Source organism: Mesorhizobium sp. WSM4308 (assembly GCF_002294905.1).
Classification (GTDB): domain Bacteria; phylum Pseudomonadota; class Alphaproteobacteria; order Rhizobiales; family Rhizobiaceae; genus Mesorhizobium.
The window spans coordinates 112215-168888 of the sequence record NZ_NSFW01000013.1; the positions used below are offsets into that span (position 1 = coordinate 112215).

General features: G+C 63.2%; 54 protein-coding genes (2 of these 54 only partly in view). 17 read left to right on the forward strand and 37 right to left on the reverse strand.

The features are described 5' to 3' along the window. From CK227_RS23410 to CK227_RS23420, 3 genes are all read left to right on the forward strand, one after another. A protein-coding gene (locus tag CK227_RS23410) for an alpha/beta hydrolase (RefSeq protein WP_095774372.1) crosses the window boundary here: on the forward strand, positions 1–357 show its end. The gene continues 420 nt to the left of window position 1, outside the view; the window shows 357 of its 777 coding nt (coding positions 421–777); its start codon lies beyond the left edge, outside the window; it ends in the stop codon at positions 355–357. Continuing rightward, positions 354–1319, forward strand: a complete 966-nt coding sequence (locus CK227_RS23415) for a quinone oxidoreductase (protein WP_095774371.1) — start codon at positions 354–356, stop codon at positions 1317–1319. Before CK227_RS23410 ends, CK227_RS23415 begins: the two co-directional genes overlap by 4 nt. A gap of 145 nt (positions 1320–1464) precedes the next feature. Next, entirely contained in the window at positions 1465–1830 is a 366-nt protein-coding gene (locus CK227_RS23420) for a nuclear transport factor 2 family protein (protein ID WP_095774475.1), read from the forward strand. A gap of 96 nt (positions 1831–1926) precedes the next feature. Here the strand turns inward: CK227_RS23420 and CK227_RS23425 are convergent, their stop codons facing one another. The 8 genes from CK227_RS23425 to CK227_RS23460 all read right to left on the reverse strand — a co-directional run bounded on the left by CK227_RS23425 (position 1927) and on the right by CK227_RS23460 (position 10452). Beyond that, positions 1927–2229, reverse strand: coding sequence for a DUF982 domain-containing protein (locus CK227_RS23425; protein ID WP_095774370.1), 303 nt, complete (start codon positions 2227–2229; stop codon positions 1927–1929). A 119-nt stretch (positions 2230–2348) separates the two neighbouring features. Further along, positions 2349–3341, reverse strand: coding sequence for a dipeptide ABC transporter ATP-binding protein (locus CK227_RS23430; protein WP_280951243.1), 993 nt, complete (start codon positions 3339–3341; stop codon positions 2349–2351). Continuing rightward, entirely contained in the window at positions 3338–4297 is a 960-nt protein-coding gene (locus CK227_RS23435; RefSeq protein ID WP_095774368.1) for an ABC transporter ATP-binding protein, read from the reverse strand. Before CK227_RS23435 ends, CK227_RS23430 begins: the two co-directional genes overlap by 4 nt. Beyond that, positions 4294–5265, reverse strand: coding sequence for an ABC transporter permease (locus CK227_RS23440; RefSeq protein ID WP_019858158.1), 972 nt, complete (start codon positions 5263–5265; stop codon positions 4294–4296). Before CK227_RS23440 ends, CK227_RS23435 begins: the two co-directional genes overlap by 4 nt. Continuing rightward, entirely contained in the window at positions 5265–6281 is a 1017-nt protein-coding gene (locus tag CK227_RS23445) for an ABC transporter permease (protein WP_095788800.1), read from the reverse strand. Before CK227_RS23445 ends, CK227_RS23440 begins: the two co-directional genes overlap by 1 nt. Positions 6282–6303: 22 nt before the next feature. Further along, positions 6304–7965: an ABC transporter substrate-binding protein gene (locus CK227_RS23450; protein ID WP_095774367.1), complete on the reverse strand. Its 1662-nt coding sequence runs from the start codon at positions 7963–7965 to the stop codon at positions 6304–6306. Between the two features lie 18 nt (positions 7966–7983). After that, on the reverse strand, positions 7984–8889 hold the full coding sequence (locus CK227_RS23455; RefSeq protein ID WP_095774366.1) for a proline iminopeptidase-family hydrolase: 906 nt from the start codon (positions 8887–8889) through the stop codon (positions 7984–7986). A 54-nt stretch (positions 8890–8943) separates the two neighbouring features. After that, complete coding sequence (locus CK227_RS23460; protein WP_095774365.1) at positions 8944–10452, reverse strand: leucyl aminopeptidase; 1509 nt, start codon at positions 10450–10452, stop codon at positions 8944–8946. 250 nt (positions 10453–10702) lie between these two features. Between CK227_RS23460 and CK227_RS23465 the strand changes: the two genes are divergently transcribed. Both CK227_RS23465 and CK227_RS23470 read left to right on the forward strand, forming a co-directional pair. Continuing rightward, positions 10703–11605 carry a LysR substrate-binding domain-containing protein gene (locus CK227_RS23465; protein WP_095774364.1) on the forward strand — a complete coding sequence of 301 codons (903 nt, stop codon included), beginning with the start codon at positions 10703–10705 and terminating at the stop codon, positions 11603–11605. Between the two features lie 209 nt (positions 11606–11814). Further along, positions 11815–13272, forward strand: a complete 1458-nt coding sequence (locus CK227_RS23470) for an NCS1 family nucleobase:cation symporter-1 (RefSeq protein WP_020628874.1) — start codon at positions 11815–11817, stop codon at positions 13270–13272. Between the two features lie 40 nt (positions 13273–13312). Here CK227_RS23470 and CK227_RS23475 read toward each other — a convergent pair whose 3' ends face one another. The 5 genes from CK227_RS23475 to tpiA all read right to left on the reverse strand — a co-directional run bounded on the left by CK227_RS23475 (position 13313) and on the right by tpiA (position 18467). Then, positions 13313–13852, reverse strand: coding sequence for a DUF1697 domain-containing protein (locus CK227_RS23475; RefSeq protein WP_095774363.1), 540 nt, complete (start codon positions 13850–13852; stop codon positions 13313–13315). Positions 13853–13876: 24 nt separating this feature from the next. Further along, positions 13877–15514, reverse strand: coding sequence for a CTP synthase (locus CK227_RS23480; protein WP_095774362.1), 1638 nt, complete (start codon positions 15512–15514; stop codon positions 13877–13879). A gap of 216 nt (positions 15515–15730) precedes the next feature. Beyond that, the gene (locus CK227_RS23485) at positions 15731–16855 is read right to left on the reverse strand and encodes a L,D-transpeptidase (protein ID WP_095774474.1); all 1125 of its coding nucleotides are present in this window, start codon (positions 16853–16855) and stop codon (positions 15731–15733) included. 212 nt (positions 16856–17067) lie between these two features. Then, positions 17068–17529, reverse strand: coding sequence for a preprotein translocase subunit SecG (gene secG, locus CK227_RS23490; RefSeq protein ID WP_095774361.1), 462 nt, complete (start codon positions 17527–17529; stop codon positions 17068–17070). A 167-nt stretch (positions 17530–17696) separates the two neighbouring features. Further along, a complete protein-coding gene (gene tpiA / locus CK227_RS23495; protein WP_095774360.1) occupies positions 17697–18467 on the reverse strand; it encodes a triose-phosphate isomerase in 771 nt (256 codons plus the stop codon). Positions 18468–18610: 143 nt separating this feature from the next. Here tpiA and CK227_RS23500 point away from each other — a divergent pair, with 143 nt between their 5' ends. Genes CK227_RS23500 through glp form a run of 5 tightly spaced genes read left to right on the forward strand, consistent with a single transcriptional unit; the run spans position 18611 to position 24016 of the window. Continuing rightward, the gene (locus tag CK227_RS23500; RefSeq protein ID WP_095774359.1) at positions 18611–20503 is read left to right on the forward strand and encodes a SurA N-terminal domain-containing protein; all 1893 of its coding nucleotides are present in this window, start codon (positions 18611–18613) and stop codon (positions 20501–20503) included. After that, entirely contained in the window at positions 20500–21510 is a 1011-nt protein-coding gene (trpD, locus tag CK227_RS23505) for an anthranilate phosphoribosyltransferase (RefSeq protein ID WP_095774358.1), read from the forward strand. Before CK227_RS23500 ends, trpD begins: the two co-directional genes overlap by 4 nt. A gap of 3 nt (positions 21511–21513) precedes the next feature. Further along, positions 21514–22326 (forward strand): indole-3-glycerol phosphate synthase TrpC, encoded by an 813-nt coding sequence (trpC, locus tag CK227_RS23510; RefSeq protein ID WP_095774357.1) that lies wholly within the window; start codon positions 21514–21516, stop codon positions 22324–22326. 2 nt (positions 22327–22328) lie between these two features. Beyond that, positions 22329–22811, forward strand: a complete 483-nt coding sequence (gene moaC, locus CK227_RS23515) for a cyclic pyranopterin monophosphate synthase MoaC (RefSeq protein ID WP_095774356.1) — start codon at positions 22329–22331, stop codon at positions 22809–22811. Beyond that, on the forward strand, positions 22811–24016 hold the full coding sequence (glp, locus tag CK227_RS23520) for a gephyrin-like molybdotransferase Glp (RefSeq protein WP_095774355.1): 1206 nt from the start codon (positions 22811–22813) through the stop codon (positions 24014–24016). The genes moaC and glp overlap by 1 nt, the downstream gene beginning before the upstream one ends. A gap of 46 nt (positions 24017–24062) precedes the next feature. Here the strand turns inward: glp and CK227_RS23525 are convergent, their stop codons facing one another. After that, the gene (locus tag CK227_RS23525) at positions 24063–24893 is read right to left on the reverse strand and encodes an alpha/beta hydrolase (RefSeq protein ID WP_095774354.1); all 831 of its coding nucleotides are present in this window, start codon (positions 24891–24893) and stop codon (positions 24063–24065) included. A 311-nt stretch (positions 24894–25204) separates the two neighbouring features. Here CK227_RS23525 and CK227_RS23530 point away from each other — a divergent pair, with 311 nt between their 5' ends. Beyond that, on the forward strand, positions 25205–26830 hold the full coding sequence (locus CK227_RS23530) for an AMP-binding protein (protein WP_095774353.1): 1626 nt from the start codon (positions 25205–25207) through the stop codon (positions 26828–26830). Further along, complete coding sequence (kynA, locus tag CK227_RS23535; RefSeq protein ID WP_095774352.1) at positions 26827–27663, forward strand: tryptophan 2,3-dioxygenase; 837 nt, start codon at positions 26827–26829, stop codon at positions 27661–27663. Before CK227_RS23530 ends, kynA begins: the two co-directional genes overlap by 4 nt. A 65-nt stretch (positions 27664–27728) precedes the next feature. Here kynA and kynU read toward each other — a convergent pair whose 3' ends face one another. Genes kynU through CK227_RS23555 form a run of 4 tightly spaced genes read right to left on the reverse strand, consistent with a single transcriptional unit; the run spans position 27729 to position 31764 of the window. After that, positions 27729–28976: a kynureninase gene (gene kynU / locus CK227_RS23540; protein WP_095774473.1), complete on the reverse strand. Its 1248-nt coding sequence runs from the start codon at positions 28974–28976 to the stop codon at positions 27729–27731. A 34-nt stretch (positions 28977–29010) separates the two neighbouring features. Then, positions 29011–29934 carry an ABC transporter permease gene (locus CK227_RS23545; RefSeq protein ID WP_095774351.1) on the reverse strand — a complete coding sequence of 308 codons (924 nt, stop codon included), beginning with the start codon at positions 29932–29934 and terminating at the stop codon, positions 29011–29013. 5 nt (positions 29935–29939) lie between these two features. Beyond that, positions 29940–30719 carry an ABC transporter ATP-binding protein gene (locus CK227_RS23550; protein WP_095774350.1) on the reverse strand — a complete coding sequence of 260 codons (780 nt, stop codon included), beginning with the start codon at positions 30717–30719 and terminating at the stop codon, positions 29940–29942. A gap of 58 nt (positions 30720–30777) precedes the next feature. Then, positions 30778–31764, reverse strand: coding sequence for an ABC transporter substrate-binding protein (locus CK227_RS23555; RefSeq protein ID WP_095774472.1), 987 nt, complete (start codon positions 31762–31764; stop codon positions 30778–30780). Positions 31765–31917: 153 nt separating this feature from the next. Between CK227_RS23555 and CK227_RS23560 the strand changes: the two genes are divergently transcribed. Beyond that, a complete protein-coding gene (locus tag CK227_RS23560) occupies positions 31918–32691 on the forward strand; it encodes a GntR family transcriptional regulator (protein ID WP_095774349.1) in 774 nt (257 codons plus the stop codon). Positions 32692–33066: 375 nt separating this feature from the next. After that, positions 33067–33804, forward strand: coding sequence for a transcriptional repressor LexA (lexA, locus tag CK227_RS23565; RefSeq protein ID WP_095774348.1), 738 nt, complete (start codon positions 33067–33069; stop codon positions 33802–33804). Here the strand turns inward: lexA and CK227_RS23570 are convergent. Further along, on the reverse strand, positions 33798–36254 hold the full coding sequence (locus CK227_RS23570) for a ComEC/Rec2 family competence protein (protein WP_095774347.1): 2457 nt from the start codon (positions 36252–36254) through the stop codon (positions 33798–33800). The two genes, lexA and CK227_RS23570, sit on opposite strands and share 7 nt — an antisense overlap. Before the next feature lie 102 nt (positions 36255–36356). Here CK227_RS23570 and gltX point away from each other — a divergent pair, with 102 nt between their 5' ends. Beyond that, entirely contained in the window at positions 36357–37781 is a 1425-nt protein-coding gene (gene gltX / locus CK227_RS23575) for a glutamate--tRNA ligase (protein WP_095774471.1), read from the forward strand. A 183-nt stretch (positions 37782–37964) separates the two neighbouring features. Continuing rightward, a complete protein-coding gene (gltA, locus tag CK227_RS23580; RefSeq protein ID WP_095774346.1) occupies positions 37965–39293 on the forward strand; it encodes a citrate synthase in 1329 nt (442 codons plus the stop codon). 32 nt (positions 39294–39325) lie between these two features. On the opposite strand, the gene lpxB is transcribed toward gltA, so the two are convergent. From lpxB to CK227_RS23645, 13 genes are all read right to left on the reverse strand, one after another. Then, a complete protein-coding gene (gene lpxB / locus CK227_RS23585) occupies positions 39326–40498 on the reverse strand; it encodes a lipid-A-disaccharide synthase (protein WP_095774345.1) in 1173 nt (390 codons plus the stop codon). Further along, a complete protein-coding gene (locus CK227_RS23590; protein WP_095774344.1) occupies positions 40491–41405 on the reverse strand; it encodes an LpxI family protein in 915 nt (304 codons plus the stop codon). The genes lpxB and CK227_RS23590 overlap by 8 nt, the downstream gene beginning before the upstream one ends. Continuing rightward, positions 41377–42210, reverse strand: a complete 834-nt coding sequence (lpxA, locus tag CK227_RS23595; RefSeq protein ID WP_095774343.1) for an acyl-ACP--UDP-N-acetylglucosamine O-acyltransferase — start codon at positions 42208–42210, stop codon at positions 41377–41379. Before lpxA ends, CK227_RS23590 begins: the two co-directional genes overlap by 29 nt. Before the next feature lie 13 nt (positions 42211–42223). After that, a complete protein-coding gene (gene fabZ / locus CK227_RS23600; RefSeq protein ID WP_095774342.1) occupies positions 42224–42691 on the reverse strand; it encodes a 3-hydroxyacyl-ACP dehydratase FabZ in 468 nt (155 codons plus the stop codon). Next, the gene (lpxD, locus tag CK227_RS23605; protein WP_095774341.1) at positions 42684–43739 is read right to left on the reverse strand and encodes a UDP-3-O-(3-hydroxymyristoyl)glucosamine N-acyltransferase; all 1056 of its coding nucleotides are present in this window, start codon (positions 43737–43739) and stop codon (positions 42684–42686) included. The genes fabZ and lpxD overlap by 8 nt, the downstream gene beginning before the upstream one ends. Before the next feature lie 76 nt (positions 43740–43815). Further along, positions 43816–46197 (reverse strand): outer membrane protein assembly factor BamA, encoded by a 2382-nt coding sequence (gene bamA / locus CK227_RS23610; protein ID WP_095774340.1) that lies wholly within the window; start codon positions 46195–46197, stop codon positions 43816–43818. A 217-nt stretch (positions 46198–46414) separates the two neighbouring features. Beyond that, a complete protein-coding gene (rseP, locus tag CK227_RS23615) occupies positions 46415–47557 on the reverse strand; it encodes an RIP metalloprotease RseP (protein WP_095774339.1) in 1143 nt (380 codons plus the stop codon). 95 nt (positions 47558–47652) lie between these two features. Further along, complete coding sequence (locus CK227_RS23620; RefSeq protein WP_095774338.1) at positions 47653–48468, reverse strand: phosphatidate cytidylyltransferase; 816 nt, start codon at positions 48466–48468, stop codon at positions 47653–47655. Beyond that, positions 48465–49199 carry an isoprenyl transferase gene (locus CK227_RS23625; protein ID WP_095774337.1) on the reverse strand — a complete coding sequence of 245 codons (735 nt, stop codon included), beginning with the start codon at positions 49197–49199 and terminating at the stop codon, positions 48465–48467. Before CK227_RS23625 ends, CK227_RS23620 begins: the two co-directional genes overlap by 4 nt. Before the next feature lie 32 nt (positions 49200–49231). Beyond that, a complete protein-coding gene (gene frr / locus CK227_RS23630; RefSeq protein ID WP_095200157.1) occupies positions 49232–49786 on the reverse strand; it encodes a ribosome recycling factor in 555 nt (184 codons plus the stop codon). Positions 49787–49894: 108 nt separating this feature from the next. Then, positions 49895–50617, reverse strand: coding sequence for a UMP kinase (gene pyrH, locus CK227_RS23635; protein ID WP_095774470.1), 723 nt, complete (start codon positions 50615–50617; stop codon positions 49895–49897). Positions 50618–50776: 159 nt separating this feature from the next. Then, positions 50777–51886 carry an aldo/keto reductase gene (locus tag CK227_RS23640; RefSeq protein ID WP_095774336.1) on the reverse strand — a complete coding sequence of 370 codons (1110 nt, stop codon included), beginning with the start codon at positions 51884–51886 and terminating at the stop codon, positions 50777–50779. Positions 51887–51923: 37 nt separating this feature from the next. Next, positions 51924–52451, reverse strand: a complete 528-nt coding sequence (locus tag CK227_RS23645) for a nuclear transport factor 2 family protein (protein WP_095774335.1) — start codon at positions 52449–52451, stop codon at positions 51924–51926. Between the two features lie 132 nt (positions 52452–52583). Between CK227_RS23645 and CK227_RS23650 the strand changes: the two genes are divergently transcribed. Next, the gene (locus CK227_RS23650) at positions 52584–53519 is read left to right on the forward strand and encodes a LysR family transcriptional regulator (RefSeq protein WP_095774334.1); all 936 of its coding nucleotides are present in this window, start codon (positions 52584–52586) and stop codon (positions 53517–53519) included. A 13-nt stretch (positions 53520–53532) separates the two neighbouring features. On the opposite strand, the gene tsf is transcribed toward CK227_RS23650, so the two are convergent. From tsf to CK227_RS23675, 5 genes are all read right to left on the reverse strand, one after another. Beyond that, positions 53533–54453 (reverse strand): translation elongation factor Ts, encoded by a 921-nt coding sequence (gene tsf / locus CK227_RS23655; protein WP_010909555.1) that lies wholly within the window; start codon positions 54451–54453, stop codon positions 53533–53535. 110 nt (positions 54454–54563) lie between these two features. Then, entirely contained in the window at positions 54564–55346 is a 783-nt protein-coding gene (gene rpsB, locus CK227_RS23660; protein ID WP_019858207.1) for a 30S ribosomal protein S2, read from the reverse strand. A gap of 177 nt (positions 55347–55523) precedes the next feature. Next, positions 55524–56135, reverse strand: coding sequence for a LysE family translocator (locus CK227_RS23665; RefSeq protein WP_095774333.1), 612 nt, complete (start codon positions 56133–56135; stop codon positions 55524–55526). Next, complete coding sequence (locus CK227_RS23670; RefSeq protein WP_095774332.1) at positions 56132–56410, reverse strand: DUF4031 domain-containing protein; 279 nt, start codon at positions 56408–56410, stop codon at positions 56132–56134. Before CK227_RS23670 ends, CK227_RS23665 begins: the two co-directional genes overlap by 4 nt. 36 nt (positions 56411–56446) lie before the next feature. Next, on the reverse strand, positions 56447–56674 hold the final stretch of the coding sequence (locus tag CK227_RS23675; RefSeq protein WP_095774331.1) for a cell envelope integrity EipB family protein. Its footprint extends 603 nt past the window's final position; only the last 228 of its 831 coding nucleotides appear in the window; its start codon lies off the right edge, out of view; its stop codon occupies positions 56447–56449.

Genomic DNA, 56674 nt, shown 5'->3' on the forward strand with positions numbered 1-56674 from the left:
GTCGCGCTGTCAGGCGGTGGAAAGGATCTCTACATTCAGCAGGACAAGTTCCACGATCAGTTTGCCGCCGACGCTCCCGAAGCGCAAGCCAGACTGATGGCCGCAACGCAGCGGCCGATCGCGGAAGCCGCCCTCAACGAAGCTCAGGCCAAGGCTGCTTGGAAGAGCATTCCAAGCTGGTTCATCTACGGCGACGCGGACAAGAACATCCCGCCGCGAGCATCTGCCTACATGGCTGAACGGGCTCACGCCCGCGAAACGATCGCGATTAAGGGTGCTTCGCATGTGGTGATGGTGTCGAATCCTGGGCCTGTAGCGCGGCTGATCGAGAATGCCGCCAGGGAGATATCGCGATGAAAGCCGTCGTCATGAACCGCACCGGGGGACCTGATGCGCTCGAAATCGTCGAGCGCCCCGAAACCGCTCCCGCGAGCGCACAAGTTCTGGTCGAGGTCGCCGCGGCGGGCGTGAACTTCATGGACATCGGCGTCCGCCAGGGCATGGCCTGGACGGAAACGCCCAATCCCAAGGTTCTGGGCGTAGAGGGTGCCGGGCGGGTACTCGCCGTGGGCGATGGAGTCGAGCATTTCCGGCCCGGACAACGGGTTGCCTGGGTGTACGCGCCTGGAAGCTACACAGATCGAGCGATGGTACCGGCGGACGCGCTCGTGCCCATTCCGGACGGGATCGATGATCGTACGGCGGCGTCCGTGATGATGCAGGGGCTGACTGCCAGCCACTTCGCCACCGACTTCTATCCCGTTCAACCCGGCGACGTGGCGCTGGTCCATGCGGCGGCGGGCGGCGTCGGATTGCTGCTCACCCAGATCACAAAGCTGAGGGGCGGGCACGTGATCGGCCGCGTCTCGTCCGCAAACAAAACCGCCGTGGCAAGAGAGGCCGGAGCAGACCATGTGATCGTGGACACCGAGGGGCGATTCGCCGAGGAAGTCGTTCGCCTGTCCGGTGAAGGCGTGCACGTCGTCTACGACGGTTCCGGTCCGAAGACCTTTCAGGCTTCGCTCGACTCCTTGCGCCGCTCCGGCACCTTCTGCTGGTACGGCCCGGTGCTGGGCGGTCCCGGACCGCTCGACATCATGAGCCTGCCGAAAAGCATCAAGATCGGCTACGCAAGGTTCTTCGATCATATCCACACGCCGGCACTGCTTCGCGCCCGCACCGGACAACTATTCGACTGGATCGCCAGCGGCGACCTGAAGATCCGGATCGGCGGCGTTTACCCGCTCGCCGAAGCAGCATGCGCACATGCCGATTTGGAAAGCCGTGGCACGACGGGAAAGCTTCTGCTCATCCCCTGAGCCATCCGGTCTTCCTCACGATACGATATTCGCGAGGCGTCAATAGGCAAAGTTTCCGGGATCACTCCGCCGGTTGGCGCGCCGACATTCGCAAGGAAACGTCTCGTCGTGGCTGACCAGCGATCAGCGCATCATAGGCCGCGCCATGAACGATCCGAGCGCGGGAGAGCCCGCCTACGACCCGCAGCAGCTGGAGCCCATGCTGGTAGCGAGACAGCATGCGGGCGACATCGATGGCATGGTCGCGCTTTTCGAGGCGGATGCCGTGATCGACTGCGGCGGCGGACGTTCTCTGCGCGGTCATGAAGCCATTCGTGACTACTATGCGGAGATCGTTGCGTCTGGACGAAAGTTTGCGGTCGGAGGACAGCGGCCGGCGCTTATTTGCGGAGACCTTGCCCTCACCTCGACCCGACTTGCCGACGGCGACGTCACCAGCGAGGTTGCCCGGCGGCAGGCCGACGGCTCCTGGCTTTGGGTGATCGATCGCTATTCGGTCGCTTGGGATTAGGCCTTCCGGGAAACCGGCCGGCCACGTCGCCCCGGGCACGTCAACACACTGCGGCCGTCATGGCCGCAGTCCTTGCGTTCGGCAATCCGGGTGCGGCTAGCGCCGCAGCGCGTACACGCCCGCCATGGGTTCGCCGGGGACGGGCAGCGCCGTGTCGTCGTCCAGGAGTCGCGTGATCCGGGCAAAGCCGGTGAATGCCTTCCTGGCCTCCTCCGCCGACATCTGCCCCGCCAAAGCTGCCGCGCAGCAATTCAGCGCGCACTGATACACTGGCCCACGTCGTCCCGTCGGCCATTTACGCAAGAAAACCATCGCCTCGGCGACACTATCCACTTCTTCTACAGGGTACCCCTGCCCGCGCGATATCCGCACGGGCGCAAAGAAATGCAGGTAGTCCATCGTTTCCTCCCGGTCGATCGCGATGCCGCCCGATCGAACCTTATGAAACGCACAGTCTTGCGGTTGGTTCCATACAGAAAGCGGAACCTTTAAAAAATCTTTTGGTCGATGGTCGCCAGCTAAACCGTGGGGAAGTGGCAGGCCACTTTGCGGCCGGGTCGATACTCCCTCAGCTCCGGCCGCTCGGTGCGGCATCGCTCGACCGCGATCGGGCATCTTGGGTGGAAACGGCAGCCTGATGGCGGCTTGAGCGGGCTCGGCACGTCGCCGGTGAGGATGATGCGCTTGCGCGTCCCGCTGGGCATGGTCTCGACGACCGGAACCGCCGAGATCAGCGCCTGGCTGTAGGGATGGGCTGATGTCGCGAACACATCTTCCGCCGGCCCTTCCTCGACGATCGAGCCGAGATACATGACGGCGATGCGGGTCGACACCTGGCGTACCACGGACAGGTCATGCGCGATGAAGATGTAGGTGAGGTTCAGCTTCTCCTGCAGGTCGGCCAGCAGGTTGACGATCTGCGCCTGCACCGAGACGTCGAGCGCGGAGACCGGTTCATCCAGCACGACCAGGTCGGGATTGAGCGCGATGGCCCGGGCGATGCCGACCCGCTGGCGCTGGCCGCCGGAGAATTCGTGCGGATAGCGGATGGCATGGTCCGGCAGCAGGCCGACGAGCTCAAACAATTCCGCGACGCGTGCGGTGATCTCGCGCGACGAAAGCTTGCCATGGATGCGCAGCGGCTCGGCCACCAGATCACCGACGCGCCGGCGCGGGTTGAGCGAGGCCGACGGGTCCTGGAAGACCATTTGCAGGCGGCGGCGCAGCGGCCTCAACTCGGACAGCGATTTCGAGGTGATGTCCTCGCCTTCGAACAGCAGCTCTCCGTCGGATATGTCGTAGAGCCTCACCAGGCAGCGCGCCAGCGTCGACTTGCCGCAGCCGGATTCGCCGACCAGGCCGACCGTCTCGCCGCGCCGCACGGTCAGCGAAACATTGTCGACCGCATGGACGGTTCGCTTGCCGTCGGCGGAGAAACGGGTGCCGATCGAGAAGCGCTTGCCGAGTGAACGCGTTTCGAGGATAGGGCTGTCGATCATAGGTCCGCTCATGCCCGCGCCACCCGGAAGCACGCCGTGGCGTGGGTGCCGATGCCAAGCTCTGGCTTGCCGGCCACGCAGGGCTCGTAGTGCACCGGGCATCGCGGGCCGAAGGCGCAACCCTGCGGCAATCGCAGCAGCGATGGCGGCGAACCGGGAATGGCCGGCAGGCGGCGCGGCTTTTCGCCGGTCAGCGGCGGGATCGAACCCAGCAGCGCCCGCGTATAGGGATGCCGCGGGTCGGAAAACAGATCCGTGCGGCTGCCACGTTCCACCACGCGGCCGGCATACATGACCATCACCCGGTCAGCGAGTTCGGAGACCACGCCCATATCGTGCGTGATGAACACGACCGCCGACTTGTGCGTCGCGCGCAGTTTTCTCACGAGGTCGAGTATGCCGGCCTGCACCGTGACGTCGAGCGCGGTGGTCGGCTCGTCCGCCACCAGCAGCGCCGGATTGCAGGACAATGCCATCGCGATCACCGCGCGCTGCCGCATGCCGCCCGAAAGCTGATGCGGGTAGCGCGACATCGCCTCGTGCGGATTGGGAAAATTCACCTCGGCCAGCAGTTCTTCTACGCGCACGATCGCCTTGGCCTTGCTGATATTCTGGTGCGCGCGGATCTGTTCGGCGATCTGCCAGCCGATCGTGTAGACCGGCGTCAGCGCCGTCATCGGATCCTGGAAGATCATCGCGATTTCGTTGCCGCGTAAACGACGAAGCTCCCGCGCGGGCAGTCCGACGAGCTCGCGGCCCTTGTAGCGGATCGAGCCTTCGATGCTGGCGTTGGGATCGGTGATGAGGCCCATCACCGCCAGCAGCGACACCGTCTTGCCGGACCCGGATTCGCCGACGACGCCGAGAATCTCGCTTTCATCGAGGTCGAACGAAACACCATCGATGGCCCGGACCAGACCGTCATTGGTGCGGAAGGATACTTTGAGGTCGCGCACCGACAGTATCATGATGTCCTCAGGCGCGGATCGAGAAGGATGTAGACGAAGTCGACGACCGCATTGGCGATGACCACGAACATGGACGCATACATCACCGTTGCCATGATCATCGGCAGGTCGAGATTCTGCAGCGCGTCATAGGTGAGCTTGCCGATGCCGTGCAGCCCGAACACCACCTCGGTCAAAAGGGCCGAGCCGCCCACCAGCGCGCCGAAGTCCAGGCCGAACAAGGTGACGAACGCGATGAGCGATGTGCGCAAGGCGTGGCGCAGCAGGATGCGCGTCTCCGACAGGCCCTTGGCCCTGGCCGTGCGGATAAAGTCCTCCTGCAAGGATTCTATGATAGCGGCGCGCAGCACGCGCCCATAAATGCCGATGTAGAGAATGGCCAACGTGATCCACGGTATGATCAGCGTCAGGAACCAGCCTTTGGGATCGTCGGAGAAATTCTTGTAGCCAAGCGGCGGGACCCATGAGAATGCCCAGCTGTCGTGGTAGCGGCTCTGGGTGATCAGGTTCATCACCTCGCCCAGCCAGTAGACCGGCATGGAGATGCCGAGCAGGCCCAAAGCCATCAACAGCTTGTCCAGCCAGCTGTCGCGGGTGGCGGCGGCAACGATACCGATGATGATGGAGACAACCACCCAAAGGATCGCCGCCCCGAACACCAGCGAGAGCGTGACCGGGATCGAATCCATGACCGCCGGCACCACCTTCCAGCCGCGATTGACGAAGGAGGTCAGGTCGCCGGTGACGAAGATCTTCTCCATCATCTTCACATATTGCACGTAGAGTGGCCGGTCGAAGCCGAAATTGTGGCGCACCGCTTCCAGCACTTCGGGCGTTGCATTGCGCCCGGCGATGCGCGCCGCCGGGTCTGCGCCCGGCGTCGCGAAGAAGATCAGGAAGACGATTACCGAGATACCGAACATCACGAACAGCATCTGACCGAAACGGCGCAGGATGGCGTAGATCATCAGTCGCGCCCCAACCGAACCTTGGAGCGCGGGTCGAGCGCGTCGCGCAGGCCGTCGCCGAAGACGTTGAGCGCCATGACGGACACCGCGATGGCCAGGCCCGGCACCAGCGCCACCAGCGGCCTGGTGTAGAGCAGCGCCTGCCCGTCCTGGATGATGGTGCCCCAGCTGGCGGCGGGCGGCTGCACGCCGATCGACAGGAAGGAAAGTGCGGATTCCGTCAGCATGTTGAGCGCCATCATCAACGGTACGAAGACGATGAGCGTGGTGGTGATGTTGGGCAGGATATCGCGCCACAGGATGCGCCATCCCGGCACGCCGAGATTGATCGCGGCCAGCACGAATTCGCTGTGGCGCAGCGACAGCACCTGCCCGCGTATCGGACGCGCCACATAGGGCACATAGACGATGCCGATGATGATGACCGGCAACCATAGGCTGCCGGACTCGATATCGATCGGCCCGATCCTGATGCCTTGCGCGATGGTGACGATGGAAAGCGAAATCGCCAGCAGATAGATCGGGAACGCCCACAGGACATCCAGCAGGCGCGACAGCACCGTATCGGTGATGCCGCCGAAATAGCCTGCGATCAATCCCGCCGCCGTGCCGATTATCAGGGTAAAGATGGTGGCCGCCCCGGAGATCAGCAGGGAGCTCAGCCCACCATAGAGCATTCGGGCCATGACGTCGCGCCCCTGGCTGTCGGCGCCGAGGAAATAATTGCCGAGCCGCCAGGTCGGACCGAGCGGCGTGTAGCCGAGTCCCAGCCCCTCGGTCGATTGTTCCATCACCGGAACGTCGGCGCCGTCGATCTGGATGACGGCGTCGAGCGTCGAGGCGAAGGGGTCCACGCCGGCCCACTTCGCATAGAGAGGCGCGCTGAGGCAGGCCAGCACGATGAGGAGGAACACGGTCAGGGATGCCATGGCAGCCCTGTCCCTTGCCAGCTTCGCAAACGCGACGGCCCAGGGCCCTCGCGTCTTGCGTGGCATGGCGACGGCTTGGTTCGACACGGACGTGCCCCTCCGCAGTTCGTTACTGCACCCAGGACTGGGTGATCATCCAATTGAACTGCCGGTTGAACTTGAAATTGCCAACCCGTTTGCTGACGAAGTCAAGCCGCTTCGGCGTGAAGAGGCCGACTGCCGGTGCCTTGTCGGTGACCTGCTTGTCGATTTCGGCCCACATTTTGTCCGCGGCCTTCTGGTCGGTCACGCCGAGATCCAGCGCCCTTTGCATCTTGGCGTCGATGTCCTTGTCGCAGAAGCCGGCGATGTTGATCGAGGCATCCGAACCCTCACGGAAGGAGGCGCAGCTGAACAGGATGTTCAGGAAGTCGGAAGCCGCAGGATAGTCCTTGTACCATTGGGTGACCGACATCTGCACCTTGTTGTTGGTGTTCTGGATGTAGGTGAACTGGATGTTGGACGAGATCAGCTTGACGTCGGCGACATAGCCGATGGTGGTCAGCACGCTCTGCAGGTAGACGCCGATCGACCGCGAAATGGCGGTGTCCTCGACGATAATGGTCACCTTCTGGCCCTTGGTGCCCGACTCCTCAACGAGTTGCTTTGCCTTGTCGAGATCCGGCGCCGACCATTTGGCACCGGGATTCTTGGTGAAGGGGCAATAGTCCTCATGGCCGGGGAAATCCGGCGGCAGGACCTGACAGACCGGCGAGGCCAGCACCTTGCCGCCGAACAGCTTGACCAGCGTGTTGCGATCGATCGCATAGGCAACGGCCTGGCGCGCCTTTTCGTTGTCGAACGGCGCGAGACGGTTGTTGAGGGGTGCATACCACCATGCCGAAAGCGGCGAGATGTGCAGCTGGTCCATGGACTTGCTGCCAAGTTCGCCCAGGCGGTCGCTCGGCAGCGCGTCGAACATCCAGTCCGCTTCGCCGTTCTGGATCGCCGTCACGGCCGCTTCCTCGGAGAGGCCGAAATCATACTGGACGACATCCGGGTAGCCGTCCGGTTGCGCTTCCTCGCTCCACTGCTTGAAGTTCGGGTTGCGCGACACCGTCATGCCCTTGTTGGGGTCGAAGGCGGAGATCATGTAGGCACCGGTGCTGGGAATGGGCTTGGAGCCCATGTCTTCGGCGGGCGTATCCGCCGGCAGCACCACGGCATGCGGCAAGGCAAGCTTGTAGAGGATCTCTGCGTCCGGCTTGGTGAGATTGAGGGTGATGGTTCCGGCCGCTTCATCGCCGACGACGCCGCCGTCCAGCGTGCAGCTTTTGGTATCGGCCAGGCATTTGTCGGCGCCGACAATGCCGGCATAGAAGGTGCCGGAAGTCGGCCCGGAAACCTTGAAGATGCGCTGGAAGGAGGCGACGACGTCCTTGACGCCCATATCCTGGCCGTTGGAGAACTTGATGCCCTTGCGCAGCTTGAAGGTGAAGGTCTTGCCGTCATCGCTGACCTGCGGCAGCGCCTCGGCCAGATCGGGGACGATGGTGAAGCCGTCCATGCCCTCGGCCTTGCGGAAGGCCACCAGGCCGTCATAGATCGGCTGGTACATCTGCCAGCCCTGGTCGGTATAGTTGATGTGCGGATCGAGCGTTCCCGCCGCTGAGCGGGCCAGAAGGCGGATGGTGCCACCTCGGTGCTCCTTGAGATATTCAGCCTGTGCCGGAGCGAGCCACGTGCCGGCCAGCAGTGCCGCGGCTGATGCGGCCAAAAGCAGTTTCTTCATGTCTTGGTTCCCCTTTTCTCAGTTGTCGTTGTCGTCCAGGAAGTCGCCCACCACCCGCATGCACGCGTCCTGCTCTTCGACATGCGGCATGTGGCTGGAATGCTCGAATATCTCCCAGCGCGATCCCTTGATGCCGTCCTTGAAGGGCTGCACGGTCGCGGGCGTGGCCTCGTCGTAGCGTCCGGAGATGATCAGCGTGGGAACATCGACAGCCTGCAGGCGATCGACGATGCTCCAGTTCTTCAGCGTTCCGATGACATGGAACTCGTTCGGCCCGTTCATCAGATGATAGACAGTCGGGTTGCGCACGACCTGGTCGAAGGTCTCCGTCACCTCCGGTGGGAAAGGCACGACCCGGCAGACATGCCGCTCGTAGAACACCATCGTCGCAGCCTGGTAGGCCGGATCTTCCGTCGTGCCGGCCTGCTCGTGCCGGGTCAGTGTCTCCTGCACGTCCCCAGGCAGGTCGGCGCGCAACCGGTTGGCCTCTTCGACCCAAAGCCTCATGGAAGCCGGCGAGTTGGCGATGGTCAGCGACTTCAGGCCTTTCGGCCGCGTCACCCCATACTCGGCGCCCAGCATGCCGCCCCAGCTCTGACCCAGCACATGGAAACCCGCGCGGATGCCGAGATGATCGATCAGGTTTTCAAGCTCGTCGACGAAAAGCCGTGGCGTCCAGAAATCGGCGCCTTTCTCCGGCAGCAAGGTGGAATTGCCGCAGCCCAACTGGTCGTAGTGGACGACGGCGCGGTCCCGTCGGGCGAGATGCTTGTAGGCATCGACGTAGTTGTGGGCGGCGCCCGGCCCGCCATGCAGGACCACCACCGGGGCCTTGTGGGCATCGAGATCGCCAGAAATACGATACCAGGTCTCGTAACTGCCGAACGCGGCTCGTCCCTCCTTGCTAGCGACCTCTGGCGACATCCCGGTTCCCACCACGTTTGAACGCATTTCGTTTCCGTCCCCGACAGCAGGCGCCTAGTTCAGCCTGGTCTGCACCCACTCTTCCAGCATCTGCACGCCGAACGCCGTCGCGCCTTCGCGGCCGAGCGGACGATCCGCGTCGGCCATTTCCTTGCCGGCGATGTCGAGATGCACCCAGGGACGATCCTCGGTGAAATGGCGCAGGAACGCCGCCGCGTAAGGCGCGTCACCGTCTTCCATGTCCTTGGCGTGGTGCCTGATGTCAGCGAAGGGCGATTGCAGGCCCTCGTCATAGGCCTTGTCGAGCGGCAGTTGCCAGAACCGCTCGCCAACCGTTTCTCCGGCAGCGATCATCTGCGACGCCATGGCATCGTCGGTGCTGAAAAGACCGGCAAAGACCGATCCCAGGCCGCGCATCACCGAATAGGTCAGCGTCGCCAGATCGACGATCACCGACGGGTTGAAGCGCGAGGCGGCATAATAGAGGCAATCGGCCAGGATCAGGCGCCCTTCCGCGTCCGTGTCGAACACCTCTACCGTTTGTCCTGACGCCGTGGTGATGATGTCGCGCGGCTTGAGCGCGGTGCCGGACGGCATGTTCTCGGCAATGCCGAGAACACCGACGGCATGCACAGGGCTGCCTTGCCGGGCAAGCGCGATCAGCAGGCCGACCACGGCAGCCGCGCCGCCCATATCGGCCTTCATGTCGAACATCTGCTCGCCGCGCTTGATGCAGATGCCGCCGGAGTCAAAGCACACGCCCTTGCCGACGAAAGCCATCGGTTGGGAAGGAGCCCCCTTGCCGCGATAGCGCAGCACCGCGACGCGCGGCGGCCGCACCGACCCTGAGCCTACGGCCAGGATCGCGTTCATGCCGAGTTCCTTCAGCCGCGCCGGATCGAGTATCTCGACATCGATGCCGGCTTCGCGCAGCGGCTCCAGATGATCGTGGAAATTGTCGGGATGGAGATGGTTCGGCGGCAGGTTGACCAGCGTGCGCGCATATTCGACACCGTCCGCTATGGCATTGATCCGCGCCAGTGCCGGGGTCAGCTCCGCGCTGCTTGGTCCGACCAGCTGTACCCGCAAGGTCCGGTCCGCTCCCGCCCCCTGGCGCCGGTTGCGCATGTCGAAACGATAGCGCCGCAGCCGCATGCCCAGCGCGACGCGCGCCATGATCTCGGCTGCGGGCAGGTCGATGCCATCAATGGGGTCGAGGACAAGCGTCGCGGCGCACTCGCACTTGCCTTCCAGATGCGCGGCAAGCAAACCGCCGGCGCGCGCCAGTGACAGGGCGGTTACGGCCTCGGCCTTGCCAAGGGCCAGGACGATCACCCGCCGGGCCGATAGGCCCTGGGGGGCGATGAGATCGATACAGGCGCCGGATTCGGCCAGGGTGGCCGGATCGGAGCAGGCACGCGACAGGATCCCGCTCATCTCGGCGTCCAGTGCCGCTGCCCGCGGGCCAAAGCCTGCCTGGGCAGTTCGCAAGATCACGACGACTGCGGTTTCCGCGGAAATCCCGTCCGCCGTTTCAAAGACCGGCACTGGCGATTGAGGCATAGACTGGCATTCTCCCATTCGCTGACGACTCCGGCCTCGGCTCAGCGTGCATCGCTTCGCCCGCCAATGGCGAAAACCTGTTGCCAGTCTCTGCCGTTGGTGAATGGTGCCGGAGGCCCCAAAAAATCGTTTTCCGATGGCGACTTAGCCGCTCTTGCCTTTTGGGTAGCGCCGAACAGGCCAGGCGATCAAACGCCAATTTTGCCCAAGTCGATTGACAAAAACTCAACTGACAATTCATGATCGGCCAATGGCCCTACCTTCACTCAATGGCATGCGCGCTTTCGAAGCCGCCGCACGTCTCGGCAGCATCAAGGATGCAGCGGAAGAGTTGCACCTGACACCCTCGGCCATCAGCCGCCATATCCGTGCGCTCGAAAGAAATCTCGGCCAGGATCTGTTCGAACGCGGCTTCCGCCAGATAACGCCGACCATCAGGGGCTCCTACTATGCACGCGGCCTCTCCGAAGCGTTCGAGGCCATCTGGCGCGCCACCGACGACGTCAGCCTCGCCGATGGCCCAAGCCACGGCAGGACCCAGCGCGTCCGGGTCTTGTGCGTCCCGGCGGTCCTGAACCTTTGGCTGGCGGACCGGTTGCCGAACTTTCGCAAGCTGCATCCGACCGTGGAGTTGGAGATCTCGACGTCAGGCAAGCGCGCCAACTTCGATTTGGCCATTGTCGACGAGTTCGTCTACAAGGCCGGCCCGGCCTTGACGCTTTTGATCCCGCTGGTTCTGACGCCGGTCTGTGCACCCTCATTGCTGGATGGGCCTGTGCGGCTGCGATCGCCCGCCGATCTGGTCAACCATCATCTTATCCACGAATGCGAGAGCATGAGATGGAAGCGTTGGCTGGAGCAGGAAGGCGTTTTGGACACTACGCCGAAGTCCAGCACGACGCTGGATGACTGCACGCTGATCATGCGCGAGGCGATCAATGGTGCCGGAATAGCGCTCGCCGATACGATGATGGCACAGGATCTTCTGCAGCAAGGCAAACTTGTTGCGCCGTTTCAGGCCCGCCATACCTATCCGGCCGGCATCTACCTGCATCAGCGCCGCAGCATCGGCAACAAGCCCGGCACCGGCCTGTTTCAGGACTGGTTGTTGTCCGAAGTCGAGGACCACAAGCGGGTCATGGCCATCGCCTAGGCGGAGAAGCGGCACCCGAATTCGAATCACCAGAACTGTTGGTATTCAACTGCGGCCCACCATTGCGCCCCCTCGATAATCGCGGTTCGCATTGAATATCTTTAAGGCCAAAGCCGGCAAATGGATCGGTTGCCGGTTCCCCAACGTCAGGCTTAACCTGCACGGCTATCGCGTGGAGGCGCGTGGCCAATCAAGGGGAGGACATTGCAGTGACCATACAAGGCGCATCGCCTGACCTGTACAACGAGGATCTCGCTCCGGCCAAAGTTCGAAACTGGGGACCATTCTCGATCTTCAACGTCTGGACATCGGACGTCCACAGCCTGTGGGGCTACTATCTCGCCGCCAGCCTGTTCCTGTTCTGCGGCGGCTTCGTCAATTTCATCATCGCCATCGGCATCGGCTCGCTGATCATCTACGCGCTGATGAACATGGTCGGTTATGCCGGCGTCAAGACCGGCGTGCCCTACCCCGTGCTTGCTCGCGCGTCCTTCGGCATCTGGGGCGCCAACATCCCGGCATTGGTGCGCGCCATCGTCGCCTGCTTCTGGTACGGCGCGCAAACGGCCGCCGCCTCCGGCGCCATCGTGGCATTGTTGACCCGCCTGCAATGGTTCGACGAATTCAACAAGACCTCGCATCTTCTCGGCCATTCCACCCTGGAGGTGATCTGCTTCGTCATCATCTGGGCGCTGCAGCTGCTGATCATCCAGAAAGGCATGGAGACAGTGCGCCGCTTCCAGGATTGGGCGGGGCCTGCCGTCTGGGTGATGATGCTGCTCCTGGCCATCTATCTCTGCGTCAAATCGGGGAGCTTCGCCTTTACCAGCGATATTCCGATGGACGTGCTGCGCGAAAAGACCGCCGATGCCGGCATTCCGGGCGATCCCGGATCGTGGACGGCGCTCTTCGGGGTCGCGGCGATCTGGGTGACCTATTTCTCGGCGCTCTATCTCAATTTCTGCGACTTCGCCCGTTACGCGCCGGACAAGGCCGCACTGCGCAAAGGCAACATCTGGGGGCTGCCGGTCAATCTGATCCTGTTCTCACTGGTCGCCGGCGTCACCACCATTGCCGCCTACGACGTCTACCACGAAGTGCTGCTGCATCCCGACCAGATCTCGGCCAAATTCGACAGCTGGTTCCTGGCGGCGCTCGCCGCCCTGACCTTCGCGGTTGCCACGCTCGGCATCAACGTCGTCGCCAACTTCGTCTCGCCAGCCTTCGACTTCTCCAACGTCTTCCCGCGTCAGATCGACTTCAAGAAGGGCGGCTACATTGCGGCACTTATCGCACTTGTGCTCTATCCCTTCGCGCCGTGGGAAGGCAGTGCCGCGCATTTCGTCGGCATCATCGGAGCGACGATGGGGCCGATCTTCGGCGTCATGATGGTCGACTATTACCTGATCCGCAAAGGCGAGGTCGACGTCGAGGCGCTGTATCGCGAGGACGGCGAGTTCCGCTTCCAGGGCGGCTGGCACGTCAATGCCTTCATCGCCGCCGGCATCGGTGCTGTCTTCTCGTCGATATTGCCGAACTTCACCAACTGGCTGCCGTCCTGGTGGGGCGTCTATGGCTGGTTCTTCGGCGTCGCGATTGCCGGCATCATCTACTACGTGCTGCGCACCGCCGCCGTGGGTGCGGGCGCCAAGATAGCGAAGGCCTAAACAAGGGAATAAGGCAGTAGGTGAGTAGGGAAATACTGCCCTACTGCCCTACCATCTCAGCCAATTTGCGCACCGTGTTCCAGTTGCGCGACGTGCCTTTGCCAAGGCGCTTGTGATTGGCGGCCGCAAGCAGCCGCGAGCTTGGCCGTTCGCGCGAAAACACAAGCCATATGTCGCCGCCGATCAGGAGCACCTTCTCGTCCTCGGCGGCATAGGCCTGAAGCCCCGACAGGACATCTTCGGCCACAGGCTTGCGCATCACACGCACCGCGACCTGATCGCCGGCTTCCTCCGATTCGGTTGGGAACGGATTGCGCGAAGCGAGTTTTCGCCAATCTCCAGCGCCACGGACAATGATGTCGACGTGGCGGCCAAAGGCCGTTTCGAAGGCGGCCTCCAGCCGCTTCTCAAGCGTAGCAGTCGCGGTCCTCTCAGCCTCGAAGACCAGGTTGCCCGTCGCCACCAGCGTGCGAACATTCCTCAAGCCGAGGCCTTCCGCCATCGCCTTGAGGTCTGCCATGACGACCCGGCGCCCCTCGCCCAGGATGATGCTGTAGAGGAGCGCGACATAGGTCTGCATGACAGGCTCCGCCCTGGCGGGCGCCTACACCAGGCGAGACTGTTCCACAGCAGCCTCGATGAAGCTGGCGAACAGCGGATGCGGATCGAGCGGCCGGCTCTTAAGCTCGGGGTGATACTGCACGCCGATGAACCAGGGATGGTCGGGATATTCGACCGTCTCTGGCAGCACGCCGTCTGGTGACATGCCGGCAAACACCAGGCCGCAATCCTCCAGCCGCTCCTTGTAGTCGATATTGACCTCGTAGCGGTGGCGGTGGCGTTCGGAAATCTGCGTGTCGCCATAGATCTCTGCGATCTTGGAGCCCTTGGCGAGGTCGGCCTGATAGGCGCCCAGACGCATTGTGCCACCGAGATCGCCGGTTTCCCGCCGCTTCTCCAGCATGTTGCCCTTCAGCCATTCGGTCATCAGGCCGACGACGGGCTCGTTGGTCGGACCGAACTCGGTCGAGGAGGCATGCTCGACACCCGCCAGCGACCGCGCCGCCTCGATGCAAGCCATCTGCATACCGAAGCAGATGCCGAAATACGGCACCTTACGCTCACGCGCGAATTTCGCCGCAAGGATCTTGCCTTCGGAGCCGCGTTCGCCAAAGCCGCCGGGAACCAATATGCCATGCACCTTTTCCAGCCACGGCGCTGGATCCTCCTTTTCGAAGATCTCCGATTCGATCCAGTCGAATTTGACCTTGACGTGGTTGGCCAGGCCGCCATGCGAAAGCGCTTCGATCAGCGATTTGTAGGCATCCTTGAGGCCGGTGTATTTGCCGACGATGGCGATGGTCACCTCGCCTTCGGGGCTGTGGATGCGGTCCGACACCTTCTGCCAGGGCTCCATGCGCGGCTTCGGCGCCGGGTCGATGCCAAAGGCGGCCAGGACTTCCGAATCGAGCCCTTCCTTGTGGTAGGCCATCGGCACGTCGTAGATGTGCGGCACGTCGAGCGCCTGGATGACGGCACTTTCCCGGACATTGCAGAACAGCGACAGCTTTCTGCGCTCTTCCTTGGGAATGGCGCGGTCGGCGCGGACCAGCAGGATGTCGGGCGCTATGCCGATGCCGCGCAGTTCCTTGACCGAATGCTGGGTCGGCTTGGTCTTCAGCTCACCCGCCGTCGGGATGTAGGGCATCAAGGTCAGATGCACGTAGACAGCGTTGTTGCGCGGCAGGTCGTTGCCGAGTTGCCGGATCGCCTCGAGGAACGGCATCGCCTCGATGTCGCCGACCGTGCCGCCGATCTCGCACAGCACGAAATCATAGTCGTCATTGCCGTTGAGGACGAAATTCTTGATCTCGTCGGTGACGTGCGGAATGACCTGCACAGTGGCACCGAGATAGTCGCCGCGCCGCTCGCGCTCGATGATGTTCTTGTAGATGCGGCCGGTGGTGATGTTGTCCTGCTGATTGGCCGAGCGGCCGGTGAAGCGCTCGTAGTGGCCAAGGTCAAGGTCGGTCTCCGCACCGTCATCGGTGACGAACACCTCGCCATGCTGGTACGGCGACATCGTGCCGGGATCGACATTGAGGTAGGGGTCAAGTTTTTTGATGCGTGCGCGATAGCCTCGCGCCTGCAGGAGAGCCCCAAGGGCCGCTGCGGCTATGCCTTTTCCAAGTGAGGAAACCACGCCGCCTGTGATGAATACATATCGCGCCATGGGAGTCATCGCTTAACGCGGCTGGATTGATTCCGCCAGAGAAAAAACCACCGCGAAGGTTTTTTCCCAAGAAGGCGTCGGACCATGATCCCGAAGAGTGGAACCCGGTTTCTCGGACAAACGGTTTCCGTTTGTCCAGGGATCACGACCGGACAGGCTTGGTCGTGAACGAGGCAAAACAAAAGGGCCGGCTGAGCCGGCCCTTTCGGCAGGATGATGGAACCGTCAGATGATGACGACTTTGGTGCCGACCCGGACGCGGCTGTAGAGATCCATGACGTGCTCGTTGATCATGCGGAAGCAGCCATTGGAAGCGCTGGTTCCGATCGACTGCGGCGCGATGGTGCCGTGGATGCGCAGATGCGTGTCCTTCTTACCGTCATAGAGATAGATGGCGCGGGCGCCGAGCGGGTTCTGGCCGCCGCCGGGCATGCCGTCCTTGTACTGCCCGTAATGCTTGGGTTCGCGCTTCTGCATGTCGAGCGTCGGGATCCAGCGCGGCCATTCCTGCTTGTCGCCGACCGCGACCGTGCCCTTGAACTGCAGGCCTTCACGGCCGACCGCGATCGCGTAGCGACGCGCGGTCGAAAACGATTCGACGAGATAGAGCCGGCGCGCGCTGGTGTCGATGACGATGGTGCCCGGCTCATAGCCGGTGAATTCCACATCCTGCGGCACGAATTCCGGCTTCACCTTGAACGGCTTCTTGGCGTCCTTCTGGGCGAGAGCCTGGTCGAGAGCCCGCGTCTCGGGCAGATAGCTGATCGACGAGCCGGACGAGGTGCCGCCGAACAGGCCGGCGAACAGGCCGCGACTCGGCTGCTTCTGGCCGATGACCTCGCTTCGAAGCTCACCATTGTTGCCGCTCAGAGCGACATTCATCGCCTCTGCCGGAAGCGGCTCGGCTGACTGGATTGGTGTGATCGGTTCGATCGGCTCGATGACCTTTGTGGTCTTCTTGGCCGGCTTGGCGTCAGTCACTTCGGCGGTTGCAGAAGCGCTCTTCCCCCTCTTAGCAAGGAAGGCCTGCCGTTCGGCGTCGGCCTTGGCCTTGGCCGCCTCGCGCATCGCCAGCTTCCTGGCTTCGAGCGCCTTGGCCTTGGCGTCTTCCTTGTCGGCGGCGATCTTGGCCTCGATTTTCTTGATCTGGGCGAGATCGTCCGGTGTCGGGCTTTTCTTCTTCTTGAGAGCCTTCAACTGCGCCGCATCGCTCTTGACTGCGACGTTGATTGCGTCGGTTTTGTCGACCGACTGATTGGCGGCCAAATTGGCCGGTACGCCGGCGAAAGCCGGGGAACTCAAGCCGAGTACGGCGCAAAGTCCCAGAAAAATGAAGCTGCGAAGCTGCATGGCGAAGATCCGATCGTTCAATGCTTGTTGCCCACGGCGTCGCCCGGCGTCCCCCAAGGACACCGAAAATGCCGCGCGCAATCTATAGTCGAATAAGCGCGGATGCCTCAAGCACGAGACCACGCTGCTGCCCGTTGAATCTTCGTGATCGCGCAGCATTTGCCGCGACTGTGTTCAAACGATCACAGGTCGCGGTTTGGACCAGATGGAGGTTACTGGTTCGGGACCTGCGGTGCCGCGGGCGCCGTGTTGTTGGTGCCGTTCTTTGCCGGCGGCGTCGCACCAGAGGCGGGCGCGGTGGCCGGTGCTGCCGGCGCAGGCGTCGTCGCCGCGCCATTGCCCGAAGGCGGGGTCGGGGTGGTGCTGCCGGCCGGTGCCGGAGTCGTCGTGCCAGGCAACTGGTTGAGCACGCCCTTCCCGGCGGGGACGCGATCGAGAATATCGATCGGCTTTTCGCCGTAGCGGGCAATGATCGACAAGGTCAGCGACGTGACGAAGAAGGCCGCCGCCAGGATCGCCGTTGCCCGGGTCAACGCGTTGGCGGCGCCGCGCGCCGTCATGAAGCCCGATCCGCCACCAATGCCAAGGCCGCCGCCTTCGGAGCGTTGCAGCAGCACCACGCCGACGAGGGCGAGCACGACCATGAGATGGATGACGATCAGTACGGTTTGCATAGTTTATCCTGGCAAGGCCTTGCCCGGCCGCGGACACGACCGGTGAATTGGAGGCGGCTCAATACAATGCTTTCACGGCATTTCCAAGCCCGTGGCCGGAATATGGGAAGCAACGCGCCCTTTGCAACGAATTTGAACGGGACGAGCCCCGTCCTTCGTTGTGAAACTTAGCCTGAAATGCTGCGATAAGCCTCGGCGATACCGAGGAAATCGGCTGCTTTCAGGCTGGCGCCGCCGACCAGGGCGCCATCGACATTCCTGACGCCCAGCAGTTCCACCGCGTTGGACGGCTTGACCGAGCCGCCGTAGAGAATACGCATCCTGGCGGCAGCGGCACCAAGTTTCTCGGAGAGCTTTTCGCGGATATGCGCATGCGCTTCGGTCACATCGGCCGCGGTCGGCGTCAGGCCGGTGCCGATCGCCCATACCGGCTCATAGGCGATGACGGTGTTGGATGGCGTGGCACTCGGCGGCACCGAGCCGGCGACCTGGCGCGACAGCACGTCGAGCGTGGCGCCCGCTTCACGCTGTTGCTGTGTCTCGCCGATGCAAATGATGGCCACGAGCCCGGCACGCCATGCCGCGGCGGCCTTGGCCTGGACCGTCGCATCGTCCTCGCCGCGTTGTTCGCGGCATTCGGAATGGCCGACAATGACATGGCTCGCGCCGGCATCCTTCAGCATCTCCGCCGAGATGCAGCCGGTGTAGGCGCCGCTTTCCTTGGTGTGGCAATCCTCGCCGCCGGCATGGACCGGCGTGCGCGACAAAATCTCCGCTGCATGAGAGAGCAGCGTCGCGGGAACGCAGACCAGGGCCTCGGTCTCCGCGTCGAGCCCGCTCATGAACCCGTTGCCGATCATCCTGAGTTCGTTCAGCGAAGCGCTGGTGCCGTTCATTTTCCAGTTGCCGGCGACAAGCGGGCGAATTCCTGGCGTCATGGTCTGCTTCTCCGGGCAATATCAGGCTCTGGCCCTCACTACCAAAATCAGGCCACAAAGCAATCGACAGTGGGCCGGAAGGGCGCTATTGCGCTTGTTTCAGACTCGGCGCATGCGAAAATGCGCATAAATCGGAAGTAACGATGCTTGGTATATTGAGAAGCGCGGCGGGTACATGGGTCGCGAAGACATTGCTTTCGCTGCTGGTGGTCAGTTTCGCCGCCTGGGGCATCTCCGGGCGGCTGATGGGCGGCTTTGCCGGCCACGATTCGGTGATAACAGCGGGTGGCACCAAGGTGTCGATCAACGAATACCGCCTCGCCTACGATCGCCAGCTCGCCGTCATGTCGCAGCAGTTCGGTCAGCGCCTCACCCACGAACAGGCAAAGGCGCTCGGCATCGATAACCAGGTCCTGGCTCAGCTTGTCTCCGGCGCCGTTCTCGACGAACAGGCCCGCAAGCTTGGCCTCGGCCTGTCCAAGGACCGGTTGGCCGAATTGACGCGAGAGGACCCGGCGTTCAAGGGCCCAGGCGGCGAGTTCGACAGGAGAACATTCGAGTACATGCTGCGCCAGGTCGGCATGCGGCCCGAGGATTACCTTAAGAACCGCGCTCAGGTGGCGGTGCGCCAGCAGATCGTCGAGGCGGTCTCGGACGGCCTCAAGGCGCCGGACGCTTTCTTCAAGGCGGTCGCGCTCTATCGCGGCGAGGACCGCACTGTTGACTATCTGGTGTTGCCGAAGAAGCTCGTCGAGCCGATCGAGGCACCGAGCGACAGCGTGCTTAAGGCCTATTTCGAGGCCAACAAGAAGAGCTACGCCGCACCCGAGTACCGCAAATTCTCCTATGTCCGCCTCGAGCCGGTGGACATCATGGATCCGACTGCCGTCACCGATCAACAGGTCAATGACGATTACAACAAGAACAAGGCGCGCTACACGACGCCCGAAATGCGCACGATCGAGCAGCTTGTGTTCAAGACACCGGATGCGGCCAAGGCCGCGCTCGATTCGCTCAAGGCCGGCGCCACTTTCGAAAAGCTGGTGACAGCCGAAGGCAAGACCCCGGCCGACACGCTGCTTGGCACGCTGGCCAAGGACAAGATCGCCGACAAGGCGGTTGCCGATGCCGCCTTTGCGCTCAACGCCAATGAAGTCAGCCAGGTCGTTCAGGGGGCCTTCGGTCCGGTGCTGCTGCGCGTTACCGAGATCAAGCCCGAGGTGGTGAAGCCGCTCGCCGAAGTGTCCGACCAGATCCGCAAGGACCTGGCGTTGGGCGAGGCAAGCCGTATCCTTTTGGATGTGCACGACAATTACGAAGACACCCGCGCCTCCGGCAGTTCGCTGGCCGAGGCGGCCGCCAAGCTGAAGCTGAAGGACGTCACCATCGACGCCATCGATCGCAGCGGCCTCAGGCCGGACGGCTCCATCGTCAAGGACCTGCCGGAATCGCCGGCGCTGATCAAGGCGGTCTTTGACGCCGAACCCAAAACCGAAAACGAAGCGCTGACCACGGCCGACAACGGCTTCATCTTCTATGAGGTCGCTTCGATCACGCCGGCTCGCGACCGCACACTTGACGAGGTCCGCCAGAAAGTAGTCGCCGACTGGACGGCGGCTGAGACCACCAAGCGGCTTGCCGCCAAGGCGAGCGAGCTCGACAAGCGGCTCAAGGCGGGCGCCACGCTCGACGTCATCGCCGGCGATCTCAAGCTGGAGAAGCAGACCAAGCGCGGCCTGAAGCGCGAAGCCGACGACGCCGATTTCGGCAAGGAAGGCGCTGCCGTGATGTTCGGCGTCGGCGAAGGCGGCACCGGCTTGATCCCCTCGCCCACCGGCGACGGGCAGATCCTGTTCAAGGTCGCCGAAGTGTTCGAGCCCGCCGGAGCCGATGCCAGCTCGGTGCCGGAGGATGCGCAAAAATCCTTCACTTCCGGCATGTCGGACGATCTGCTCGACCAATTGGTGGCGCAGTTGCAGACGCAGTATGACGTCCGCATCGACCAGGCCGCCGTTGCCCAAGCCTCGACAAGATGAGCGCGCTGAAAACCCATATCGCCAAGGTGGCGGCCGGCACCGCGCTTTCCTTCGAGGAAGCGCGCGAGGCCTTCGACATCATCATGTCGGGCGACGCGACCCCCGGGCAGATCGGCGGCTTCCTGATGGCGCTGCGCGTACGCGGTGAGACGGTCAGCGAGATTTCGGGCGCTGTCGCCACGATGCGGGCCAAGATGCTGCGCGTCGAGGCGCCCGCGGGCGCCATTGATATCGTCGGCACGGGCGGCGACAATTCCCATAGCGTCAATATTTCGACGGGCTCGGCCTTCGTCATCGCCGCCGCCGGCGTGCCGGTCGCCAAGCACGGCAATCGCGGCCTGTCCTCGCTGACCGGGGCTGCCGATGTCCTGATCGCGCTTGGGGTCAAGATAGACATTCCGCCGGAGACGATCGGCCGTTGCATCCATGAAGCCGGCGTCGGCTTCATGTTCGCGCCGGCGCACCATCCGGCCATGAAACATGTCGGCCCGACCCGCGTTGAGCTCGGAACCCGCACCATCTTCAATCTGCTCGGGCCTCTCTCCAATCCGGCTGGCGTCGTCAGGCAGATGGTCGGTGTGTTTCTGCCGGAATGGATCATGCCGGTGGCCGAGACATTGAAGGCGCTGGGCACCGAGCATGCCTGGGTCGTTCATGGCGACGGCTATGACGAAATCACCACCACCGGCGAGACGCAGGTGGCGGAACTGATCGGCGGTGAGATCCGCAGCTTCACACTGACACCGGAAGAGGTTGGATTGAAGCGCCACACCAAGGACGAGCTGCGCGGCGGTGACGCCGCCTACAATGCCAAGGCCTTGCGCGACATGCTGGGTGGTGCTGCCGGCGCCTATCGCGACACCGTGCTGATGAATGCCGGCGCCGGGCTGGTGATCGCGGGCAAGGCGACGACGCTCGGCGATGGCATCGCGCTCGCAGCGCAAGCCATAGACAGCGGCCGGGCGCTGCAGGTGCTCGACCGGCTGGTCGAAATTTCGAACGGGTGAACCGTGTCTGACATTTTGCGCAAGATCGAGGCCTACAAGCGCGACGAGATTGCCGCCGCCAAGGCACGCGTGCCGCTGGCCGAGATCAAGGCGCGGGCGAAGGACGCCGACGCGCCACGCGGCTTTCTTGCAGCCCTTGAGGCGAAGCGCAGATCGGGTCGCTTTGCCCTGATCGCCGAAATCAAGAAGGCAAGTCCTTCCAAGGGGCTGATCCGTGCCGATTTCGATCCGCCGGCACTGGCGCAGGCCTATGAGAAGGGCGGCGCCGCCTGTCTTTCGGTATTGACCGATGCACCGTCCTTCCAGGGCGCGCCGGAATTCCTCACCAGGGCACGCGCAGCCGTCGCCCTGCCCGCGTTGCGCAAGGATTTCCTGTTCGACCCCTACCAGGTCTACGAGGCGCGCGCCTGGGGCGCGGATGCCGTCCTGATCATCATGGCCAGCGTCGACGATGCCTTGGCGAGCGAATTGGAAGCGACCGCATTCGAACTCGGCATGGATGCGCTGATCGAGGTGCATGATGAGGCCGAGACGCAACGAGCGCTAAAACTGTCGTCGCGGCTGATCGGCATAAACAACCGCAATCTGAGAACGTTCGAGACCAGCCTCGAAACCTCCGAGCGGCTGGCAACGATGGTGCCGGCCGACCGCCTGCTGGTCAGTGAGAGCGGCATCTTCACACATGATGATTGCCTCAGGCTGCAGAAGAAGGACATCGGCACCTTCCTTGTCGGCGAGAGCCTGATGCGGCAACACGATGTCACCGCGGCGACCCGCATTCTGTTGACCGGCAAGGCTCTGGCCGAGGCCGTCTGACGATGAAGGCCGCCCTCACCCATCTCGGCGCGCAGGGCGAGGCCAATATGGTCGATGTCGGCGACAAGCAAGAGACGACGCGCACGGCGATCGCCGAAGGGTTCGTCTCGATGCAGCCCGAGACGCTGAAGACCATCCTCGCCGGAAACGCCAAGAAGGGCGATGTGCTCGGCACTGCCCGCATCGCCGGCATCATGGCGGCGAAGAAGACGCATGAGCTGATCCCGCTCTGCCATCCCCTGCTCTTGACTAAGGTTTCCGTCGACATCGAGCCCGACCACGCGTTGCCCGGCCTGAAAGTCACCGCGCTGGCGCGCGTCACCGGCAAGACCGGCGTCGAGATGGAAGCGCTGACGGCTGCCTCCGTTGCCTGCCTGACCATTTACGACATGGCCAAGGCCGTGGACCGCGCCATGATCATCTCCGGTGTCCGCTTGGTGGAAAAGACCGGCGGCAAGTCCGGCGACTACAAGGTTGGCGCCTGATGGCGCTGGTTCCGGTGACCGAGGCGCTTGAGCGCCTGCTGGATGGTGCAGCACCGCTGGCCGGCGAAAGCGTGCCTCTGTTCGAGGCAGTCGATCGGGTGCTGGCGGAACCGGTCGCGGCACTTCGCACTCAACCGCCCTTCAACGCTTCGGCCATGGATGGTTACGCAGTCCGCGCCGCCAATGTGGCGTCCGTGCCGTCGAAACTCTCGGTGATCGGCATGGCGCCGGCCGGGCGTGGCTTTGACGGTTCCGTCGGCGAGCGCCAGGCGGTGCGCATCTTCACCGGCGCGCCACTGCCCGAGGGCGCCGACACCATCGTCATCCAGGAAAACGTCCGCGACCTCGGCAGCGGACGCATCGAAGTGATCGAACCGACGGCGGAGTGGCGCAACATCCGCCGCATCGGCCTCGATTTTTCGAAAGGCGATGTCCTGCTTGAAAGAGGTCGGCTACTCGATGCGGCGGCGCTCTCGCTGACAGCATCGGCCAACCACCCCAGAGTGAACGTGGTCAAACGGCCGCTGGTCGCCATCATCGCTACGGGCGACGAGCTGCTGCCGCCCGGCAGCGAACTCGGACCGGACCAGATCATCTCGTCCAACGCCTATGGCGTCGTCGCTGCCGCGCAATCGGTCGGCGCCCGCGCGCTCGATCTTGGCATTGCCGCCGACCGCAAGGAAGCCATCGCAGCGCTGGTCAAAAAGGCGGTCGCGGCCGGTGCGGATGTCATCGTCACGCTTGGCGGCGCCTCGGTCGGTGACCATGACCTGATCCATGACGTGCTGACCGGCGAAGGCATGACGCTCGGCTTCTGGAAGATCGCCATGCGCCCCGGCAAGCCGCTGATGTTCGGACGCCTCGGCGCTATCAGATGTATCGGCCTGCCCGGCAATCCGGTGGCCAGCCTGGTCTGCTCGCAATTGTTCCTGAAGCCGCTTCTGGCGAGGCTCGGCGGCCGCGATCATCGCCAGGACATCCGTCCGGCGCGGCTGGGCGCCGCAATGCCGGCCAATGATCTGCGCCAGGACTATGTGCGCGCTTTGGTCAGGGAAGACGACGGCGAACTGGTGGCGACGCCGTTCAGCATCCAGGATTCGTCCATGCTGAGGATGCTGGCCGACGCCAACGGACTGATCGTACGGGCGCCATTTGCCCCCGCATCCGCCGCCGGGGATTCTTGCAGCGTTCTAATGTTGCGCTGAAGAGTTATCCCATAACTGACTGATAACAGGACAAAAACGATCTCACCTATTCCGAGATCAAGGTTTGCGTCAGCGCATGCGCCGGATCGGCGAGGCCATCGACAATGTCGTAATGGTGCCGGTCGGGCTCGACCACGCAGCTGGTGGCGGCGCCAAGTCCGGTCCAGATATTGGCCAGCAGCGCATTCTGCCGCAGGAACTCCGAACGCTCGCCGCCGCCGGCCCAGCAGGTGATGCGCGTGCCATCGAGGGGCCGCAGCAGCGCGGGGCTTTCGGCCTGGGCTTCGGCCTCGTCGATTGCCAAAGCGGCGTTCATAGCGGTGCGCATCAGCGGGCGCAGGTCGTGCAGGCCCGAGATCGAAACGACATGACGTATTCGCTTTGCCACATCGGTGGGCAGCGGCGTTGATGTGGTCACCATGCGGCTGGCGAGATGGCCGCCGGCCGAATGTCCGGTCAAGATCAGCGGTCCGTCGACCATCGCCGCCACTTTTTCGATCGCCGCGCCGATTTCACGGACGATGCCGGCGATGCGTATGTCCGGGCACTGCGTGTAGGACGGCATCGCCGCGGCAAAGCCGCTGCCGACAGCGCCCTTGGCCAGATGCGACCAGTCGCTCTTGTCGGACTCCAGCCAGTAACCGCCATGGATGAACACCACGAGCCCCTTGGGCGCGGCGTCGGGAAGGAAAAGATCGAAGCGATTGCGCGGTCGCTCGCCATAGGCGATGTCCAGTCGTGCCCGGCCCGCCGCCGAAAGCGCGTCGCGAAACGCCTGCGCCGGCTCCGCCCAGGCAGCCGGCCAGCGGTCGCTGCCGGCGATATTCGCGCCATTGGCGTAGGCGTTATTCCAATCGGCAATGCGATGTTCGAGCATCCGTACCCTCCCCCAAAAGCGCATCCGTTTGGCGCTAGCAATGGCCGCCACCGTGCCATGCGTCAATGCTCCAGGGCAAAAACATTTTAGGCTTGAAACAAATTTCGACTGGTGCGATCCTGCCCGAAGAACAGCTGACAATGGGAGGTCTGCTGTGCTGTCCAAGCCTGCGGATGCCACCCTTCCGTGGCGTCGACAAACAGGTGTAGCTGGCTGCACGAAGCCTCTCGCGAACGACGGGAACTTCATATCTACCACCTCGGCCGGATGCTTCGCGCACTGGCCAGGCAAGCAAATGGGATGGCGGCGACATGCTTGGGCCTTCAGCGCATATCGACACGTTCACGCGCGATCATCTGCCGCCGCCGGATCAATGGCCGGATTTCCTGCTCGACGGCTTCGATTACCCTGAGCATCTCAACGCCGGCGTCGAATTGACCGACAGGTTGGTCGAGAAGGGCCTCGGCGACCACACCGCCTTGATCGGCAATGGCCGCCGCCGCACCTACAAGGAACTGTCGGACTGGACCAACAGGCTGGCGCACGCGCTGGTCGAGAATTACGGCATCAAGCCGGGCAACCGGGTCCTGATCCGCTCCGCCAACAATCCCGCAATGGTCGCCTGCTGGCTGGCCGCCACCAAGGTCGGCGCCGTCGTCGTCAACACCATGCCGATGCTGCGCGCCGGCGAACTCACCAAGATCGTCGACAAGGCGGAGATCACGACCGCGCTCTGCGACACCAGGCTGATGGACGAGATGACCGCCTGCGCCAAGGACAGCGCCTTCCTGAAGCAGGTGATCGGCTTCGACGGCACCGCCAACCATGATGCAGAGCTCGACCGCGCCGCCCTCGACAAGCCGGTCACCTTCACCGCCGTCAACACCGGCCGCGACGATGTCGCGCTGCTCGGCTTCACCTCGGGCACGACGGGCGTGCCGAAGGCGACGATGCATTTCCACCGCGATCTCCTGATCATCGCCGATGCCTATGCCCGCGAGATTCTCCAGGTGACGCCGGACGACATCTTCGTCGGCTCGCCGCCGCTCGCCTTCACCTTCGGCCTTGGTGGCCTCGCCATTTTCCCCTTGCGCTTCGGTGCCGCGGCCACGTTGCTGGAACAGGCGACGCCACCCAACATGGTCCACATCATCGAGAACTACAAAGCGACCATTTCCTTCACGGCGCCGACCGCCTACCGCGCCATGCTGAAAGCCATGGATGAAGGCGCCGATTTGTCGTCGCTGCGCGTCGCCGTATCGGCCGGCGAGACCTTGCCGGCTCCGGTCTTCGAAGAATGGACCGAGAAGACCGGCAAGCCGATCCTCGACGGCATCGGCGCCACCGAAATGCTGCACATCTTCATCTCCAACCGTTTTGGCGACATGAAGCCTGCATCGACCGGCAAGCCGGTGGGCGGCTATGAGGCGCGCATCGTCGACGACACGATGCGCGAGGTGCCGCGCGGCGAGACCGGGCGGCTGGCGGTGCGCGGCCCGACCGGCTGCCGCTACATGGCCGACGACAGGCAGAAGGAGTATGTGCGCGACGGCTGGAACCTCACCGGCGACACTTTTACCCAGGACGAGGACGGTTTCTTCCATTTCGCCGCGCGTTCCGACGACATGATCGTCAGCGCCGGCTACAACATTGCCGGGCCCGAGGTCGAGGCGGCACTTCTGTCGCATCCCGATGTCGCCGAATGCGCCGTGATAGGCGCCGAGGATGGCGAACGCGGCCAGATCGTCGAGGCGCATGTCGTGCTGGTGCAAGGCGCGGCGGCGGACGCGCTAACCGTCAAGCGCCTGCAGGACCACGTCAAGGCAACGATCGCGCCCTACAAATACCCGCGCTCGGTCAAATTCATCGCCGCCCTGCCCAAGACCCAGACCGGCAAGATCCAGCGCTTCCGGCTGCGCACGGAGAAAATCAATTGAGCGAGCCCTACGATCCGGCCTCCGAAGGCGCACAGATGTCGTTCAAGGAGCGCATGTCCTACAGCGACTATCTGCATCTGGAAAAAGTGCTGGACGCACAGACGCCGCTGTCGTCGGCGCATGACGAGATGCTGTTCATCATCCAGCACCAGACCTCGGAACTCTGGATGAAGCTCGCTCTGCATGAGATCGGCGCCGCCATCCGCTCCATTCGCGCCGACCGGCTCGAGCCGAGCTTCAAGATGCTGTCGCGCGTCGCCCGGATTTTCGAGCAGTTGAACAATGCCTGGGACGTGCTGCGCACGATGACGCCCAGCGAATACACCGAATTCCGCGATGCGCTCGGCCAGTCCTCGGGCTTCCAGTCCTGGCAGTACCGCGCCATCGAATTCATGGCGGGCAACCGCAACCTCGCAATGCTCGGACCCCACAAGCACCGGCCGGACCTCACCGGCAAGCTGGAGGCAATCCTGGCCGAGCCGTCGCTCTATGATGAAGCATTGCTGCTTCTGGCGCGCAATGGGTTCGACATCGGCGCCGACGCCAGACGCACGGACTGGCGCGAGACGCGCAGCGAAAACGAAGAAGTCCTGGTCGCCTGGCAGACCGTTTACCGCGATCCGCAGCGCTACTGGATGTTCTATGAGCTGGCCGAGAAACTGGTCGACTTCGAGGACTATTTCCGCCGCTGGCGCTTCAACCATGTCACCACGGTCGAGCGCATCATCGGCCTGAAGCGCGGCACCGGCGGCACCTCAGGCGCTTCCTACCTGAAGAAGATGCTCGAGGTTGTGCTGTTTCCCGAACTGTGGACGGTTCGCACCCGACTTTGACTTTTTGCTTTGGCGCATTTCCTGTGGGAAAACCGCCAACACTTTTCCTGGAATGCGCTGACCTCTCAGGTCACCGCTGTCTTGACCGCGAAACGCGCTTCCTGCCATGCGCCGGTGCGCAGGATGTCCTCCAGCACCTCGACCGCCCGCCAGACGTCCTTGTAGCTGACATAGAGCGGCGTGAAGCCGAAGCGGATGGTCGACGGCGCACGGAAATCGCCGATCACGCCGCGCTCGATCAAGGCCCGCATCACCTGGTAGCCGTGCGGGTGGAGGAACGACACCTGGCTGCCGCGCGCATTGCCGTTGCGCGGGCCTTCGAGTTCGAGGCCGTAGGCGCCGCATCTGGCTTCGACGAGCTGGATGAACAGGTCGGTGAGCGCGATGCTCTTCTTGCGCACCGCCGCCATGTCGACATCATCCCAGATATCGAGTGCCCCTTTCAGCGCCCGCATCGACAGCACCGGCTGCGTGCCGCACAGGAACCGGCGGATACCGCTGCCGGCCGTGTAGCCTTGTTCAAAAGCGAAGGGCCGCGCATGGCCCCACCAGCCGCTCAGCGGCTGGTGGACATCATCATGATGGCGTTTCGCGGCATAGATGAAGGCGGGCGCACCCGGACCGCCATTGAGATATTTGTAGGTGCAGCCGATGGCGAAATCGGCGTTCGCGGCATCGAGCTCGACCGGCAAGGCGCCGGCCGTGTGGCAGAGATCCCAGACGATCAGCGCGCCGACCTGATGGGCCTTGCATGTCAGGGCGGCCATGTCGCGCAATTGTCCGGTTTTGTAGTTGACGTGGTTGACCAGGATGACGGCGACGCGCTCGTCGATCAGTTCCTCGATGGTGGGCGCATCGACGCCTTCGAGCCGCAGCACCGTGCCCGGCCGCGTCGAGGCCACGCCTTCGGCCATGTAGAGGTCGGTTGGAAAACTGTCGCCCTCGGCGACGATGACCGAGCGATCCGGCCGCATGCCGAGTGCCGCATGCAGCACCTTGTAGATGTTGATCGAGGTCGTGTCGCAGACCACCGTCTGGCCGGAAGCGGCGCCGATCAGCCGTCCGAGCTGGTCGCCGAGCGCCACCGGCATGTCGAACCAGCCGGCGGTGTTCCAGGCGCGGATGAGGTCTTGCGCCCATTCCTGCGTCGCCGCCTTCTGCAGCTCGTTGAAGACGGCGGGCGCCGCCGCACCCAGCGAGTTGCCGTCGAGGTAGATCACGCCTTCCGGCAAAATGAAGCGGTCGCGCATGGCGCGCAGCGGATCGGCCGCATCCATGGCTTCGACTGCTGCGAGATCGAGCGGTGCACGCATGATTTGTGACATTCCCTGGTTGTTTAGGTCCTGATTATTCACGGATGGCTTCGCGGGCCGGCGCGGATCCCCGGCCGCGCTTGAGGCTCGGCAGGGCAAGCATGGCGAGCACGAACAGGCCCGTGGCAAGCTTCAGGTCGGGAGGCGGCATGCCGGCGGCGAGGCAGAACGACACCAGCTGGTAATAGATGATCGCGCCGGCAAAGGGCGCCAGCAGCTGGCGCCAGACCGTCTGCTTGCCGACGACCGCCTCGCCGATCATCAGCGCGGCCAGGCCGTTGATGAGGATACCCAGCCCCATATTGACGTCGGCAAATCCCTGCGACTGCACCATCAGTGCGCCGCTCGACGCCGAAAACGCGCTCGCCAGCCCGACACCGCCGATGGTCGCCGCCCAGACATTGATGCCTTGCGCCTCGGCCATGTCGGGATTGGCGCCGACGGCGCGCACGGCAGTCCCCTTCTCGGTCCTGAAGAACATGTAGAGCGCCGCGAAGACGATGAGCGCGAGAAGGCCGGCGACAACGATCTTGCTGGCCGGAAAACCCGGCCGTGCGAACGGGACCCAGTCGAACACGGTCGGCGAGCCGAAAACCGAGAGGTTGGACTTGCCCATGATGCGCAGGTTGATGCTGTAAAGCATCGTCATCATCAGGATGCCCGCCAGCAGCGTGTGGATGCGGAAGCGCAGATGGATGAAGGCGGTGCAGCAGCCCGCCGCGAAGCCCGCCGCGAATGCGACGACGATGCAGGTCAGCGGCGATACGCCGGCGGCAAGAAGCACGCCGCAGACGCAGCCGCCCAGCGGAAAGGCGCCTTCGCTGGTCAGATCGGGAAAATTCAGCATGCGGAACGGGATCATGATGCCGAGCACGACAAAGGCCAGGATCAGGCTCTGCGCCAGGGTCACCGGCATGATCGCGACAAAGCTGGTGAGAACGTCCTGAATAAAGCCCATGGTGATCAGCTCGCCAGCAACATGCGGTCGGTCTTGATGGAAAAATGGCCGATCAGATCGATAACCGTGACCCTGGCCTTCTCCTCGCCAGTGACCTCCAGCAGGACCCGGCCCGCATCGAGCATGATCACCCGGCTGCCATAGTCGACGGCGTGCTGCATGTTGTGGGTCACCATCAGTGTGGTCAGTTTCAGCGCGTTGACGGCGCGCACCGTCGCCTGCATGACGATCTCGGCCGTGCGCGGGTCGAGTGCCGCGGTATGCTCGTCGAGCAGCAGCAGGTCCGGCGATCCGCCGACAGCCATGATCAGCGACAGCGACTGACGCTGCCCGCCCGAGAGTAGGTCGACACGGGTGTCGAGACGATTTTCAAGGCCGAGGCCCAATATCGACAGGCGCTCCTTGTAGGACGCGAGCCTCGCGGCGTTCAGCCCTTGTCGCAGCGTGCGTTTTCGGCTGCGCAGATCGGCCAGCAGCATGTTCTCCGCCACGGTCATGCTGGCGGCGGTGCCGCGCATCGGATCCTGGAAGACGCGCGCCAATCGCGTGGCGCGCTTGTGCACCGGCATGGCCGTCACGTCCGCGCCGTTGATCAGGATCTTGCCGGAATCCAGGACAAGAGCTCCGGAAATGGCGTTGAGCATGCTGCTCTTGCCGGCCCCGTTGGAGCCGATGACGATGCCGAAATCGCCGGTGGCCAATGACAGGCTGAGGCCGTCCAGCGCGACCTTCTCGTCGGCCTGCCCCTTGTAGAATACTTTGCGCGCGGATCGGATATCGAGCATCGTTCCTCCCTGGCCTGATGGGCGACGGCGACGGCGCCGTCGCCCGTCCAGCCCGATATCAGTCGACGATGCAGCCGCAATCGGCCATCGAAGCCGGTATCTCGATGCCGAACGCGGCCATCGCCTTGCGGGAAATCGTTGCCATATGGTCCTTATAGGCCGGGCGCGACGGCGCGATCGTCTTGGGATCCTTGCCCTTGAGAATCTCGGCCGCGATGTTGCCGGCATTCATGCCGACCTGCGTGTAATTGACCGCCAAGCTCGCCGGCACGGTACCGTTGCGGACCGCGCTGTCATCGGAGTTGACGACCGGGATTCCCGCCTGGCGCGCGGCCGCGGAGACGGCGGCGATCGCCGGCTGGATCAGGTTCGAGGCCGGACCGTAGATCACGTCGGCCTTGCCGGCGAGCGAAGCGATGCGTTGCTGGATGTCATTGACGTTGTCGATGCCGACTTCGACGACCTCAAAGCCGGCGGCGGGTGCCGCTGCCTTGATCTTTTCGATCAGGGCAACGTCATTGGCCTCGCCCGGATTGTAGGGCACCCCGAAGCGCTTGGCGTTCGGCAGCAGCTTCTTGGTGAAGGCCATCACCGCGGCGACATCCTGTAGATCGCTGGCGCCGGTCATGCCTTCGTCTCCGGCGTCCCACGACGGCACCAGCTTGGCCGCCACTGGATCGGTGACCGCGGCGAAAACGATCGGAATCCCGGAACCGGCGAGCGCCTTCTTGGCGATCTGCGAGACCGGCGTGGTGATGGTGTAGATCAGCTTGGGCTGCTCCGCCTGCAGCTTGGCGATCATCTGCGGCACCAGAGATGCATCGAAGTTGGTATGGCTTTCGGTGTAGACGACGTCCTTGCCCTCGACAAAGCCGTTGTCCGTCAGTGCCTTCTTGAAGCCCGCTATGGCGGCATTGAGCTGCGGATGCTCGCCGAAATTGGCGATGCCGATGCGTATCTGATCGGCTGCGGCGCTGCCGACGCTGACCATCAACGCGCCTGCCAGGGCCAATCCCGACAGCCAAACGGATTTCGACTTCAACATCATTTCCTCCCAGATTTGATCAGCGCCGCTCTCAAGGACGGCAACTGCGGCGATCATGGTCAGTCCCTCGCCGCGTGTCAAACATTATATATAATTCTTGCCATACTTCCCCTTCATATATAATTTTCACAGGCTGATGATGGACCGACCGCGATGCAGGATCAGAACAATTCCACGAAGACCGAAGCGGCCTATCAGCTGCTGCGGCGCGATATCCTGACCACCCGCCTCATGCCGGGGGCGCCGCTCAAGCTGAGCGCGCTGCGCGGCACATACGGCGTCGGCTGGACGCCGCTGCGTGAAGCGTTGTCCCGACTTGAAGCCGAACGCCTGGTCACTGCCATCAGCAATCGCGGCTTTGCCGTCGCTCCCGTGTCGCGCGCCGAGCTCGAGGACCTGGCGCGCGCAAGGATGGTTGTCGAAATGCCGCTGTTCCTGGAATCGATCGCGAACGGCGGCAGGGAATGGGAGGATGCGGTCGTCACCGCTCATTACCGGCTCTCCCGCTGCAAAACCGCGGTCGATGACCCTTCCGATGCGGCCGTCGACAAATGGGACGAGAGCCACGAGGCCTTCCATGCGGCGCTGCTGAGCGCGGCGACGGCAAACTGGCTGTTGCGCTTCCGCTCGACGATCGCCGATCAGCTGCGTCGGCATCATCGGTTTCTCGGCCTGGCGCCGACTTTGCGGGCGGCGGCCGGCCTGAAGGACGGCTACGGCGAGGCAATGGACGCGCTGCGCGAGGCGATCGCCATCGAGCATCACACCGCGATCATGGAAGCGGCGCTCGATCGGGATGTAGAGCGGGCAAAGGCGCTGATGACGGCGCATATCGGCTACACGCTGCATGTCTATGTCCACAGCGAAGACAACGGCGCCAACACTTACACCGCGCGCGCCGGCAGCCTGAAAGCGGTTTCCGGATGATGCTTCCGCGGCGTCCGGATCCACGTGGCCGTGCCGGCCTGAACTCACGATCGTTGGCGTTTTGGTTTCGTTTCGTTCTGCCGGAATGGATCGATACGCCGCTCAAATCCGCCCCGCAGACGCCTCCCAAACACCTGATGCCAAACCGCGTTCAGGGCTAGGCCACAGGCCATTAACCGAAACGATTTCAATGCGCGTACCGGCAGGGAAATCATTGATCGCGACCCTCTGCCCCGGTCAAAAAATTTCAGACGCGTTAACAAATTCATTAAACTTTAAACAGTTGCGGAACACAACTGGAACAGATAGTGTTTGTTCTGGGTTTGTTTTTCGATTCTGATTCAAACCCTTCGTTCAATGCCTCGGGGGGCCGCCATGCTGACACGCAAGCAACATGAACTGCTGATGTTCATTCATGAACGGCTCAAGGAAAGCGGCATTCCGCCGTCCTTCGACGAGATGAAAGAAGCGCTCGATCTCGCCTCCAAGTCGGGCATCCATCGCCTGATCACGGCACTGGAGGAACGCGGCTTCATCCGCCGGCTGCCCAACCGGGCGCGGGCACTGGAAGTGCTGCGGCTGCCGGATTCGATCGCGCCCGGCCTTAACGCGGCAAAGAAATTCTCGCCAAGCGTCATCCAGGGCAGCCTCGGCCAGGGCGGTCTTGGCCGCCAGATCAAGCCGGCGCAGTCGCGCTTGCCTGCGGCCGGCAATGATGACGATGCGGTTTCCGCCGTGTCGATCCCAGTGATGGGCCGCATCGCCGCCGGTGTGCCGATCGATGCCATCCAGCACCAGACGCATTCGATCTCGGTGCCGCCGGACATGATCATGGGTGGCGAGCACTATGCGCTGGAGGTCAAGGGCGACTCGATGATCGACGCCGGCATCTTCGACGGCGACACGGTCATCATCCGCAACGCCGACACGGCGAGCCCGGGCGAGATCGTCGTGGCGCTGGTCGACGAGGAGGAAGCAACCCTGAAACGGTTCCGCCGCAAGGGCGCCTCGATCGCCCTTGAAGCCGCCAACCCGGCCTACGAGACGCGCATTTTCGGGCCAGACAGGGTCAAGGTGCAGGGCAAGCTTGTCGGGCTGATCCGGCGTTACTGAGCAGGAGCGGCCGTCTTTTCGGGTTTTTGATAGGGCGCCAGCCCCCTCGCCTCACGCGAAAATTTTCGTTGCTCGTGCCAAGGCCGATACGGCCCGTCCACCGCGAAGCTGACGGTTGGCGGGCCAGTTGCCGATTGGCGGTCGAAGAACACGGCGGCACTGCCTTTGCGGGCAAGTTGCCGTTTGGTGACGACAAGAACCAGCGGATTGTGGCAGGCATCATAGCCCGTCGCGTCATTGACGACGATCAGGTCGGCGAAACCGCAGGCTTTCCAGGTATCCTTGCGGTCTTCGACATGCGCGATGATCGCACCCGACGGGTGCCGTGCAAGACAGACGCCATCCGTGCAGTAGAACGGTGCTCCCGGCGGCAGATTGACGGCATCGGCAATGTCGAATTGCCCGTCCGCCCTGTCGAACATCTCCGGCACGACGATGGTTTCGGACACCAGCGCGCGTTTCCAATTGTCGACGGTGAACTCGTTCGGGCGAGCCCGGCTGACCGCGAGTTCTCCACCGCCGATCGGCAGCGCCACCAACCGCGCATCTTCGGAAATCAGCACATCCGGGGTGCGCGTATCCGATACTGTCAGCAGGCCGGCAAGCGCGAATGGCACTGCCGCGAGCCGCAGCCAGGTCGTCGCCATCGTCGCGATGACCAGGGCGATGGTCACCAGCAGCACGGATCGCTGCGAAATCAGCCCGACCGCATCGACCGGGGAGCGTTCCGATATCCACGCCGATATGGTGATCATTGCGGTCAGGCCCTTGCCCATCACGTAAAGGAAGGGGCCGTCGGCACCAAAGGGCATCGCAAGAGAACTGAGAACAGCGAAAGGCATGACTATCAGTGACACGATCGGCATGACGGCCAGATTGGCGAACAGGCTGAGCGGCGACACACGCTGGAAATGCCAGATGGCAAACAGCGCCGTGGCGCAGCCGGCGATGATGGAGGTCATCGCCAGCCCGCCCGTCGCCAGCAGGAATTTTCGCGTGAGAAAACCCGGCAGAGTTCGCTTTGGCGGTGGCGGTCTTGCTTTTCCCGCATGGTGATCCGCCCAGCCGGCATAGGCGCCGACCAGCGCGGCGGTCGCAGCGAACGACATCTGGAAGCTTGGGCCGACGACCTCATGCGGCGACACCACAATGACGGCGATCGCCGAGATGGCGAGGTTGCGCATGGTCAGTGCCGCGCGATCGAACAGGACGGCAACAAGCATCACCGCCAGCATGATGAAGCTGCGTTCGGCGGCAACGACGACACCGGAAATGACGAGATAGGCGGCGATCGAGAACAGGGCGGCGGCGGCCGCATATTTCTTCACCGGCCGACGCGCGGAAAAGTCCGGAAACAGCGCAAAGGCACCGCGCAGCAGCCCCATGATGGTGCCGGCGACCAGCGCCATATGCAGCCCGGAAATGGAGATGATGTGATAGATGCCGGTGCGCCGCATCGCCTCGTTGATTTCATCGGGAATGCCGGCCCGCACACCGACGATCAGCGCCGCCGCGATCTCACCCTCGGCACCGCCAACCCTGGCCCTGATGTGGTCGGCAATGGCTTCACGAGCATTTTCTATCCCCGAGAAAAGGCGGGCCGTGAGCGGCACCTCGTCGTCCGTGGCTGGGACAAGCTTTGGATTGCCGAGAAAGAAGCCGCTGCCGCCAATACCGGCGAAATAGCTGTCGAAGGAGAAATCGTAGCTGTCCGGCCGCACCGGGCCGGTCGGCGGCAACAGTTTAGCGTAGCCGGTGACCATGGAGCCGGCGGTCATTTCCGCCGGGATATCTCGCGCCGAAAGCCTGACCCTTTCCGGCGCATAACGCAGTTTCGGCCGTGCGGTCGACGTCACGTCGACGGTCAGCCGGATGCGGCCGGTCTCCATCCGGTCGAGCGAAACGACGCGGCCGGTCACTTGCGTCGAGATTTCCGAACCCAGCATCTGGGTGCCCGCCCGCCATGTCTCGACCTTGGCGACAAGCAGGCCAAGCGCGCACAACAATGCCGCCATGAAGCCCAGATGGGTTTTCGGCCAGGAGCGCGAAACAAGCGCACAGACCGCCATCAGCACGACGACCGCGACAGGCTTTGCAAAATCAGGCTCCGCCGCGAGCGAATAATAGCCGATCGCTCCAGCGGCCAGACAAACCGGCACCAGCAGGAAGGCGATGCCCCGGTCAAGCTCGAGCTCCGCTGCCGTCGCCGCACCATGGCGCAGGCGAGGCCAGGAAACCCGGGCGAGTCGCCGCCGGACACGCACAATCCGGCCTGAAGCAGGCGGCGGAAGTGTCGCCGGCATATCCGCCTGCGGCGGTTGACGATCGGAGCCCGGCACCAGAGGCGATAGCGGCTGCGAGACTGGCGGCGGAATCGCAAACAGGGACCGTTCGCTGACGCCAACACCAGCGTCCTCGCCCTGTTCCGAGCCCCGGCCTCGTCCAGCCATCGGGTCTGCCCCTTGCACCGCTGACGCCCTATGCTACATGAACGCGCGACGCGCGAAAGTCCGCGCAGTCGCACCCCGCTTCAGATGGTTTCCGAGAGTTTCATGTCCGACAAGGTCGTCACTCGTTTTGCCCCCTCGCCCACCGGCTATCTGCACATCGGCGGCGCGCGCACGGCGCTGTTCAACTGGCTCTATGCCAAACACACCGGCGGCACGATGCTGCTGCGCATCGAGGACACCGATCGCGAGCGTTCGACCGCCGCCGCGACGGCCGCCATCCTCGACGGCCTCACCTGGCTCGGCTTGACCTGGGACGGCGACGCGGTCTCGCAATTCGAGCGCGCGCCGCGCCACCGCGAGGTCGCCGAAGAACTCGTTCGCATGGGCAAGGCCTATTACAGCTACGAAACGCCGGCCGAGCTCGAAGCCATGCGCGAGGCAGCACGGGCCAAGGGCCTGCCGCCGCGCTACAACGGCCAGTGGCGCGACCGCAGCCCCTCGGAGGCGCCTGCGGGCGTCAAGGGCGCCATCCGCATCAAGGCGCCGACCGAAGGCGAGACGATCGTCCATGACCGCGTCCAGGGCGAGGTGCGCTTCCCCAACAAGGATCTCGACGACTTCATCATCCTGCGTTCGGACGGCAACCCGACCTATATGCATGCCGTCGTCGTCGACGATCATGACATGGGTGTCACGCACATCATCCGCGGCGACGACCACCTGACCAATGCCGCCCGCCAGACCGTGATCTACAACGCCATGGGCTGGGACGTGCCGTCTATGTCGCACATCCCGCTGATCCATGGCGCCGATGGCGCCAAGCTGTCGAAGCGCCATGGTGCGCTCGGCGTCGAAGCCTATCGAGCCATGGGCTACCTGCCGGAGGCACTGCTCAACTATCTGGCGCGACTGGGCTGGAGTCATGGCGATGACGAGATCATGTCGATCAAGGACATGATCTCCTGGTTCGATATCGGCGACGTCAACAAGGGCGCTGCCCGCTTCGATTTCGCCAAGCTGGAAGCCATCAACGGCGCGCATATGCGGCGCATGGCCGACGCGGAGCTGTTGGACATCTTCATCGCCACCCTGCCCTATCTCGAGGGCGGCCCGGCGATGGCCGCGCGCCTCAACGAACACAACAAGGCGCAGTTGCTGGCGGCGCTTCCGGGCCTGAAGGAGCGCGCCAAGACGCTGGTCGAACTCGTCGATGGCGCGGCCTATCTGTTCGCCACGCGCCCGCTGCCGGTCGACGAGAAGGCGGCCCTCCTGCTCAATGACGGTGCCCGCAAAATCCTGCGCGGCGCTCACGAAGCTTTGAATGGGCTGTCGAGCGACTGGACGGCGGCCGCGGCGGAAGCCGCGATCCGCGACTATGCGCTGGCCGGTGGCCACAAGCTTGGCGCCGTGGCCCAACCGTTGCGGGCCGCGCTGACCGGCAAAAGCACCTCGCCCGGCGTGTTCGACGTGCTTGCCGTGCTTGGGCGCGAGGAAAGCCTGGCGCGCATAGCGGATCAAATCGATTAGGAGCGAACTGGCCCAAGAAGATTGGCATTGAAAGGGGCGTTTCGCAGTGCAACATTAGGCCTTGGCCCAATCTGGCACGCACCTCCTAAAATGCGGTGGCGAATACGCGCATTGCGGTGATTTCGACGTGTCGCTCTGCAGAATTTGCCTTTGCCGGCATGAGGAAACAACAAGGAGTTTGCAATGACCGAAGCTGCGAAAAAACTGGATGTGGGCGGCGCGAACCAAGAGGCTATCGCAACGCTTCAATTCGCCGGCAAGACCCATGAATTCAAGGTGCGAAGCGGCTCCGTCGGACCCGACGTCATCGACATCGCCTCGCTCTACAGCACGACCGGCGCCTTCACCTACGACCCCGGCTTCACTTCGACGGCAAGTTGTGAGTCCGAGATCACCTTCATCGACGGCGATGCCGGTATTCTCCTGCACCGCGGCTATCCGATCGACCAGCTGGCCGAACACGGTGACTTCCTCGAAGTCTGCTACCTCCTGCTCTACGGTGAACTGCCGACAAAGGCGCAGAAGGACGATTTCGACTACCGCGTGACGCGCCACACCATGGTGCACGAGCAGATGTCGCGCTTCTTCACCGGCTTCCGCCGCGACGCTCACCCGATGGCAGTCATGTGCGGCGTGGTCGGCGCGCTGTCGGCCTTCTATCACGACTCCACCGACATCTCGGACCCATACCAGCGCATGGTGGCCTCGATGCGTCTGATCGCCAAGATGCCGACGATCGCGGCCATGGCCTACAAGTATCACATCGGCCAGCCCTTCATTTACCCGAAGAACGATCTCGGTTTCGCGGCAAACTTCCTGCATATGTGCTTTGCCGTGCCGTGCGAGGAGTACAAGATCAACCCGGTGCTGGCGCGCGCCATGGAGCGCATATTCATCCTGCACGCCGATCACGAGCAGAATGCCTCGACCTCGACGGTTCGCCTCGCCGGCTCTTCGGGCGCCAACCCGTTCGCCTGCATCGCCGCCGGCATTGCGTGCCTGTGGGGCCCGGCCCATGGTGGCGCCAATGAAGCGGCGTTGAACATGCTGGGCGAGATCGGCCATGTTGATCACATCCCGGAGTTCATCGCCCGCGCCAAGGACAAGGACGACCCGTTCCGGCTGATGGGCTTTGGCCACCGCGTCTACAAGAACTACGATCCTCGAGCGAAAATCATGCAGAAGACGGCGCACGAGGTGCTGGGCGAACTCGGCATCAAGGACGATCCGCTGCTCGACATCGCCATGGAACTGGAAAAGATCGCGCTGACCGATCCCTATTTCATCGAGAAGAAGCTCTATCCGAATGTCGACTTCTATTCCGGCATCACGCTGAAGGCCCTGGGCTTCCCCACCACGATGTTCACCGTGCTGTTCGCGGTCGCCCGCACCGTCGGCTGGATCGCGCAGTGGAAGGAGATGATCGAGGATCCGCGCCAGAAGATCGGCCGCCCGCGCCAGCTCTACACCGGTGCGCCGGAGCGCGACTACGTGCCGATCGCCAAGCGCTGACCGAAGCTGTCTAGATCATAAAAAGGCGCCTCTCAGGGCGCCTTTTTTAGATGGCGCAGCACCACGCCCGCCGCGATCTCACCCGATGGCCTGTCCGTCGCCATGCGCCGCGCGATCTCGGCAAAGCCGTCCTTCTGCCAGGCGCGCATGCCGCTGTCGGCGAACAACGCTTCCAGTTGGCGAGCCAGATTGTTCGGCTTGACGTACTCGTTGTAGAACTCCGGGATAAGGGCGCGATCCGAGATGAGATTGGGCAGCAGCGCCGACCAGACCGAAACAAGATACGGCGCAACTGCACGGGCGACCGGATCGAGCCTGTAGGACGACACCATCGGCACACCAGCCAAAGCCAGTTCCAGCGATACGGTTCCCGATGCGATCAGCGCGGCGTCGGCCTTGCCGAAAGCCTGCCATTTGCGTTGCGGATCAACGATGATTTCGGGTTTTTCGTCCCAACGGTTGACCGAGGATTTGACGAGATCGGCGACATGCGGAACCGTCGGTAGCAGCAGTCGCAGCCGATTCCCGCGCGCGCGCAGCATCGACACGGTCTCGCCGAATGGTTCGATCAGCCGCCGTACCTCGCCGCGCCGCGAGCCCGGCAGGACGAGCAATGTCTTGATCCGGTCCTGGGTAAGATCGCGCGGCAAGGCCTGCGCCTTCTGGGCGGCAAGAACGCCCGCATCATGCGTCAGGCGATGCCCGACATAGGTGCCCGGCGGGCCGCCCAGCCGGTCGAGCTCCTTCACCTCGAACGGCAGGATGCAGAGGATGTGGTCGACATAGGGCTTCATCGCCACCGCCCTGCCCGGCCGCCAGGCCCAGACGCTCGGGCAGACATAGTGGATGATCGGTATCGACGGATTGGCCGCCCGCACCTTCCTGGCGACGCGCAAGGAAAAGTCCGGACTGTCGATGGTGACCAGGCAGTCCGGCTTTTCCTCGGCGATGGTTTTGGCCAGTTGACCGATCCGCCTGATGAGACGCGGCAGATCGCGCAGGACGGCACTGAAACCCATCAGCGCGATCTCACCGGCATCAAAGGGGGACACCAGGCCCAATTCGCTGAGATGCCGGCCGCCGAGGCCAACAAGCTGCACCTCGCGACCTGTTATCTGGCGGAGCGAGCGCACGATGTCGGCGCCAAGCAGGTCACCCGATTCCTCGCCGGCGACGATCGCGATCTTCAGCCCCTTGTCAGCCATGCGTGGGCTCCGCTGCGGCCAGGCCGACGATGAACAAGCCAAGTTCATTGGCGCACGACAGAGTCGCGGAGCCTTCGAGGATCAGCGAGCGCCCCGCTTCGACGGCAATGCCGGCAAGCCCCGCCGCATGGGCGGCTTCGACCGTCTGCGGCCCGATGGACGGAAGGTCCGCGCGCAGTTCCTGGCCAGGCTTGGCGCATTTGACCAGGACGCCGCGGGTCTTGCCGGCGATGCGGCCGTGGCCACGCAGCAGTTTGGCGCGGTCGAGCAATCCGGCCGTACCCTCGATACCCTCGAGCGCGATGGCCCGGCCGCCGACCGCGATCGCCGCCTGGCCGATATCCAGCGCCCCGATGGCCTTCGCCGCCGCAAAGCCTGCCTCGATGTCGCGCCAATCCGATTTCTGCGGCGCCGCTTTGGTCAAGACGCCTTCGGCGGCGACCAGGCTCGGCACGATCTCGTGGGCGCCCATGACCTTAATCCCTCGCGCCTCAAGACCGCGCGCCACCACCTTCAGCAAGCCATCGTCGCCACGCGCCAGCGCCATGACAACAATTGGTATCACCGCCAGCAGGCTAAGGCTTGGGCGCAGATGCGTCAGCCTTGGCCGGCGCTTGATCTCGCCGGCAAGCACCAGATGGGTAATCCGGTGGCGTTTGAGCAAAGGAATAAGCGAGCCTATCGCCTCCAGGGCAAGGGTCTCATGCTCGTACCGGCACAATTCCGGCAGACGGTCGGCTTCGCCCTCCATGAGGACGATGAAGGGCGGATAACCTTGCCCGGCCGAGCCGGCCGCGACTTCGACCGGAAGACTGCCGCCGCCTGCGATGATGCCGACCCTGGCATCTGGCGGGAGATCAAGACCGGCGGAAGCGGCCTCAGTCTTCATCGTCGGTATCGTCGCCATCGCTGCCTTTTAGCGATGGCACTGCATAGTGCCGCTTGCCGCGACTGCTGATGAAGTCGACGATCTTCATGGCGGTCGGCGAAGAGGCGAACTCGGCCTTGGCGAATTCGATGTTCTCGCCGACGGTGCGGGAGCGGTCGAAAATTGTCTTGTAGGCTTTGCGCAACAGATGGATTTCGGAACGCGGTAGACCGGCGCGCTTGAGGCCGATGATGTTCAAACCGCGCAAGCTGGCGCGGTTGCCGACGGCAATGGCATAGGGAATGACGTCACCAACGAAGGCCGAGCACCCGCCAAGAAAGGCATTGTCGCCGACGCGCACGAATTGATGAACGGCACTGAGGCCGCCTATGTAGACGTTGTCGCCAATCTCGCAGTGGCCGCCCAGCGTCGCGCCATTGGCGAAGGTAGCGTTCTTGCCGACAACGCAATCATGGGCGATGTGGGCGTAGGCAAGGAAATTGCCATTGTCGCCCACTGTCGTTTCGCCGCGGCTGGTGTCGGTGCCGACATGCATCGTGACGCCTTCGCGGATGGTGCAGTTGGCGCCGATGACCAGCGTCGTGCGGCCGCCCTTGTGTTTGGTGTTCTGCGGCGGTGCGCCCAATGTCGCCATCGGATAGACCTTGGTCGAGGCGCCGATGGTGGTCGCGCCTATGACGGAGACATGGCTGACCAGTTCGACACCATCGCCGATCACGGCCTCGGCGCTGATATGGCAGAACGGCCCTATGCGCACGCCCTGACCGATTTGAGCGCCCTCTTCCACGACGGAGGAAGGATGGATTGAAGTCTTGATTTTCATAAGCACTCGATCGTCAGTCGCCGGTGACCATCATGGCTGAAATCTCGGCCTCGGCCGCCTTGGTGCCATCGACCAGGGCTTCGCAGGCGAATTTGAGCAGGTTGCCGCGCTTCTTGATTTTCTTGACGTGAATCTTCAACTGGTCGCCGGGAACGACCGGTTTGCGGAATTTGGCGTTGTCGATGGTCAGGAAATAGACCAGCGACGGCTTCGACGCCCCAAGGCTGCGGATGCAGATGGCGCCTGCCGTCTGCGCCATGGCCTCGACGATCAGCACGCCCGGCATCACCGGCCGCTCCGGGAAATGCCCCTGAAAATGCGGCTCGTTGATGGTGACGTTCTTGATGCCGACGGCGGAATCGTCGCCATCGATGTCGACGATGCGGTCGATCATCAGGAAAGGATAGCGGTGCGGCAGGAGCTTCATCAGCCCCAGTATGTCGACCGCTTCCAGCGTCGTCGCCGCCACCATATCAGCCATTGTCCTTGCCCTGCTTGCGTGCCCTGGCCATCGTGCGCAACATGGCTATCTCCCGCATGGCTTCCGCCATCGGCTGTGCCGGATAACCGCCCCAGATCTCGCCGGCGGGAACATTGCTCATAAATCCACTTCTGGCGGCAAGCTTGGCCCCTGAGCCGATGGTCAAGTGATCCGCGAGCCCGACGCCACCGCCCATCGTAACGTTGTCACCCACGACCACGGAACCGGAAATACCTGAAAGCCCCGCCACTATGCAATTGCGGCCGATGCGGACGTTATGGGCGATCTGCACGAGATTGTCGATCTTGGTGCCCTGACCGATGATCGTATCGGACATGGCGCCGCGGTCGACGGTGGAATTGGAGCCGATCTCGACATCATCCTGGATGACGACCCGTCCGATCTGGGGAACGCGTTCCGGGCCCTTGGCACCGCCGACAAAGCCGAAGCCGTCCTGGCCGATCCTGGCGCCGCCATGGATGATGACCCGATTGCCGATCAGCGCATACTGGATGCTGGCGCCCGGGCCGACATAGCCGTCACGGCCGATCTGGCAGGATTGTCCAATGACCGCGTTTGGCGCGATGACGGTGCCGCTGCCGATCGAGACGCCTGGCCCGATGACCACACCGGCCTCGATTATGGCGCCAGCTTCGACATGGGCGGTCGGATCGATATGGGCATGCGCTGAAACACCGGTTTCACCGGTCATTGGGCCCGGCGTGGCGGCTGTCGGAAACAGCAGCCGGCCGACCAGCGCGAATGCCTGTTGCGGACGCGGATGGATCAATACGGCGACGCCGGACGGCGCCTTGTTGGCGAATTCCGCCGGACACAGCACCGCAGCCGCCCGCAATGACGACATCAGCGCGGAATTGCGCCTGCCGTCGACGAAGACGAGCGCATTTGCGCCGCCTTCGTGGGCCGGCGCCAGCGCCTCGATCGAAACGTCGGATTGGCCGGAATCGACAAGCACCGAGCCGGTCAGATTCGCGACTTCGGCCGCCGTATACCGGCGTGATGGCGCGAAGAACACCGGATCGGTCATTCCAGAAGCTATATCCAGCTAGGTCGGAACATTTCTCCCGGATCCAAAAAAATCCGGGAGCATCGTTGGCCGCCGATCAGAAGCGGGTCGATATGCCGAAGTTGAATTCCTGCACGTCGTCGCTCGCTTCCTTCTTGACCGGGATCGCATAGTCGATACGGATCGGACCGAACGGCGAGGCCCACATTAGGCCGACGCCGACCGAAGCGCGCAATTTCATGCCGGTCGAGTCCTGATCGACCAGTGTCTGATCAGCAATCTTGTTGCCGTAGAGCGTTGCAGCGTCGGCGAAGACCGCGCCACGCAGGCCGAAGCTCTCGGGAACGACCGGCAGCGGGAACTGGGCCTCGGCAGAGGCGTTGAAATAGGTCGTGCCGCCCAGATGGTCGCCAACACCGGAGGAGTCGACCGGACCGATGCCGCCATAGGCAAAGCCGCGGATCATGCGGTCGGTACTCTGGAACTGATCGAAGATGCGCAGACCACCTTCGTTGCCGTAACCCTCGACGTGGCCAGCGCCACCTGAAATGAGGCCGACAAGGTCGAGCTGTTCGGACAGAGTCTGATAGACGCTGCCGCGACCGGTGATCTTCACGAACTTGGCATCGCCGCCGAGACCCGCGACCTCCACCGTCGTGTTGGCATAGATACCCTCATGCGGGTTCTTCATGTCGTCGATGGTGTTGTAGACCAATCCCAGGCTGACCGAAGACTTGATCCAGGGGCTTTCTGCGATGCCATCCAGGATGGCTGGCGAAATCGTACAGGCGCCGTCTGGGTCTCCGACACTGGTAGGACCGCAACTGTCGTCGACCTTATACTTCTCCTGAGAGATATTATACGCCAGCTGGGTCGTGATGCTGTTGGTGATCGGCAGCCCGAAGCGAACCGTCGCACCTACGGTATCGCTGTCATAGTTGTCGTTGTATTGCCTCGTCGACTTGTAGATGTCGAAGCCGGCGGCGATGCGCCGTCCGAGGAAATACGGCTCGGTAAATGACACGCTGTAGTCGCGCGAATTCTTGCCGCCGCCCGCCGACAGCTTGATGAACTGGCCGCGGCCGAGGAAGTTGCGCTCGGTGATCGATCCTTCGACGGACGGGCCTGCCGAGTCACCGCCGGTCGAATAGCCGGCGCCAACGGAGAATTCACCCGTCGACTTTTCGACCACGTCGACCACAAGCACGACCTGATCGGGCTGCGAGCCGGGCACCGTCGAGATTTCGACTTTGTCAAAATAATTCAGGTCTTCCAGGCGTTTCTTCGCGCGCTGGATGAGCACCTGGTTAAACGCATCGCCTTCGCTGACATCGAATTCGCGGCGGATGACATAGTCACGCGTGCGGTCATTGCCGCGGATCTCGATGCGCTCGATATAGGCCTTGGTGCCCTGGTCGACCGTATAGACCACCGAAATCGTATGGTTCTCGAAATTGCGATCGCCGCGCGGCGTTACCTGCGCGAAGGCATAGCCTGAACCGGCCACCTTCTCGGTGAGAGCGATGATGGAGTCCTCGACATCCTTGGCGTTGTAGACATCGCCCTTGTGGGTCTCGACCACCGATTCTAGCGACTTGGAGTCGACTTCCGGGATCGTGCTTTCGACGCTGATATCGCCGAAATTGTAGCGCTCGCCTTCCTGGACGGTGATGGTGACCGTGTATTTGTTCGTCGCATTGTCGAGTTCGCCGACGGCCGACACGACCTGGAAATCGGCGTAGCCGTGGTTGTAATAGAAGCGGCGCAGCAGCTCCTGGTCGGCGCGCAGCTTGTCCTCGTCATAGACGTCGTCGCGCAGGATGAACGACACCCAGGACGAACGCTTGGTGTTGATCACGTCCGACAGACGGCGGCTCGAATAGGCGCTGTTGCCGACGAAATTGATCGCCGCGATCTGCGTACGGTCGCCTTCGGTGATGTGGAACACCACGTTCACGCGGTTGTCGCCGAGTTCCATGATCTGCGTGGTCACGCCTGCATCATCGCGGCCTATGCGCCTATAAGCGGCTTTCACGGCCTCGACGTCGGAATCGAGCGTCGCCTGCGAGAATGTGCCACGCGGCTTCAGCTGGACCGCCGCCTGGAGCGCGTTGTCCTTGAGCTTCTTGTTGCCCTGGAACAGCACCTGGTTGACGACCTTGTATTCGGCAACCTTGACCACCAGCGTCGAGCCGACCTGATTGATCTGCACGTCCGAGAACAGGCCAGTGCCAAACAGCGCCTTGACGGCCGCGTCCACATCGGAACTGGAGAAGGCCTTGCCGGGCTTGATGGTGATGTAGTTGCGGATGGTATCGGCGTCGACACGCTGGTTGCCGCTCACCTCGACCCTGCTGACGACAGCGGCTTCAGCCGCCGATGTGGCAACGAATTGTACTGCGAGCGCACCTGGCACGACCAGAGCGGCGGACAGTGCCGCCGCTGACGCGGCGCTCAGAAACTTGGATGCTGCCTTCATCGGGCTTAATAACCTTTTCTCGTAGTCCCCACGGCGAGAAAACCGGACGTGCGGTAATTTCCCCTACCGTATTAACCGGATTTTCCCTACACGCAAGGCTTCTGGTTAATTTGTATTTACTTAACCCTGGTGCGTGGCTTTCGCGTCACTCATATCCCCGTGCATGGTAAACGGCGTCTCAACATCGACCATGCCAAAGCCAAATTTCTTCATGATTTCAGCACCCAAACAGATCGTTCCAGAATACGAAACCCATGAAGCACAAGACCAGGAGCAGACCGGCCCGATAGGCCATTTCCATCATCCGTTCCGACACCGGCCGGCGAATGACGGCCTCCACCCCGTAGAACAACAGATGGCCGCCGTCGAGGGGGGGAATCGGCAAAAGGTTTAGAATACCTATGCCAACGGAGAGCAGCGCGACGAGCTGCACGAGCCATTCGAAACCGAGTTTCGCCGCCTTGCCGGCCATGTCCGCGATCTTGACGGGACCGCCCAATTGGCACTTGTCCTCGCGCCCGACGGCGAAACGCTGCAAGAACTGGCCGGTGCGTTCGATGACGTGGCCCGTTTCCTCAACTGCCGCCGCAACCGCCCCGACCGGTGTGTAGGTGATGAGACGCGGCTGACCGAGTTCCTTGTTGTTGACAACGCCGATCACTGCGACCTTGACCTTGTTGCCGAGCGCGTCTTGCTGCTCCATCAACTGCGGCGTCGCGGTCACCGTGATTTCCTTGCCGCCGCGCAGCATGACAAAGGTGATGGTATCGCCGGCGCGGCCCGAGACCAGCCGCTGCACATCGCCAAAGGTTTCGACCTTGCTGCCGTCGACACTGACGAATCGATCGCCAGGCTGGATGCCGGCCTTTGCCGCCGGACTGTCCGCTGTGACTTCCGCCACCATGGGCTCTGCGACATAACGCCCATAGGACGCAAACAGCACGGAGAAGACGACGATCGCCAGAAGGAAATTGAACAGGGGTCCAGCCACCACGGTCGCCGCACGCTTCCAGATGGCCTGGGTGTGGAAGGCAACCTTGCGCTCCTCGTCGGTCAGCGTTTCGAGCTCTTGCGAGGTGGGCTGGCTGGAGGTGGCGTTCATGTCGCCGACAAATTTGACATAGCCGCCAAGCGGTATGGCGCAAAGCTTCCAGCGCGTGCCATGCCGGTCGTTGAAGCCGATGAGTTCGGGACCGAAGCCGATCGAGAAGGCCCTGACCCCGATGCCGCACCAGCGACCGACGAGGTAGTGGCCCATCTCGTGGACGAACACGACCACGGTCAGCACGAAGAGAAACGGCACGAGCGTGCCGAGAAAAAAGCCTTCGGTGGAGAAAATCGCGTGAAGAATCCCGTTCAACTCATGCCCTCAAATTCTTCCGCTGTCGCGGTGACTGTGACATCAATCCAGGCGAATCCAAGGCACGCCCGCACCAGATCGTGAAACGACACCGTTCAAATCGGAAATAGCCCCTGCGCCGGATGATCGGCGCCCGCCGAAATCCAGCCAATGACGTATAGGGCAAGAGCCGCCGCGACAAGCCCGTCGACACGGTCCATGACACCGCCATGGCCTGGAATGAGCACGCCCGAATCCTTGCGGCCATGCCGCCGCTTGACCCAGGATTCGAACAGGTCTCCAGCCTGAGCGATAATCGAAAGCACAAGCGCCACGAGGCCAAGCAAGGCCAGATTGCCGGCACCGGCGGCTGCTGCCAGCACAACCCCGGCGACAGCGCCGCCAACCGCGCCGCCGACCGCGCCGCTGCGCGTCTTGCCGGGCGAAATCGACGGCGCCAGCTTGGGACCACCGACGGCGCGCCCGACGAAATAGGCAAAAATGTCGGTCGCCCAGACGACCGCGAACAGGAACAGGATGGCGACGAGGCCCGGATGGTCGCCATCACGCAACAACGCAAGCGACAGGCCGGACACGCTGGCATAGGCAAGACCGCTTGCCTCCCACTGCCCGGCCTTGCGAACCAGGGCGGCAGTCGCCGTAACGGCGATCAGAATCGCGACGAGCAGCACCAGCCACGATGCGGCAAGCCCGGCAATCAAGGCACCGATGAAAACGACGACCAGCGCTTCGGGCAGGAAGCCCAGCCCATTGGCCGCGGCTGGCCGCGACATGCGTGTCCACTCATAGAAGATCATCGCCGACATGGCCGCGCACAGCAGTCGGAATGGCAGGCCACCAAGCCAGGTCAGGCCGAGGGCGATGACGGCAAGCACGACCGCTGAAATGACGCGGAGCTGAAGGTTGCTCATCCCGCGGCCGGTCGCGAAGCGACGTCTTGCGGGCCCACTCCGCCGAAACGGCGCTCGCGGCCGGCAAACTCGCGCAACGCCTCGGCAAGGTGTTCGCGGCTGAAGTCAGGCCAATAGCAAGGCAGGAAGACGAGCTCGCTGTAAGCGGCCTGCCACAAGAGGAAGTTGGACAGGCGAAGCTCGCCGCTGGTGCGTATGACCAGTTCCGGATCGGGAATGCCTTGCGTGTCGAGACAGCCGGCAAAGCTCTCTGCTGTGATCGATTCGGCGTCGATTTCGCCGCGCGCCGCGGCCAAGGCAAGCTTGCGCGCCGTGCGGACGATCTCGTCGCGCCCGCCATAGTTGAAGGCGATCACCAGCGTCAGGGACTCGTTACGCGCGGTCAGCGATTCGGCCTCTTCGAGCAACCCTCGGATGTCGGCCTGCAGCCCTGCCCTGTCGCCGATGATCCTGACCCGCACGCCGCTCTGGTGCAGTTCGGCGAGATCACGGCGGATGAACAGCTTCAACAGTCCCATCAGGTCGCTGACCTCGGCCTTCGGCCGCGACCAGTTTTCCGACGAGAACGCATAGACGGTCAGGTAGGAGATGCCGAGATCGGGCGCCGCGCGCACCGTTTTGCGCAATGCCTCGACGCCGGCGCGATGACCGGCAAGCCTCGGCATGCCGCGCGCCTTGGCCCAGCGTCCATTTCCATCCATGATGATCGCGACATGCGCGGGCGTTGTCATGATCTCGCTTTCGGGTCAGCCGGCCGCCAACCCTAAACCTGCATGATTTCAGCTTCCTTGTCGGAAAGCAGATGATCGATGGTGCTGATCGTTTCGTCTGTAAGCTTCTGGACCTGATCCGAACGCTTGCGCTGATCATCCTCGCTGATAGCGCCGTCCTTCTCGGCCTTCTTCAGGAAGTCCATGCCGTCGCGGCGCACATGGCGCGCGGCGACACGCGCATTCTCGGCATAGCCGTGCGAGATCTTGACCAGTTCCTTGCGGCGCTGCTCGTTGAGCTCCGGCAGCGGAATCCTCAGATTGGTGCCGTCGACGATGGGATTGAAGCCCAGGTTGGATTCGCGGATGGCGCGGTCGACGGCGCCGACCATCGACTTGTCCCAGATCGACACCGAGATCATGCGCGGCTCCGGCACCGTGACGTTGGCCACCTGGTTGATCGGCATGGTGGTGCCATAGGCCTGCACCTGGATGGCATCGAGCAGATTGCTGGAGGCGCGGCCGGTCCGCAGCGAAGCCAAATCATGCTTGAACGCGGCGATTGCCCCATCCATGCGCCGCTTGAGATCGTCGTACTCACCACTCATCTTAGTCTCCTCGACCCGTCTGCCGCGGGTTCACTGCCTCGGGGCAAGGCCCCGTTCGAGCCTGATTTTCGAAAAGCCGGTCTCCCTTTCCAGGGATCAGGCTCCGGATCAACCGTCCGCGACGACCGTGCAGCGGCCGCCGCCCCTCAGAATATCGCCGAAACCACCTTTTTCGTGGATCGAATAGACGATTATCGGAATGTTGTTTTCGCGCGCAAGTGCAATCGCAGCCGTATCCATGATGGAAAGGCCTCGATTTATGACTTCGGCATGGCTGATGCGCTCGAAACGCGTCGCATTCGGATCCTTTTTTGGGTCGGCCGAATAGACGCCATCGACCTGCGTGCCCTTGAACAGCGCATCGGCGCCGATTTCGGCCGCGCGCAGCGCCGCCGCCGAATCAGTGGTGAAGAACGGATTGCCGGTGCCGCCGGCAAAGATCACCACCTTGCCCTGGTTCATGTAGGCGGTGGCCTGGCGCTGCGAAAAGCTTTCGCACAACTCCGGCATGGCGATCGCGGACAGCACCACGGCGTCGACGCCGATCTTGTTCAGCGAGGTGCGCAGCGCCAGCGAGTTGATGACCGTGGCAAGCATGCCCATGTGGTCGCCGGTAACGCGGTCTCCGCCCTTGGAGGCGACAGCCACACCACGGAAGATATTGCCGCCGCCGATGACGACGCCGACCTCGATGCCAAGCGCTCGGGCCTCGGCGATGTCAGCGGCGATGCGATCCACGACGGAGACATCGATGCCGAAATGCTGTTCGCCCATCAACGCTTCGCCCGACGCTTTCAGCAAGACACGTCGGTAGAGGGGCTTCACCGTCATCTGGTCCTCGTCATTTTTCATGTGGTCGCGCCTGGGCTGGCCGCCCTCGCGCAGGCGCCGCGCCCGAACATTGGCATGATGCCGAGTTCCGATACACGAAGGGCGCCGCGATGTCACGCGGCGCCCGACCGGCAAATTGGTGGCAAGCTGCGGGATCGATCAGTCGGTCGACACGCTGGCCGGCTCGCCCTCGACAAGCACCGGCGTTGCGTAGCCGGAGGGCTTGTCGCCGGTTGCCGCACCACCGGTGACGCGCGCCTGTATCAGCGATCCGAAATAGGAATAGGGGAACGGCGCCGGCGTTCTGCTGACCGCATCCAGCCGGTCGCGAAGCCCTAGCGGAATCTCGAAATCCAGCGCGCCAAGATTGTCCTTGATCTGGGCAAGCGTCGTCGCACCGAGGATGACCGTGGCGATCCCCGGCTGCGTCGCCACCCAGTTGAGCGCGACCTGCGGCATGCTGCGGCCGAGTTCGGACGCGACCTTTTCGAGTTCGGCCACGATGGACCAGTTGCGCTCCGTGAATTTCTGGAATCCCGGATGAGCCGAATTGCGGAAACCGTCGAGCCGGCCGGCATTTCCGGCCTGGGCCGGCCGATACTTGCCGCTGAGCAGCCCACTGACGAGCGGGCTCCAGACCATGATGCCGGCGCCATGGCGCGTGCCGAAAGGCACGAACTCGTTCTCGATCGAGCGCTCGGCCAGGGAGTATTCGAGCTGCAGGGCCGAAACCGGCTCATACCCGCGCAGCTCGGCGATCGCCTGTGCCCGTCCCGCATACCAGGCCGGCACATCGGACAGGCCGACATGGCGAATTTTCCCCGCGCGCACGAGATCGTCCAGCGAGCGCATGACCTCCTCGGCCGGCGTCAGCCTGTCCCACACATGCATGAGATAGAGATCTATATAGTCGGTGCCCAGCCGCTTCAGCGAGGCATCGACCGCCCGCATGATGTTCTTGCGGCCGTTGCCGCCGGCATTCGGATTGCCCGGCTGCATGTTCATGGTGAACTTGCTGGCGATTACCGCGGTGTCGCGCAAGCCCCGCTCGGCGATGAATTCGCCAAGCCAGGCTTCGGCCGTGCCACCGGTGTAGAGGTCCGCCGTGTCGAAGAAATTGCCGCCCGCCTCGACATAGGCGTCGAACATCGCGCGGGCTGTCTCCCTGTCAGCTCCCCAGCCCCATTCCTTGCCGAAAGTCATCGTGCCGAGCGCCAGCCGGCTGACCCTGAGGCCGCTATTGCCGAGGGTGTAATAGGTCATGGTCATGATCGTTTTCCAATACTTGTTGGTGAAAGCTGTGGCCTCACAGGCCTGGGGTCGCCTTGACCCAAGGATTGCCGCGCTCATGCGTCATGCGGAACGTGAAGCCGTCGACTTTCCAGCCGGAGGAGGAGCGCGTCAGGTGATGCTCATAGGTGCCCCAGACTTCCCAAAGCGGGTCGCCATTGCCTTCCATCCGGTTCCAGGCATAGCCATTCGAACAGACGGTCGCCGTGTCCGCCTTGAGAACGACCTGGTGATTGGTGCGCAAATGCAGGCTCCTCTTCGAGCCCTTGAGATTGCCGGCCCAGGTGCCTCTCAGCTCGTCGGAGGCGATGTTGGCCGCAGGCTGCCCGGACAGGCTGCTGAAATCAGCGATAACCCGATCCGCGAAGTGGCTGCGCGCCAGTTTCCAGTCCTGCGCGTCCACGGCGCGGTCGATGGCGTCCGCAATGCGGATGACCGCGCGTTCGTCCGCGAGCGCCTGCCAGCCGGAAGGTTCGGCCCCGCCGGCATCGATCGGCGCCAGCGCCATGCCTGCCGCGAACGTTACGTGCTTCAATGCATTCATGTCTCTTCTCCTTGATGCCATCGGCCGATTGCCGATGTGTGGGGGCGCCGACCTGTTGGCGACAATGTGGATCACCGCGTCGGCATCGATAAGATTGCATTGTCTGCAAACACCATGCGATATCGTGCATGAATGGATCGGGATCTCCTCACGCATCTGCCTGTCATCGTGGCCGTTGCCCGGCGTGGCGGCTTCGCGCTTGCCGCCGCCGAACTTGGCATGAGCCCGTCAGCGGTCAGCCATGCGGTGCGGCTGGTCGAGGAGCGCATCGGCCAGCCCTTGTTCGCGCGCACGACGCGCAGCGTCTCACTGACCGAAGCCGGCAAGGCGCTGGTGGAGACCGCGGCTCCTGCCCTTCAGGATATTGGCGAGCGGATCGATCGAATCCGCAGCGTCAAGGGCAGGCCCTCCGGCCTGCTCAGGATCAACGCCTCCACCATCGCGATTCCATTGGCGGTGACGCCTGTCGTCGCGGCGATGGCCGAGCGCTATCCGGACGTTACGGTGGAGATTTTCGCCGATCCGGGGCTGGTCGACATCGTCGGCGAAGGCTTTGACGCCGGCATCCGGCTGGGCGAGATGATCGCGCAGGACATGGTGGCCGTGCGGCTCACGCCTCCGTTCAAAACCGTCATCGTCGCTTCTCCCGCCTATATCGGGCGCCGCGGCCGTCCGCGCAGCGTCGCCGATCTCGCCAACCACAATTGCATCGGCTACCGGCTTGTCCGCTCCGGTGCCCTCTATCGCTGGGATTTGACCGAAGACGGCAAGGATGTCGTGATGAAGACCGGCGGTACGGTCGTTGTCACGGATTCGCTCGCGGCGATTGACCTGGCGCTAGCCGGAGTGGGCCTTGCCTATATGTTCGAACCGCTGGCGCGCGCCGATCTTGCGGCCGGCCGCCTGGTGCAGGTCCTGCCGCAATCGGCAATCGAGGAACCCGGCCTTTTCCTCTATTTCCCGCGCCGTGCGGCGATGGCGCCGAAACTACGGGCCTTTATCGACACCGCACAAGAAATCGGCCGGACATCCCTGCGGACATCCGGCCGAAAAACGCTTTCGGCATAAAGCGGTAGGAAGTTTACTTCTTGACCGCCGCCGCGACTTCCGCCGCGAAGTCGGTCTCTTCCTTCTCGATGCCCTCGCCGAGCGCGAAGCGCAAATAGGCCGTGATCTTGGCCGGCGCGCCGATTTCCTTCTCGGCATCCTTCAGCGCCTTCTCGACGGTGATGTCGGGATTGAGCACGAAGGCCTGCTTCAAGAGCACGACTTCCTCGTAGAACTTGCGCATGCGGCCCTCGACCATCTTTTCGATGATCGCTTCCGGCTTGCCGGACTGGCGCGCCTGATCGGAGAAGATCGCCTTCTCACGCTCGACCGCTGCCGGATCGATCTGCTCCGCCGTCAACGCCATCGGGTTGGTGGCGGCGACATGCATGGCGACCTGACGGCCGAAAGCATTGGCGGCATGCTCGTTGCCGGTGGTTTCGATCGCAACCAGCACGCCGAGCTTGCCGAGGCCGTCGGCGACCGCGTTGTGGACATAGGTCGCAACCGCGCCGTGCGGAACCGTCAGCTTGGCCGAGCGGCGGAAGCCCAGATTCTCGCCAATGGTGCCGACCGCATCCTTGATGGTGTCGGTGACCGACTTGTCCGAACCCGGATACTTCGCGGCAGCCACGGCTTCCGTCGTGCCGTAGGCGAGAGCAACCTTGGCAACGTTGGCGACGATCTCCTGGAACGCGGCGTTGCGGGCGACGAAGTCGGTCTCGGAATTGACCTCGACGACGGCAGCTTCGCGCACGCCGGCATCGACGCCGATCAGCCCCTCGGCCGCGGTGCGGCCGGCCTTCTTGTCAGCCTTGGAAATGCCCTTCTTGCGCAGCCAGTCGACGGCTTCTTCCATGTTGCCGTTGGTCTCGTTCAACGCCGCCTTGCAGTCCATCATGCCCGCGCCGGTCAAGTCGCGGAGTTCTTTGACCTGTGCAGCCGAAATGCTCATTGTCGCCTCTTTGTTTTAAATGCACCGACGCACCACCGCTACTCGATGATGCGTCCGTTTAGCGTGCCAAAATATTAGAAAGATGAAGGCCGGAACCGGCCCTCGCCGTTTTACGCCTGAGGGGTCTCGGTCGACGGAGCCGGATCGAGCGCCGGCTCGACTGGGGCTTCGACCGAAGCGCCGATATCGACGCCGAGCGCGCCCTGCTGACGGGCGATGCCGTCGATCGCAGCCTTGGCGATCAGGTCGCAATAGAGCTGGATGGCGCGGGCCGCGTCGTCATTGCCAGGGATCGGGAAGTCGATCTTGTCCGGATCGCAGTTCGAATCGATGATGGCGACGACCGGGATGCCGAGACGCTTGGCCTCGAGGATGGCGATCGCTTCCTTGTTGGTGTCGATCACGAACATCAGGTCAGGCGTCGAGCCCATGTCCTTGATGCCGCCCAGAGCCTTGTCGAGCTTCTCGCGCTCGCGGTCGAGGTTCAGGCGCTCCTTCTTGGTGAGGCCCTGGGCCTCGCCGGCCAGCATCTCGTCGAGCTTGCGCAGGCGCTGGATCGAATTCGAGATCGTCTTCCAGTTGGTCAGCATGCCGCCGAGCCAACGCGAATTGACATAGTACTGGGCCGAACGCTGCGCCGCATCGGCGACGATGTCGGACGCCTGGCGCTTGGTGCCGACGAACAGCACGCGGCCGCCCTTGGCAACGGTGTCGGAAACCTGCTTCAGCGCCTGGTGCAGCAAAGGCACCGTCTGCGAGAGGTCGATGATGTGGATGTTGTTGCGGGCGCCGTAGATGTAGGGCGCCATTTTCGGGTTCCAGCGGTGGGTCTGGTGGCCGAAGTGAATGCCAGCTTCCAAAAGCTGGCGCATGCTGAAATCAGGCAGAGCCATTCTCATTTTCCTTTCCGGTTAGCCTCCACGGACACAGGCATTTTTGGACGATGTCCTCTAACGCCACCGGAGGTTTCAGCCGGATTTCTCCCGGGCAGACACCAAAGTCCGTGTGTGGAATGAGCGCGCATATAGAGGGGAAGCGCGACAAACGCAAGCGGGGCGGCGTTTTACCGCTCAACGTGCGGCAATCAGCGCTCCGGTGCCGATCATCGCGCTGCCGGCAAACCGGTTCATCAGCCGCATGCGCTTCGGTGTCCTGAACCAGCTAGACGCCCGGCCGGCAAGCGCCGCATAGACCCCCATGGTCAGGATATTGACGCTGATGACGGTGGCCACCACCAGCAGGCCGTCGACAAATGTCAGCGTGTCGAGGTTGAGGATCAGCGGCATGATCGAGGCGTGGAACAGGATCGCCTTGGGGTTGCCCAGCGCAATGGACGCGCCAAGGAAAAAAGACCGGGACAATCTCGCCTCGGCCGTCCGCGGCCCATTCGATTGCGCGGTCGAGGCGCGCCACATCCTGATGCCGAGAAAGATCAGGTAGGCGGCGCCGGCATATTTCAGCAGGAGAAAGATCCATTCGAAGGTTTGCGCCAGCGCCACCAGGCCGAGCAGCGCCAGGGTGACCAGCACGGCATCGCCGGCGGCGACCCCGACGCCGGCCATGAAGGCACGCAGGAAACCGCGCGACACACCATTGGAGATGACCGTGAACATAGCAGGCCCAGGCGTGGCGGCAGCGAGTGTGACGGCGGCGCAATAGGCGAGAAATGCTGTTGGTGTCATCGTTTGGCCTTTCCATTGGGCACCCGCACCCGCCGGAAGATCGCGACGATCTCCTCGCGGCTGCATTCGATGGCGCCGAGCCGCACCGCGCGGTCGCGCTCCAAGCCGGTTATGTCATAATGCGGAGCCGATGTCTTGGGCGGCCCCTGGTAGGATGAACGCTTGACGCCAAGCGCGGCGGCGAAACGATGCAGTTCGTCAGTGTCGTCGGCCATCAGGTGGCACCAGCGATGGCCGGCCCATTTCCAGATCGCCGCATCGACGTAGACCGCCATCAAGCCCGCCGCGACCAGTTCAATTGCGCAACCCTGCTATTTCGAGACCGGGCAAGGCTTGGTCTGGTCGAACAGCGACAGGTTGACCAGCTTGCCGGTCATCGAGAAGTCGCCATAGTCCATGGTGAGATCGCGGGTGATGCCGTTGTCGTGCAGCTTGAAGCTGATCCGGTATTCCGGCACTTCTTCGCCGTTCTGGGCGCTGTCGTCGAAATAGGCGATGTCGACCGGCCAGTATTTGTCGGTGGCGAGCTTGGCCAGCGC

Excerpts from the sequence above, each read along its gene's own strand:
- rpsB (WP_019858207.1), bottom strand. The coding sequence starts at position 55,346 with ATGGCTCTGCCTGATTTCAGCATGCGCCAGCTTTTGGAAGCTGGCATT.
- CK227_RS23525 (WP_095774354.1), bottom strand. The coding sequence starts at position 24,893 with ATGCTCGAACATCGCATTGCCGATTGGAATAACGCCTACGCCAATGGC.
- CK227_RS23590 (WP_095774344.1), bottom strand. The coding sequence starts at position 41,405 with ATGGCGACGATACCGACGATGAAGACTGAGGCCGCTTCCGCCGGTCTT.
- CK227_RS23500 (WP_095774359.1), top strand. The coding sequence starts at position 18,611 with ATGCTTGGTATATTGAGAAGCGCGGCGGGTACATGGGTCGCGAAGACA.
- CK227_RS23555 (WP_095774472.1), bottom strand. The coding sequence starts at position 31,764 with ATGTTGAAGTCGAAATCCGTTTGGCTGTCGGGATTGGCCCTGGCAGGC.
- CK227_RS23620 (WP_095774338.1), bottom strand. The coding sequence starts at position 48,468 with ATGAGCAACCTTCAGCTCCGCGTCATTTCAGCGGTCGTGCTTGCCGTC.
- CK227_RS23665 (WP_095774333.1), bottom strand. The coding sequence starts at position 56,135 with ATGACACCAACAGCATTTCTCGCCTATTGCGCCGCCGTCACACTCGCT.
- CK227_RS23560 (WP_095774349.1), top strand. The coding sequence starts at position 31,918 with ATGCAGGATCAGAACAATTCCACGAAGACCGAAGCGGCCTATCAGCTG.
- CK227_RS23440 (WP_019858158.1), bottom strand. The coding sequence starts at position 5,265 with ATGATCTACGCCATCCTGCGCCGTTTCGGTCAGATGCTGTTCGTGATG.
- CK227_RS23475 (WP_095774363.1), bottom strand. The coding sequence starts at position 13,852 with ATGCAGACCTATGTCGCGCTCCTCTACAGCATCATCCTGGGCGAGGGG.
- kynU (WP_095774473.1), bottom strand. The coding sequence starts at position 28,976 with ATGCGTGCACCGCTCGATCTCGCAGCAGTCGAAGCCATGGATGCGGCC.
- CK227_RS23530 (WP_095774353.1), top strand. The coding sequence starts at position 25,205 with ATGCTTGGGCCTTCAGCGCATATCGACACGTTCACGCGCGATCATCTG.
- CK227_RS23435 (WP_095774368.1), bottom strand. The coding sequence starts at position 4,297 with ATGATACTGTCGGTGCGCGACCTCAAAGTATCCTTCCGCACCAATGAC.
- lpxA (WP_095774343.1), bottom strand. The coding sequence starts at position 42,210 with ATGAAAATCAAGACTTCAATCCATCCTTCCTCCGTCGTGGAAGAGGGC.
- CK227_RS23455 (WP_095774366.1), bottom strand. The coding sequence starts at position 8,889 with ATGTCGCCAGAGGTCGCTAGCAAGGAGGGACGAGCCGCGTTCGGCAGT.
- lexA (WP_095774348.1), top strand. The coding sequence starts at position 33,067 with ATGCTGACACGCAAGCAACATGAACTGCTGATGTTCATTCATGAACGG.
- CK227_RS23650 (WP_095774334.1), top strand. The coding sequence starts at position 52,584 with ATGGATCGGGATCTCCTCACGCATCTGCCTGTCATCGTGGCCGTTGCC.
- CK227_RS23480 (WP_095774362.1), bottom strand. The coding sequence starts at position 15,514 with ATGACTCCCATGGCGCGATATGTATTCATCACAGGCGGCGTGGTTTCC.
- CK227_RS23420 (WP_095774475.1), top strand. The coding sequence starts at position 1,465 with ATGAACGATCCGAGCGCGGGAGAGCCCGCCTACGACCCGCAGCAGCTG.
- CK227_RS23430 (WP_280951243.1), bottom strand. The coding sequence starts at position 3,341 with ATGAGCGGACCTATGATCGACAGCCCTATCCTCGAAACGCGTTCACTC.
- CK227_RS23670 (WP_095774332.1), bottom strand. The coding sequence starts at position 56,410 with ATGGCGGTCTACGTCGATGCGGCGATCTGGAAATGGGCCGGCCATCGC.
- gltX (WP_095774471.1), top strand. The coding sequence starts at position 36,357 with ATGTCCGACAAGGTCGTCACTCGTTTTGCCCCCTCGCCCACCGGCTAT.
- tpiA (WP_095774360.1), bottom strand. The coding sequence starts at position 18,467 with ATGACGCCAGGAATTCGCCCGCTTGTCGCCGGCAACTGGAAAATGAAC.
- lpxB (WP_095774345.1), bottom strand. The coding sequence starts at position 40,498 with ATGGCTGACAAGGGGCTGAAGATCGCGATCGTCGCCGGCGAGGAATCG.
- secG (WP_095774361.1), bottom strand. The coding sequence starts at position 17,529 with ATGCAAACCGTACTGATCGTCATCCATCTCATGGTCGTGCTCGCCCTC.
- CK227_RS23460 (WP_095774365.1), bottom strand. The coding sequence starts at position 10,452 with ATGCCTCAATCGCCAGTGCCGGTCTTTGAAACGGCGGACGGGATTTCC.
- bamA (WP_095774340.1), bottom strand. The coding sequence starts at position 46,197 with ATGAAGGCAGCATCCAAGTTTCTGAGCGCCGCGTCAGCGGCGGCACTG.
- CK227_RS23645 (WP_095774335.1), bottom strand. The coding sequence starts at position 52,451 with ATGAATGCATTGAAGCACGTAACGTTCGCGGCAGGCATGGCGCTGGCG.
- fabZ (WP_095774342.1), bottom strand. The coding sequence starts at position 42,691 with ATGGCTGATATGGTGGCGGCGACGACGCTGGAAGCGGTCGACATACTG.
- gltA (WP_095774346.1), top strand. The coding sequence starts at position 37,965 with ATGACCGAAGCTGCGAAAAAACTGGATGTGGGCGGCGCGAACCAAGAG.
- lpxD (WP_095774341.1), bottom strand. The coding sequence starts at position 43,739 with ATGACCGATCCGGTGTTCTTCGCGCCATCACGCCGGTATACGGCGGCC.
- CK227_RS23450 (WP_095774367.1), bottom strand. The coding sequence starts at position 7,965 with ATGAAGAAACTGCTTTTGGCCGCATCAGCCGCGGCACTGCTGGCCGGC.
- CK227_RS23550 (WP_095774350.1), bottom strand. The coding sequence starts at position 30,719 with ATGCTCGATATCCGATCCGCGCGCAAAGTATTCTACAAGGGGCAGGCC.
- CK227_RS23485 (WP_095774474.1), bottom strand. The coding sequence starts at position 16,855 with ATGCAGCTTCGCAGCTTCATTTTTCTGGGACTTTGCGCCGTACTCGGC.
- CK227_RS23640 (WP_095774336.1), bottom strand. The coding sequence starts at position 51,886 with ATGACCATGACCTATTACACCCTCGGCAATAGCGGCCTCAGGGTCAGC.
- tsf (WP_010909555.1), bottom strand. The coding sequence starts at position 54,453 with ATGAGCATTTCGGCTGCACAGGTCAAAGAACTCCGCGACTTGACCGGC.
- CK227_RS23570 (WP_095774347.1), bottom strand. The coding sequence starts at position 36,254 with ATGGCTGGACGAGGCCGGGGCTCGGAACAGGGCGAGGACGCTGGTGTT.
- CK227_RS23465 (WP_095774364.1), top strand. The coding sequence starts at position 10,703 with ATGGCCCTACCTTCACTCAATGGCATGCGCGCTTTCGAAGCCGCCGCA.
- frr (WP_095200157.1), bottom strand. The coding sequence starts at position 49,786 with ATGAGTGGTGAGTACGACGATCTCAAGCGGCGCATGGATGGGGCAATC.
- glp (WP_095774355.1), top strand. The coding sequence starts at position 22,811 with ATGGCGCTGGTTCCGGTGACCGAGGCGCTTGAGCGCCTGCTGGATGGT.
- moaC (WP_095774356.1), top strand. The coding sequence starts at position 22,329 with ATGAAGGCCGCCCTCACCCATCTCGGCGCGCAGGGCGAGGCCAATATG.
- trpD (WP_095774358.1), top strand. The coding sequence starts at position 20,500 with ATGAGCGCGCTGAAAACCCATATCGCCAAGGTGGCGGCCGGCACCGCG.
- CK227_RS23545 (WP_095774351.1), bottom strand. The coding sequence starts at position 29,934 with ATGGGCTTTATTCAGGACGTTCTCACCAGCTTTGTCGCGATCATGCCG.
- CK227_RS23415 (WP_095774371.1), top strand. The coding sequence starts at position 354 with ATGAAAGCCGTCGTCATGAACCGCACCGGGGGACCTGATGCGCTCGAA.
- CK227_RS23625 (WP_095774337.1), bottom strand. The coding sequence starts at position 49,199 with ATGACAACGCCCGCGCATGTCGCGATCATCATGGATGGAAATGGACGC.
- CK227_RS23425 (WP_095774370.1), bottom strand. The coding sequence starts at position 2,229 with ATGGACTACCTGCATTTCTTTGCGCCCGTGCGGATATCGCGCGGGCAG.
- pyrH (WP_095774470.1), bottom strand. The coding sequence starts at position 50,617 with ATGACGGTGAAGCCCCTCTACCGACGTGTCTTGCTGAAAGCGTCGGGC.